Below are 54316 nucleotides of genomic sequence, written 5' to 3'. Positions count from 1 at the left end.
ACGAGTACGACCACGACACGGCGGAGGGCTTCTCCGGCCAGAATTACTTCCCCGAGGGCATGGCGCGCCGCGCGTTCTACCAGCCGGTGGAGCGTGGCTTCGAGCGCGACCTGCGCAAGCGGCTGGACTATTGGGCCAAGCTGCGGGAGCGGCGGGGGGAGGAGTAGGGGCTCGGCGTTAGCCCCCTCCCTCCCACGCTTTGCGGGAGCGGGGAGAGTTTCCATATCAGGCGCAGTTCCCTCTCCCACCAAAGGTGGGGGAGGGTTAGGGAGGGGGTCGGGTGCTCCCGTAAAACAGCGATTTCCGGCGAAAAGATTACGCCGCCATCCCGCCCTGCGGTGCCGATGCGATCAGGCGGTAGTGGCTGGTGTCGGCCAGGACCGAGCAGCTCAGGGTCTTCGACACGCCGTCGTCTTCGGTGCTGACGACGCGGGCGTGGGGAATGCCCAGCAGGTTGACCGTCGCCGTCACCCGCCAGCCGCGGCCGCCGGCCGTGCCGACCGCTTGGAAAACCTGCCCGATCTGGACATGCTTCTTGCTCATGACGGATAAACCCTTGGACGGCGGCCCGTCCCCCGGAATGGGGGCGGATCGGCCTGTTGCGCAAAATCCAACGGACAGTTAAGCGCAGCAACGAGTCGCGATCAACAGGGAAACCATCGGTCTTCCGCCTGATGCGATGATACGCGCGCGAATGTCACGGACCGGCGCCCGTTCAGCAGCCCGACTTTGGCAGCGCCTCGATCTTCTCCAGCACGGCGTTGACGGTGAAATCGCCATAGTCGATCTGCATGGACTCGGCGATGCCGTTCTCCAGCAGGCGCAGGCTCATCTCATACTCCGGCTGCGCCGAATCGCTCTGAAGGGGGAAGAAGGCCATGCGGATCGGCCAGGACTTGCCCACCTTCAGCAGCGGATCCTTGCCGGATTCCTTCGGCGCGCCCGGCTTGCCGGCGACGGTCGACACCTCGGTCGGCCCCTCGGCGTCCGATCCGTCGAAGATGGTCCGGGTGAAGAAGGGCTCGTTCCGTTCGGCATGGTCGAGGATCGCCAGCGTGTGGGCGGTGGGGAACATGGTGCCGGCCGGCAGCTCCATCTCCTGCGGTTCCGGCTTGGTGAACTGGGCGGTGCCGGCGCCGTCGGCCTGCAGGTTGGCCTCGCCGCGCACCTCCTCGTCCAACTCGCCATTCACCAGCTTGCGGACGTTGAAGCGGTAGCGCAGGCCGTTCTTGGCCTCCCACGTCGTGTAGTTGGTGTTCATCGCCATGTCGTCGCCTTCGCTGTAGACGAAGCGCAGCTGGAAGCGCTGCTCCGTCGTCCAGCCGTCGCAGGCGTCGGCCCATTCGAACATCATGCGGCCGCGGACGTCGCTGACCTTCGCCCCGTTGCGCGCCGATCCCAGCGACATGGCGTAGATCGCCCGGTGCGGCTGGATCTTGGCCGCGACCGCCGCCATCGAGGTGGCGGCCGGCTGTGCCAGGACGGGAGTGGCCGCGAGGAGGGCACCGGCGGTGACGGCGGTGGCGAGGACCGTGCCGACGGTCGCCGGCAGGGCAGAGAGACGGTCGAGCAAGACGGGATCCACAGGTGATTGACGGCTCTGGGTGAAGTATGGGTGTTTTTGCTGCGGTCCGAAAGAGCCGCCACCCTTGATTCCTAATCAATGGAAGGGAACAGCCGGAATGACAAGCCCTGCCGAGACCCCGCCGCCCGCCGCCGCCCGTCCGGTGCTGCTGCTGACCCGCCGCCTTCCCGACGCGGTGGAGGCGCGGGCGTCGCGCGATTACCGTGCGCTCCTCAACCCGGAGGATCGGGCGTTCAGCGGGGCGGAGATTGCCGCCCGTGCCGCGGAGGCGGGGGCCGACGCGGTTCTGTGCTGTGCCGGCGACCGGCTCGACGCCGCGGCCATCGCCGCCCTGCCGGAACGGGTGCGGGTGCTGGCGACCTTCTCGGTCGGCACCGACCACATCGACCTGGAGGCGGCGCGGGACCGCGGCCTGACCGTGACAAACACGCCCGACGTGCTGACCGACGCCACCGCCGACATCGCGCTGCTCCTGCTGCTGGGTGCGGCGCGCCGCGCGTCGGAGGGGGAGCGGATGATCCGGGCGAATGCCTGGACCGGTTGGACCCCGACCCAGTTGATGGGAACCCATGTCGGCGGCAAGCGGCTCGGCATCGTCGGCATGGGCCGCATCGGACAGGCGGTGGCGGCCCGCGCCCGCGCCTTCGGCATGGCGATCCACTACAGCAACCGCCGCCGCCTGCCGCCGGAGCTGGAACTGGGCGCCATCTACCATGCCGACCCGGAAGAGATGCTGTCGGTCTGCGATGTGCTGTCGCTCCACTTCCCCGCAACGGCGGAGACCCGGCACTGGCTGAACGCCGAGCGGATCGGGCGGCTGCCGCCGGGCGCGATCCTGGTCAACACCGCCCGCGGCAGCGTGGTGGATGACGGGGCCGTGATCGCCGCGCTGAAGCGGGGACGGTTGGCGGCGGCCGGGCTCGACGTGTTCGAGAACGAGCCGAACCTGCATCCCGGCTATCGCGATCTGCCCAATGCCTTCCTGCTGCCGCATCTGGGCAGCGCCACGGTGGAGACGCGCAATGCCATGGGCTTCAAGGCCCTGGACAACATCGACGCGGTGATGGCCGGCCGCCCGGCGCCCGACCGGGTGGTATGAGCCGCCCCATGACAAGCGCCGTCGGTCGTTGCCCGGCAGGGATTTCCTGCCTCGAATGGGCGGCGGTGGGCAGAAGATGCCGGCCGGGTGGGAAAGACTCTCCATGTCCGGCCGGTGATCGGCAGGCACAATTCTCCGCCGATCGATAAAATGCTTGGTATCTGCGGGTGTGTCGGATTGGCACGGGGGTTGCTTGAGTGAGGTTGAAGTGTTCCGACCTTCATCAGAGGAGCCGACCCCATGAACGCCATCGTCGCCGCCCTGGACCTGAAGCATCACGCCTCCGACCGTTTCGACGTGCCGGCAGGGTGGTCCCCGGTCGCGCTGGCTTCGCGCGTCGGGCTTCTGCGGGGGACCGAGCGCCAGACGCTGGACGAGACGATCGCGTTGCTCTCCGAGGCCAAGGAGACGATCGCCGAGTTGCAGGAGCGCATCGCCTACCTCGAAAGCCTGACGATGACGGACGAGCTGACCGGCCTGCTGAACCGGCGCGGCTTCTACAGCCACTTCCGCCGCGAACTGGCTTCGGCCCGCCGCACCGGGACCGCCGGCGGCCTGCTGGTCATGATCGACCTGGACGGGTTCAAGGCGATCAACGACACCCATGGCCATGTCGCCGGCGATGCCTATCTGCGGCAGATCGCACGGATGATCGTCGGCAATGTCCGCCAGGAGGATGTGGTCGCCCGGCTGGGCGGCGACGAGTTCGCCGTGCTGCTGACCAACACCGACACCGCCAGCGGCCTCGCCCGCGCCCGCCAGCTGGCAGCCATCGCCGACGCCAGCCATGTGGAGTGGGGCGGGCACAGCCTGCCGGTCCGCTTCTCCGTCGGCACCCAACCCTATGGTGCCGCGGACAGCGAGGACGAGGTGATGCGCCGCGCCGACGCCATGATGTACGGCGCCAAGGGCGCCCGCCGCCGCGACGCCAAGCGCAAGTCCAAGCGCGCCGCCTGAGACGCGGCGCCCACCCCGCGAATGCCGGCACGAAGCCGTCCGCGTCCGTCGCGGGCGGCTTTTTCCTATCCGGACAGGGCGATGGACAGCCTTAGGGGCGACGTCCATTGGCCGCGTAACGACTATTTAACCGTCGCGACCTATTCAGAAAGGGGGTATACCGGAGGGCGATGCCGCACGCCCGCCCGCCGTCCGATCTTGGAACGGCAGGCGCATCCGGGTATCGGACGGCGTGAGGGCAGGGGCCAGACCCAGGGGAGGATGCATGTCAGCGGAGCCGGGCGGTCCATCCTTGGCCGGTGCCAAGCCGACGAAGACCGTCCTCATCGTCGAGGACAACGAGCTGAACATGAAGCTCTTTCATGACCTGCTCGAAGCGCACGGCTACGACACGCTGCAGACCCGGGACGGCATGGATGCGATGCGGCTGGCCCGCCAGCATCATCCCGACCTGATCCTGATGGACATCCAGCTGCCCGAAGTGTCGGGGCTGGAGGTCACCCGCTGGATCAAGGACGATCCGGACCTGAAATCGATCCCCGTCGTCGCAGTCACCGCCTTCGCGATGAAGGGTGACGAGGAGAAGATCCGTCAGGGCGGATGCGAGGATTATGTGGCGAAGCCCATTTCAGTCGTGAAGTTTCTCGAGACCATCAAGAAGTTTCTTGGGTGAGTCGGTTTTCTCTGTAGCAATTCTGCAGGAATTTACCTTCCAATGTCCGCGCGTGTCCTTGTCGTCGATGACGTCCTGCCCAATGTGAAGCTGCTCGCGGCGAAACTGACGCGCGAGTACTTCAATGTGCTGACGGCGTACAACGGGCCGGACGCGCTGGAGATGGTGCGGCGGGAATCGCCGGACATCGTCCTGCTGGATGTGATGATGCCGGGCATGGACGGCTTCGAGGTTTGCGAGAAGATCCGCTCCGATCCCGCCACCATGCACATCCCTGTGGTGATGGTGACGGCGCTGTCCGACATCGCCGACCGCGTGCGCGGGCTGGAGGCCGGTGCCGACGACTTCCTGACCAAGCCGGTGAACGACATCGCTCTGTTCGCGCGCGTGCGCTCGCTGGTCCGCCTGAAGATGATGATGGACGAATGGCGCCTGCGCGAAAGCACGTCCGGCCAGTTCGGCGTCATCGAACGCAGCGGCACCATGCTGAGCGAATCCTTCGAGCACGCAACCGTGCTGGTGCTGGAGGATTCCATGCTCGACCTGGAGAAGGTGACGGAGACGCTGCGGCGCGACCACAACACGGTCATGTCGGCCGACACCTGCGCCAAGGCGCTGGAGCGCGCGCTGGGCAGCGAACTCGACCTCGTGGTCGTCAGCCTGACCTTGCTGAACGAGGACGGGCTGCGGCTCTGTTCGCAGCTGCGCTCACACGAGCGGACGCGGCAGGTCCCCATCCTGCTGATGGTGGACGAGGGCGATCTGGCGCAGGTGGCCAAGGGGCTGGAGCTTGGCGCCAACGACTATGTCGTCAAGCCGGTCGACCGGAACGAGCTGCTGGCCCGCGCCCGCACCCAGATCCGGCGCAAGCGCTACCAGGAACGGCTGCGCTCCAATTACGAGCAGAGCCTGTCGATGGCGCTGACCGACAGCCTGACCGGCGTCTTCAACCGCCGCTACGTCAATGCCCATCTGCCGCGGCTGCTGGAGCGCGCCATCGACAGCCACAAGCCGGTGTCGGTGCTGATGTTCGATATCGACCATTTCAAGGTCGTCAACGACACCTACGGCCATGCCAGCGGCGACGAGGTGCTGCGCGAGGTGTCGGCGCGCGCCAGCCGCAACCTGCGCACCTTCGATCTCGTCGCCCGGCTGGGCGGCGAGGAGTTCATTGTCATCCTGCCGGATACCGACGGCGAGGCCGCGCTGATCGTCGCGGAGCGCCTGCGGTCGCGCATCGCCGACACCCCCTTTGCCGTATCGAACGACCGCGGCGACATCAATGTGACCGTCTCCATCGGCATCTCCATCGGCGGCCGGCTGGGCGACACGGCGGAGGGACTGATCCGCCGCGCCGACGAGGCGCTCTACGAGGCGAAGCGGTCGGGCCGCAACTGCGTCATCGGCGACGCGCGCGCCGATCAGGTGGAGGGGTAGGGGCAGGCTCTTCCGCTCCCGTCTCCGCCCGTCCGGTCGGAGAAAAAGGGGTGGTGAATGATCCTTCCAGGTGATCTTGCTGCCCGTGCTGCGTCGCACCATCTGGCAAAGCCGTTCGTTCCATCGCCATCCATGGGGGCCCGATGTTCGCCACCGCCAGCGGCGCCATCACCCATCTGGGCAGCAGCAGCCTTCTCGTTCCGCTTTCCGCCCTCTATGCGACAGCCCTCTGGCGTCGCCATTCGGCGCCGCTCGCGCTGCGCTGGCTGCTGGCGTTGTCGCTCTGCCTCGGCACCATGGTGGTGCTCAAGCTGGTGGGGCATGGCTGCGGCCTGCCGGACTTTCCGCTGTTTCCCTCGCTGTTCGCCGGCGACCGCTTCGTCAGCCCCAGCGGTCATGCCGCCTTCGCCGCCGTCTTCTACGGCTCGGTGGCGGCGCTGGCGGCGCGCAACGCCGGCTCCGTCTGGCTCAGGGTGGGGCTGCCGCTGGCGTCGGTCGCACTGGTGCTGGCCATCGGCGCGTCCCGTGTCGCGGTGTCGGCCCATTCGGGGGCGGAGGTGGTGGCCGGTCTGCTGATCGGCGGCCTGTCGGTCCTGCTGTTCCTGTGGACCAGCCGAAAGGACGGCGCGCCGCACCTGCGTGTGTCGCCCTGGCTGGTCGGAGCGTTGGCGCTCGGCCTCGCGCTGCTGGTCCATGCCGGCGACCCGTCCTTCGTCGAGGGGACCATCCGCCGCGTCGCCCATCATTTCGGCAGCGGCGCCGGGCTGTGCGAACTGGCCGGCCGGGTCTTCCCAGGCGCCCGAGGATAAGCCACCAATCGGGATGAAGCCGGCGGCGTCCTGTGGTATGACGGGCGGTCGCGCGTGATCCGGAGGCTCGAGCCCCCGGAAGCCCGGCACCCCCGCAAGCGTGAGCCAGGGGCTTGCGTCGCGCGGCGCAAGGTCCTATACCGACGCCCCGTTTCCGTTCCGTTCCGGCCAGGTCACTTCCGCACCGCATGTCGCTATTCGATGCCCTGCCGCGTGGCCCTTCGGGTGGCGCCGCCGTCCCCTTCGCCCAGGAGGACCTGACGCGCGTCTTCGATGCCAAGACGCTGCAACGCGGCCGCACGCTGATGATGACCGGCGCGGTGACGCTGGGGCCCCCCGGCGGCGACCGGATCAAGGCGGAGGTCAGCGATCTCGGCCGCCGGCTGGGGGTGACGGTGTATCCGGTGCAGGGCAAGCGCGGCATCGTGCTCGACCGCAGCTGCACCTGCGGCCGCAACGCCTGCGCCCACATGGCTGCGGCGGCGATGCTGGCGCTGGAAAGCCGCCCGGAATGGCGCCGCGCCTCACTGTTCGACGTCGCCGACGTCAAGGCGCCGATCGCGCCACCCCCGCCTCCTCCTCCAGTTCCTGCTGTCGCACCCCCGCCTCCTCCCGCACCCAAACCGCCGCTGTCGCTGGTCCGCGCGCCGGTCCCGCCGCCGATCCGCAGCGTGGCGCCGCCTCCGCCCGCGCCGCCCGCGCCGAAGCCGGAGCCGGTGCGCAGCCTGCGCTGGACGCTTGAGCCGGGGCAGGGCGATGTCGCCTGCTACATCCTGGCGGAGTTCGTGGCGGAGGGATCGGCCGACAGCAGCCCCGCCACGCCGCGCGATGTGCTGGCGAAGGCGCCACGTTCGCTCGACGGCGACGCCGACCGTGCCATCGCCCGCCTGCTCGGCGGCGGCGGGACCGAGCGCACGCCCGTCGCCAAGAGCCGGGGGGAGGCGGTGGACCGCCTGCTGCGCCGCCTGCTCTCCACCGGGCGGCTGCGCTGGCGCGACGGCACCCCGCTGGCCGAGGCGCCGGGCCGCACCGTCCGCACCTTCCGCGATCCCGCGACCCGCAAGCTGCGCCCGACCGGCCTGCCCGAACGCAGCGTGCTGGTGAAGGGCCAATCCTACTGGTGCGTCGACAGCGCCACCGGAACCGTCTTCCCGGTCGATCTCCAGGTGGTGGAGGTGCCGAAGGCCAAGCCGGTGCCGCCCGCGCCGGTGCCGCCGCCGGTTCCATCCAAGGCGACGCCGTCCCGTCTGTTCGGCCCGTCGCGCGGCGGGGTCGCGTCGATGCCGCGCATCACCGCACCGCCGCCGATGCCGGCGGCCAGCTTCCGCGACACCGGCATTCCCGGCGTGCGCAGCGGCGCCGACGCCGCCGCGGCCATCGTCGAGAGGTCGCCGCGCATCGTCGCCCGGCTGGGTCGCGTGGTGACGCCGGCCGACGGGCTGGTCGATGTGCTGCGCCTGTCCTTCGACTATGGCGAGCCCGGCCGCCCGGTGGAGATCGAACCCGACGATCAGCGCCAGTTCGCCCGCTACGAGGACGAGTTCGGCGACGTCACCTTCGTCCGCCGCGACAAGGCCGACGAGCAGGCGGCGCTGGACCGGCTGTCCGGCCTCGGCTTCGCCCAGGCGCGGATCGAGCCGCCCAAGGGTGCCCTGAACGCCCGCGGTGCGCGGGTCCACTGGCTGACCGGCCGCGACGTGGAGGAGCGCTGGCAGCATTTCCTCACGACGGAGGTTCCGGCCCTGACCAAGGCCGGCTGGGTCATGGAGGTCGGCGCCGATTTCGGCACCAAGGTGATCGAGCCGGGGGCCGAGGTCGAGGTCGCGGTGCGGGATGCCGGCGACGGCTGGTTCGACCTGGATGTCGGCGTCGAGATCGACGGCGAGCGTCAGCCTCTGCTGCCGATCCTCGCCCGGCTGGTGGAGAAGGGCGGCCTGTCGACCACCCGCATCATCGACGGGCGCGCCCACATCGTTCTCGACGACGGCAACGTCCTGGCCCTGCCGGCCGAGCGCATCGAGCGGCTGCTCAGCGTTCTGGAGGCGATGCTCGACAGCGGGCGCAGCAGCGGCGATCGGCTGAAGGTGCCGCTGGCCGAGGCCGATTCCCTGCTGGACATCGACGACCTGATCGCCCGGCGCGGCGACGAGACGGCGCAGATCGACGGCTATCTCCAGCGCCTGCGCGCCGACGAGATGCCCGGCGACATGACCCCGCCGCCGGGCTTCCGGGGCGAGTTGCGCGACTATCAGCGCTCCGGGCTGGCCTGGATGCAGAGCCTGCGCGCCAACAACGTCGCCGGCATCCTGGCCGACGACATGGGGCTGGGCAAGACCGCCCAGACGCTGGCCCACATCGCCATGGAGGAGCATGAGGGCCGGCTGACCGAGCCTTGCATGGTTGTGGTGCCGACCAGCCTCGTGCCCAACTGGGTGGCGGAATCGGAACGCTTCACCCCGCATCTGCGCGTCGTGGTGCTGCATGGCATCGACCGCCATGGCAAGCTGTCCGAGCTCGACCGCGCCCACATCGTCGTCACCACCTATGGCGTGGTGGCGCGCGACATCGACCTGCTGAAGCGGCTGACCTGGCACATGATCGTCCTGGACGAGGCGCAGGCGATCAAGAACCCCGACGGCAAGGCGACCCGCGCGGTGGCGGCGCTGCCCGCAAGGCACCGGCTCTGCCTGTCGGGCACTCCGGTGGAGAACAATCTGGGCGAGCTGTGGAGCCAGTTCGCCTTCCTGATGCCGGGCCTGCTGGGCGACCGCAAGGATTTCGGCAAGCGTTACCGCGTGCCCATCGAGAAGCGCGGCGACAACACCCGCGCCAACCTGCTGATGCGCCGCATCCGCCCCTTCCTGCTCCGCCGCACCAAGGAGGCGGTGGCGAAGGAGCTGCCGCCGAAGACCGAGGTGGTGGTGCGCATCGACCTCGACCGCGACCAGCGCGACCTGTACGAGACCATCCGCCTGTCGGTGAACGAGACGGTGCGCGCGGCGCTGGCCGCCAGCGGCAAGGGTTTGGGCCAGAACGCCATCGCGGTGATCGACGCGCTGTTGAAGCTGCGTCAGGTCTGCTGCGACCCGCGCCTGCTGAAATCGCTGGGCGGCGCAGGTGGCGGCAAGGGGCGCCACAGCGCCAAGCTGGCCGCCCTGACCGAGATGGTGAAGGAGATGGTGCCGGAAGGCCGCCGCATCCTGATCTTCTCGCAGTTCACCACCATGCTCGACCTGATCAAGCTGGAGCTGGAGAAGGCTGCGGTTCCCTATGTCGAGCTGACCGGCCGCACGCTGGACCGCGCCCTGCCGGTGAACCGCTTCCAGAACCGCGAGGTCCCGGTCTTCCTGATCAGCCTGAAGGCGGGCGGCCGCGGCCTGAACCTGACCGCCGCCGACACGGTGATCCATTACGATCCCTGGTGGAACCCCGCCGCCGAGGATCAGGCGACCGACCGCGCCTATCGCATCGGCCAGGACAAGCCGGTCTTCGTCTACAAGCTGATCGCCGCCAACACGGTGGAGGAGCGCATCCTCGACCTGCAGCGCCGCAAGGGCAGCCTGTCCGCCGCCACCATCGAGGGCAAGGGGCTGGTCAGCGCTCTCGACGGCGGCGACATCGACTATCTGCTGGGCGACGGCGAGGAGGAGTAGGCGTCAGAGCGGCCGTTTGGCGGCCAGCATGCTGGCGACCGCCGCCCCGGTCCTGCCGGCGCGCTCACCGATGACGGTCAGCGTCTCGCCCGGTGCGGCCTGGATGTTCGCGGCCTTCAGCACCTCCACCGCCTTGTCGGCGGGCAGCCCCAGCGCCGGCGCCGCCGCTTCGAGCGTGGCGCCCGACAGCGCGCCGAACACCGCCCCCGGATTGACGCCGCCGCCGCCGGTGGTGCCGGTCATGCCGGTGAACACCACCGACACGACGATGCTGGCAATGAAGGCGGCTTGGGCGGCGTGCCGCTTCAGATAGCCGGCGAAGGCGCGCCAGTTCTTCACCAGATGCCAGAGCGCGATGGCGGAGAACAGCACGCTCAACCATTCGTGGGAGAAGCGCACCAGCCCGGTGTTCCAGTGCAGCAGCAGCATGATGCCGGTCACGGTGGACACGACGAAGGTGACGATGGTGACGGGGGTAACCACGTCGCGGGTCATGGTCTTTGAGAATGAGACCCGGCTCTTTCCGGCGGTCCGGTTCGGGGTGTCGATGGTGGTCATGGCGGTCGTCTTTCCGGTTGATGTCTCGATTTTCCGGAAGGATCGCGCCCGACTGTAACTGCTTGATAACCTGCAAGCGTGTTCTTTGTATCCGTTTGTAACCGTAGGTGGACGAAAGGAATGTTCAGGGGCTCCGCCGAGACCCCGCTTTCGCAATCCTGTCCAAGACGAGCGCCGTTCCCGCCTGTTAGACTGCGGCATGGACCAGCAATCCGCACTGTTGGAGACTCCGGCGGTCCGCGGCGACTTCGCCCGGCTGTGGCGGGAAGCGCGCTTTGACGGCATGGAATGCCTGAACGCCCGCTTCCAGCGCCACAGCTACGCGCCGCACACGCATGAGACCTATGTGGTCGGCGTCATCACCGCCGGGACCGAGCTGTACCGCTGCCGCGGTGCCGAGCGGGCGGCGCGGGCCGGGCAGGTCGTGGTTCTGGACCCGGAGATTCTGCACGACGGCCGCCCGGCCGAGGACGGCTATGCCTACCGCATGTTCTATCCATCGGTGGCCCTGTTCGGGCAAGCGATGGCCGACGCGCTCGGCCGGTCGGTCACGCCGCATTTCGCCGCGACCGAACTCGACGACCCCGAGCTGTTCCAGCTGTTGCGCGGCCTGCACCATGGGCTGGAGGGGCCGCATCGCGAACCCTTGCGCACCGACACCGATGCTCTGCGCGCCTTCACCGCGCTGGCCCTGCGCCACGGCGACCTGACCGCCCGCCCGCGCGAGGCGGGGCGGGAACCGGCCGCCGTTCGCCGCGCGCGGGAGTATCTGGACGCCCATCTCGACAGCCCGGTTGAACTGGCCGATCTGGCGGCGGCGGCGGGGCTCAGCCGCTTCCATCTGCTGCGCGTCTTCCGCGCGGCGGTGGGAACGACCCCGCACGGCTATCTGACCGACCGCCGGGTCGCGCAAGCCAAGCGGATGCTGATCGGGCCTCTGGCGCTGGCCGATGTGGCGCTGGCCTGCGGCTTCTGCGATCAGGCGCATTTCAACCGCGTGTTCAAGGGCCGTGTCGGCGTCTCGCCCGGCCAATACCGGCGCGGCAGCAATCCCATCCAAGACGGCGCCGCCGCGGCCGCCTAGCGTGCCGCCCATGAGCAAGCATACGAGCATGGACAGCATCGCCATACCGGCATCCCCGCGGCAGGAGTTCGCGGCAGGTGTCGTCCATTGCCTGCCCATCGTGGCGGGTGCGGTTCCTTTCGGCTTCCTGCTGGGCAGCCTCGCCGCCAAGGCCGGGCTGTCGGCGCTGGACATGGGGCTGATGAGCGCACTGGTCTTCGCCGGCAGTTCCCAGTTCGTCGCCGTCGAACTGCTGACCAAGACTGGCAGCGGGGGCAGCGCCGGCTTGGCAGTGGTCGGTGCCATCCTGCTGGTCAACCTGCGCCACCTGCTGATGGGGGCGACGCTGGAGCCGCGCTTCCGCGGCATCCCGCACGCGCGGGCCGGTCTGGCGCTGTTCTTCATGACCGACGAGCAATGGGCGCTGGCGCTGCGCCGCGGGCCGGAGCTGACGCTGGCCTACTGGTACGGGGTGGCGGCGACGCTCTATCTGGCATGGCTGGCCAGCACGGTGGCCGGCACGCTGGCCGGCGCCCTGATCGCCGATCCCACCGCCTGGGGACTGGATTTCACCTTCATCGCCGTCTTCCTCTGCCTGCTTGCCGGATTCTGGCGCGGCGTGGGTTCGCTGCCGCCCTGGCTGGCGAGTGCCGCCGCCGCGCTGGCCGTCCATGCGCTGTCGCCCGGCGGGACCTGGCACATCATCGCCGGTGCGCTGGCGGGCGGCGCCGTTGCCGCCGCTCAAGCCAGGTGGCCGGGGAGGGCGCCCGATGCTTGAGTCGTTGCAACTGGATTGGAACGTCTTCGCCATCGTGCTGGGCGGGGCGCTCCTCACCTGGATGACCCGGATCGGCGGGCCGTGGCTGGTGGCGCGGGTACGTCTCGGCCCGGCGGCCAATGCGGCGCTGGAGGCCACGCCGGGCGCGGTGCTGGTGGCGCTGGTGACGCCCGCCGCCCTCTCGCGCCCGTCCGACGCCCTGGCCGCCGCCTGCGTCTGCCTGATCGCCCGGCGGGTGCCGATGGTGGTCGCGGTGGCGGGCGGCGTGGCCACCGTCGTGCTGCTGCGCCGCCTGCTGTAACCACTGCTGCAAACTGCCGTCTGGTGAAGCGCGCGGGGGATGCCTATAAGTCGGGAATGACCGACCCGATCTCCGCCCCCGCCGCTCCCGCCGCCGCCGCTTTCGACCCGCACGCCCTGCCGCCGCTGCGCGACGTGATCGCGCGCTTCGGGCTGGAGGCTCGCAAGTCGCTGGGGCAGAATTTCCTGCTCGACCTGAACCTGACGGGACGGATCGCGCGCTCGGCCAATCTGCCGGCCGGCACCACCGCCATCGAGGTCGGACCCGGTCCCGGCGGACTGACCCGCGCGCTTCTGGCGACCGACGCGGTGAAGGTGATCGCCATCGAACGCGACCGCCGCTTCATCGAGGCGCTGCAGGACGTGATCGAGGCGTCCCAGGGCCGCCTGTCGATCGTCGAGGCCGACGCCCTGACGGTGGATCCGGAGGACCTCGCTCCCGCCCCGCGCGCCATCGTCGCCAATCTTCCCTACAACGTCGCGACGCCGCTTCTGCTCGGCTGGCTGGCGCGCATCGAGGCCTATGTCAGCCTGACGCTGATGTTCCAGAAGGAGGTCGCCGACCGGCTGGTGGCGAAGCCGGGCAGCAAGGCCTATGGCCGGCTGTCGGTCATCACCCAATGGCGCTCCGACGCCCGCGTGCTGTTCAACCTGCCGCCGCGCGCCTTCACCCCGCCGCCGAAGGTCGAATCGACGGTCGTCCATCTGACCCCGCGGGCCAACCCGGAGCCGGCCGACTGGCGCGCGCTGGAGCAGGTCACCGCCGCCGCCTTCGGCCAGCGCCGCAAGATGCTGCGTCAGAGCCTGAAGTCGCTGGGCCACGCCGAAGCCCTGCTGGAGGAGACCGGCCTCGCCCCGACCGCGCGGGCCGAGGAGATCGACGTCGCCGGCTTCGCCGCGCTCGCCCGTGCCTTCCGCGCCCGTCATCCTCTGGAGCCTCCGTCGGAGAGGGCTGAATGATCCGGGTCACCCCCCGCATCAGCCTGGACGAAAGCGAGTTGCAGGAGGAGTTCGTCCGCGCTTCCGGCCCCGGCGGACAACATGTCAACAAGACGGAGTCGGCGGTCCAACTGCGCTTCGACGTGCGCCGCTCGCCCAACCTGCCCGATCCGGTGCGCTACCGGCTGGAGCGGTTGGCCGGGTCGCGCCTGACCCAGGACGGCGTGCTGATCCTGGTCGCCGACCGCCACCGCTCGCAAATCCGCAACCGGGAGGACGCCCGCGAGCGCCTGATCGACCTGATCCGCGACGCCGCCGCCCCGCCGCCGCCGCCCCGCCGTCCGACCAAACCGACCAAGGGCTCCAAGGAGCGGCGGCTGGAAGGGAAGGCCAAGCGGTCGGAGGTGAAGAAGATGCGCGGGAACGTTAACGACTGACCGGTTGCCGACTGCGCCGGAGCTTTCCGGGCATGCCCGCCATGAGACAGGTGCATTGGACGGTTCAACCATCCCGTGCCAGCCTTTCCCATCGCTTGCCCGTGAAACATTCCCCCGCGACGACAAATCCGGGGCCGGAGACGTTCGATGAGTCATCCATCCGCCAGCGCCGCCTTGCCGTCGCCGACCTCGGCCCGTCTGTCGGTCGGTTTCGCCTGGGTCGGGCACACGCTGATGCACATCGTATCTGCGCTGTTCCTCACCATCGTGCTGGCGCTGGAGACCGAGTGGAAGCTCTCCTATGACGAGCTGATCCGGCTGTGGACGCTGGGCGCCTTCATGATCGGGCTGGGGGCGCCGCTGGCCGGCTGGCTGGGCGACCGCTGGAGTTCGGCTGGCATGATGGCGGTCTTCTACCTGATGACCGGCGGCGGGGCGGTGCTGGCCGGGCTGTCGAACGGGCCGGAGATGCTGATGTGGTCGCTGGCCCTGCTCGGGCTGGGGGCATCGATCTACCACCCCGTCGGCATGGCCTGGATGATGGCGAATGCGGAGAATCGCGGCAAGGCGATGGGCTGGCTCGGCCTGTTCGGCACCTTCGGCGTTGCCACCGCCGCGGTGGTCGCCGGCAGCCTGACGGACTGGCTGAACTGGCGCATGGCCTTCATCATCCCCGGCGTCCTCTGCATCGCGATGGGTGCCGTTCTGGCCCTGCTGCTGATGACCGGCATCGTCCAGGACCGCCATGCCGACCTGAAGCCGCAGCCCAAGCCGTCGCGCGGCGATGTGGTGCGCGCCTTCTTCGTGCTGTCGCTGACCATGGTCTGCGCCGGACTGATCTTCAACGCCATGCAGGTGGTGCTGCCCAAGCTGTTCGAGGCGCGGCTGGGCGGCTGGCTCGGCAGCGGCACGCTGGGGGTCGGCGGGCTGGTGACGGCGGTCTACCTGATCTCGGCCCTGCCGCAGATGATCGGCGGCGTGCTGGCCGACCGCCATTCGCTCAAAAGGGTCTACACGCTCTGTCTGCTGGCTCAGATTCCGCTGATGGCCGCGGTCGCGGTGCTGGCCGACCTGCCGCTGGTGGCGGCGGCGGCGCTGGTCGTCATCGCCTCGCAGACGCAGATCCCGGCGGAGAACATGCTGCTGGCCCGCTACACCCCGGACAAGCATCGCGGGCTGGCCTTCGGCGCCAAATACATCCTGTCCTTCGGCGCGGGCCCGCTGGCGGTGCAACTGGTCGCCTGGGTCTATGAGCGCACCAGCGAATTCACCATGCTCTACCTGACGCTGTCGGCGCTGGCCGCCCTGGCCTTCGCCGCCGCCCTGCTGCTGCCCGACGACCGCCGCAAGGCCGAACCCGTCGCGGCGCCGCTGCCGGCGGCGGAGTGACCCGCCGCCGGTTCGGATAACTTACCCCAGCGTCTTGTTCAGCGCCTGATCCAGGTCGGCGATGATGTCCTCCGGCGTCTCCAGCCCGATGGACAGGCGGATCACCTCGGGGCCGGCGCCGGCCGAGGCCTGGGCCTCCGCCGACAGCTGGCGGTGGGTGGTCGAGGACGGGTGGATGATCAGCGAGCGGGCGTCGCCGATGTTGGCGAGGTGGCTGAACAGCTCCACGCTCTCCACCACCTTCACGCCGGCTTCGAAGCCGCCCTTGACGCCGAAGGTCAGCACCGCACCGGCACCGCGCGGCAGGTACTTCTTCGCCAGCGCGTTGTACTTCGACGATTCAAGCCCGGCATAGCTGACCCAGCTGACCGCCGGATGGCTTTCCAGGAACCGCGCCACCGTCAGCGCGCTGTCGGCGTGGCGCTGCATGCGCAGCGGCAGCGTCTCGATGCCGTTCAGCGTCAGGAAGGCGTTCATCGGCGCCTGGCTCGGCCCCAGGTCGCGCAGGCCCACGGCATGGCCGTGGATGGTGAAGGCGAGATGGCCGAAGGTCTCGTGGAAGCGCAGGCCGTGATAGCCGGGATCGGGCTCGCTCAGCGCCGGGAACTTGCCGGACTTGCTCCAGTCGAACTTGCCGCTGTCCACCACCACGCCGCCGACCGAGGTGCCGTTGCCGGACAGGAACTTGGTGGTCGAATGCACCACCAGCGTGGCGCCCCACTGGATCGGGTTGATCAGGTAGGGGGTGGCCAGCGTGTTGTCGACGATCAGCGGGATGCCGGCGTCGTCGGCAATCCGGGCGATGGCCTCGATGTCCGTCACCACGCCGCCGGGGTTGGCGAGGCTCTCGACGAAGATCGCCTTGGTCTTCTCGGTCAGCGCCGCCTTGACGTTGTCGACCGTATCGGTGTCGACGAAGCTCGGCTGCCAGCCGAAGGCGCGCGGGAAGCTGATGCCGAGCTGGTTCAGCGAGCCGCCATAGAGCTTCTTCGAGGCGACGATGTGGTCGCCCGGCGCCATCAACGGGAACAGGGCGAGCAGCTGGGCGGCATGGCCCGACGAGGTGGCGGTGGCGCCGGCGCCGCCCTCCAGGTTCGCCAGCCGCTCCTCCAGCACCGCCACCGTCGGGTTGGTCAGGCGGGAATAGATGAAGCCGACCTTCTGCAGGTTGAACAGCGAGGCGGCGTCGTCGACGTCTTCGAAGACGAAGCTGGTGGTCTGGTAGATCGGCGTCTGCCGCGCGCCGGTCGCCGGATCGGGAGCGGCGCCGGCATGGATGGCGCGGGTTTCGAAGCCAAAGCTCTTCTGTTCAGTCATCTGTGTGATTCCCCCAATTTATCAGATCAGTTTTTTGAACGATTTCGTCGGCGCCAAGCGGCGCGTCACCAGCAGGTTGGAATTGACGCCGATCCGGCCGATCTCGCCATAGAGGCGCTGGATTTCCATCTTCGGACAGCGGTCCATCACAACGGTCAGACCAGCGGACTGCGCCCGCGCCGCCGCCTCGTCGTTGCGGACGCCCAGCTGCATCCACACCACCTTGGCCCCGGCGGCGATGGCCTCGTCCGTCACCCCGCCGGCGGCGGCGGAGTTGCGGAAGACGTCGACCATGTCCGGCGGCTCCGGCAGATCCTTGAGGCTGGCATAGACCGGCAGGCCAAGGATGGTCTGGCCCGCCATCTTCGGGTTGACCGGGATGACCGTATAGCCCTTGTCGCGCAGATACTTCATCACGAAGAAGCTGGCCTTCACCGGGTCGGCGCTGGCCCCCACCACGGCGATGCTCTTCGTGCCGTCCAGCACGCCGCGCAGGAAGGCATCGGTATAGTCGGCCGGCTCCGTGATCCCTTGCGCGCTCATCGGCCGCACCAGACCGGGGTGCGCTTGCCCAGGAAGGCGTCGATGCCCTCGGCGGCATCCTCGGCCATCATGTTCTCGGTCATCACCTTGGCCGCATAGGCATAGGCGCCCTCGGCATCCAGCTCGATCTGGCGGTAGAAGGCCTCCTTGCCGGTGGCGAGCGTCAGCGGCGACTTCGACGCGATCTTGGCGGCGACGCCCTCCACCACCTCGTCGAGCTGCTCGGCCGGCACCGCGCGGTTGACGAGGCCGATGCGCTCCGCCTCCTCCGCGTCGATCAGGTCGCCCAGCAGCAGCATCTCCATCGCCGCCTTGCGCCCGACCGCGCGGGTCAGCGCCACCATCGGCGTCGAGCAGAACAGCCCGATATTCACCCCCGGCGTGGCAAAGCGCGCATCCTCCTCGCAATAGGCGAGATCGCAGGTCGCCACCAGCTGGCAACCGGCGGCGGTCGCCACCCCGCGCACCTTGGCGATCACCGGCTGGCGGACGCGGTTGATCGTCAGCATCAGGCGCGAGCACTGGGTGAACAGCGCCTCGTACAGCTCGCGCGACGGGGCGGCGCGCATCTCCTTCAGGTCATGGCCGGCGCAGAAGGCGCCGCCGGCCCCGGCCAGCACCACGGCGCGGACGCTGCTGTCCTCGTGGATCGCATCCAGCGCGTCCTGCAACGCGGCCATCAGCCCCATCGACAGGGCATTGCGCGCCTTCGGCCGGTTCAGCGTCAGCGTGGCGACCCCATCGCGATCCTCGCGCAGGACCAGCGCTTTATCCTGCGGGGGGTGGGGCTCTTGTGTCGAAACCGCGGCGCTCATGGTCGTTGTCCTCCCGTATTCCTTTGGTTGCGCACCGCCGGCAGCTTAACGCGCCGGGAAAGCGGGTGACACGGGGAACCTGCAGGGCAGGGACAATGAGACGACAGGGCGACGGGAATTTCAACAGAGAATTTTGTCTGAAGCGATTATATCCCTTTTATTTCAGTAGGAAATTCGCCCCGAAAAATCCCCCTCCCATGGCGGGAGAGGGCTTTTCGGTTACGATGCCTTGGCGGTCTTCTTCTTCGGCGCGGCGGCTTCCGCCGGAGCGTCCTTGGCCGCCTTGGCCTTGGTCGCCTTCTTGGCGGCCGGCTTCTTGGCCGCAGCCTTGGCCTTGGCGGGCTTCTCCGCCTCCGCGCCCTCGGCCTTGGCCGGCTCGGCGTCCTTCGGGGCCTTGCCCTTCTTGGCGGCGTCCTTGGCGACCTTGGCGTCGATCAGCTCCAGCGCCTGTTCCAGCGTGACGCTGTCCGGCTCGGTTCCCTTCGGGATCGAGGCATAGACGCTGGCGTGCTTCACATAGGGACCGAAGCGGCCCGAACCCATGGTGATCGGCTTGCCGGTCTTGGGGTGGTCGCCCAGAGTCTTGGCCGGGGCCGAGGCCTTCTTGGCCGCACCGGCCAGCAGGTCGACGGCGCGGTTGATGCCGATGGTCAGCACGTCGTCATCGGGCGTCAGCGACTTGTAGACGCTGCCATGCTTCAGGTAGGGACCGAAGCGGCCGATGCCGGCGCTGATCTCCTCACCCGTTTCCGGATGGTTGCCGATGGCGCGCGGCAGGGCCAGCAACCGCAGCGCGGTGTCGAGATCGACGTCGGCAGCGGCCATGCCCTTGGGCAGCGACACCCGCTTGGGCTTCGGCGCCTCGTCCTTCTTCTTTTTCTTTGCCTTCGGTTTCTTGCCGTCCGCGGGCTGCTCCTCTGCCGCCGGTTCCTCCGGCGGCGCGGCAGCGGCAGGCGCCGGGCCGAGCTGGATGTAGGCGCCGAACGGGCCGCGGCGCACCGTCACCGGCAGGCCGGTTTCCGGATCGTTGCCCAGCTCGCGCGGGCCTTCCTGCGCCTCGCCATTCTCATCGTTGGCGACGGCCAGCGGCCGGGTGTAACGGCATTCCGGATAGCGCGAGCAGCCGATGAAGGCGCCCATCTTGCCCAGTTTCAGCCCCAGCCGGCCCTCGCGGCAGACCGGGCAGACGCGCGGGTCGTGGCCATCTTCGGTGGCGGCGGGGAAGAAATGGGCGCCGAGTTCGTTGTCGAGCGTGGTCAGCACCTGGGTGATCGTCAGATCCTTGGTGCCGTTCACCGCCACGTCGAAGGCGGTCCAGAAGTCGCGCAGGACGGTCTTCCAGTCGATCTTGCCGTCGGAGATCTCGTCCAGCTGGTTCTCCAGCTCCGCCGTGAAGTTGTACTCCACATAACGGTGGAAGAAATTCTCCAGGAAGGCCGTCACCAGCCGGCCGCGGTCTTCCGGGATGAAACGCCGCTTGTCCAACCGCACATAGTTGCGGTCCTGCAGCACCTGGAGGATCGAGGCATAGGTGGACGGGCGGCCGATCCCCAGCTCCTCCAGCTTCTTGACGAGGCTGGCTTCGGAATAGCGCGGCGGCGGCTGCGTGAAATGCTGCTCCGGAGCGATGTCGCCGCGGGCCAGAGCATCGCCCTGGTCCATGGCCGGCAGGCGGCGTTCCTGCTGGTCGTCCTCGGCCGCGTCGTCGCGGTCCTCCTGATAGACCTTCAGGAAGCCGTCGAACACCACGATGGAACCGGTGGCGCGCAGGACCACATCCTTCGACGGGCTGGCGATGTCCACCGCCACCTGATCCAGCACGGCGCTTTCCATCTGGCTCGCCAGCGTCCGCTTCCAGATCAGCTCGTAAAGCCGCAGTTCGTCCCCTTCCAGATAGGCGGAGACCGTGTCCGGGCGGCGCTGCAGGTCGGTCGGCCGGATGGCCTCGTGCGCCTCCTGGGCGTTCTTGGCGGCGGTCTTGTAGACGCGCGGCTGGGCCGGGACATAGCGCTCGCCATACTGCGAGCCGATCAGGCTGCGGGCGCCGTCGATGGCCTCCTGCGACAGGCTGACGCCGTCGGTTCGCATATAGGTGATGAGGCCGACCGTCTCGCCGCCGATATCGACGCCCTCATACAGCCGCTGCGCCGTGCGCATGGTGCGGGTGGCGCCGAAGCCCAGCTTGCGCGAGGCCTCCTGCTGCAGGGTGGAGGTGGTGAAGGGCGGCGACGGGTTCCGGCGGCTCTGCCTGCGCTCCACCGACGACACGGCGAAGGCCTGCGGGCGGATCTTCGCCACCGCGGCCTCGGCGGCCTCGCGGTTGGGCAGGCCGAACTTGTCGAGCTTCCTGCCGTCCAGCTGGGTCAGCGACGCGGTGAAGGCGGCGCCGGCGGGCGTGGTGAAGCCCACGGCGATGGACCAGTATTCCTGCGGCTTGAAGACCTCGATCTCCGACTCGCGCTCGCAGATCAGGCGCAGCGCCACCGACTGCACGCGGCCGGCCGACTTGGAGCCCGGCAGCTTGCGCCACAGCACCGGCGACAGGGTGAATCCCACCAGATAGTCCAGCGCCCGGCGCGCCAGATAGGCGTCGACCAGTTCGCGCGACACGTCGCGCGGGTTGGCGATGGCGGCCTGCACCGCGCTCTTGGTGATCTCGTTGAAGGTGATGCGCTGGACGTCGCGGTTGTCGGTCAGATTCTTTTCGCGCAGCAGCTCCGACAGGTGCCAGGCAATGGCCTCTCCCTCGCGATCCGGGTCGGTTGCGAGATAGACGCGGTCGGCCGACTTCACCGCCTTGGCGATCTCGTCGATGTGGCGCTTGGAGCGGTCGCCCAGCTCCCATTCCATCGCGAAGTCTTCATCCGGGCGCACCGACCCGTCGCGCGCCGGAAGGTCGCGGACATGGCCGAAGCTGGCGATGACGGTGTAGTCGTCGCCCAGATACTTGTTGATGGTCTTCGCCTTGGCCGGCGATTCGACGATGACGACGTTGCTGCCCGGCAAGAAACCAGCCCTTCGCGTATGCCCACTCAAACCACGGCGGCGCCGATCAGGCGAGAGAGACCTGATGACCGGGAAGACGCTGGACTCGGCCGGCAAGCTCAAGTTCCAGAACCACGGTCAGCACCACCGGAGCGGACAATTGGCACCCGCGGACGAGTTCGTCAATGGTGACGGGGGAGGGGCCCAGGTTTTCCAGCACCAGGGCACGGGCCTTTGCAAGGTCGGATTCGTCTGCTTGCGCGGCCGGGCCGGGGACCAGCCCGGCGGCGCTGAACAGGTCGCGCGGCCGTTCCGCCAGTGTCGGCGGACGCAGGTTTTCGATGGCGCGCAGGACGTCGTCGGCCCGCTCCACCAGCGCCGCCCCCTGGCGCAGCAGGTTGTTGGTGCCGTGGCAGCGCGGATCGAGCGGAGATCCCGGAACCGCCATCACCTCCCGCCCCTGTTCCAGCGCCATCCGCGCGGTGATGAGCGATCCGGAGCGCAGCGCCGCCTCCACCACCAGAACGCCCAGCGACAGGCCGGAGATCAGGCGGTTGCGGCGGGGGAAATGGCGGGCCTGCGGCTGGGTGCCGATGGCGCTTTCCGCCACCACCACGCCCTGCGCCACGATGTCGCGGTAGAGTCCCTCATTCTCCGGCGGATAGACGACGTCGACGCCGCCCGCCAGCACGGCGGCGGTGCCGCCGGCGAGTGAACCGGCATGGGCGGCGGTGTCGATGCCGCGGGCCAGGCCGGAAACGACCAGCAGTCCGGCCGTGCCCAGCTCCCGCGCCAGCGACTCGGCGAACTTCTTGGCGTTCAGCGAGGCGTTGCGCGCCCCGACGATGGCGACCGCGCGCCGTTTCAGCAGATGGGCGTGTCCCGCCACCGAGATCACCGGCGGCGCATCGTCGACCGCGGCCAGCGGTTCCGGGTAGTCGGGCTCGCAGGCGCAGATCAGGCGGGCGCCGAAGCGGCGGTTCGCCTGCATCTCCCGCTCCGCCTCGGCCTTGGGGGCGACGCGCAGCGGTTTGGTCCGCCCGCCGCGCCGCGCCAGGTCCGGCAGGGCGTCCAGCGCCGCACGGGCGCTGCCAAACTGCTCCAGCAGGCGGTGGAAGGTGATCGGCCCCACATTCTCGGTGCGAATGAGGCGGATCCAGTCGAGCCGTTCGGCATCGGACAAGGGGCGGCGCGGTTGTGTCATGTCCGAGAGTCATACAACCGAATGACGTTCGGCATCAACATTCAAACGTATGAGGGTATTGCTGCCGGCGGTCCATGCCCATGGATGGTGGGTGGCGATGCTTGTGCAATCCCATGGCGGCGCCGGGCACCGCATGGCCGCCTTGCCGACGGCGTGGGGCGTGCGCCATCGCACCCGAGGACTCGCGGAGGCGGCATGCCTCGACTTTTTGAGGATATCCCGGCAGACAATCTATGTTGCTTCCGCCCGGATCATAATCTTCATGCGGCGGGAGATGAACGATCCACCATCGATCGCACTTCCTTATGGCGCGCTTCAATCTTGGCGTGCCCGGAACGCTGGAGCCGCACATTGAATACCATCAGGCGTCAGTGAATCGGCAGCGTGAAGACTTTGGCACTCAGGACCGAAGGTCGGATTTCCCCCAATGGAATCGGTCGCATGCTTATGTATCATCGGCCGCGGAACTGTGGACAAGGGGCGGGGCAGGCAATGTTCGGACGGGGAAAAATCAAACAGGCGCTGATGCGGAAGATGTCGGCGCTGGATGCCCTGCGGGCGAAGGTGATGGTGGCCGACGAGAATCTGACGATCGTTCACGTCAATCCCGCCGTGGTGTCCTTGCTGCGCGAGGTTGAGGGAGACCTGCGCAAGGAACTGCCCCGGCTGGATGTCAGCCGGTTGGTCGGCAGCAACATCGACGTGTTCCACAAGAATCCCGATCACCAGCGCCGCATGCTGGCGGCGCTGACCAAGCCCTACGGCGCCACCATCAAGGTCGGCGGCCACCAGTTCGACCTGCTGGTCACGCCGCTGACCGACAATGGGCAGCGGATCGGCTTCGTCGTCGAATGGGCCGATGCCAAGGAGCGGCTGGAGAATCTCGACTATGCGGCGCAGATGGTTGCCATCAGCCGCTCGCAGGCGGTGATCGAATTCACCACGGACGGCATCGTCACCAAGGCGAACGACAATTTCCTCAAGGTGATGGGCTATCGGCGGGACGAGGTGATCGGCAAGCACCACAGCATGTTCGTCGAGCCGGCGCTGCGCGACAGTGCCGATTACGCCCGGTTCTGGGAGACGCTGCGCCGCGGCGAGTTCCAGGCCGCGCAGTACAAGCGCATCGGCAAGTCCGGCAACGCCGTCTGGATCGAAGGCGCCTACAACCCGATCTTCGACGAGAAGGGGCAGGTGACGAAGGTCGTGAAGTTCGCGGTGGACATCACCGCCCAGATCGTCCTCCTGAACAATCTGAAGGTGATGATCGACACGAATTTCGGCGAGGTCGATCAGGCGCTTCATTTGTCGCTGGGCGAGGCCGGCTCCGCCAACGCCGCCGCCGGTTCGACGTCCGCCAGCGTCCAGTCGGTCGCGTCCAGTGCGGAGGAGCTCGTCTCGTCCATCGGCGAGATTTCGCAGAGCATGACCCGCGCCCGCTCGGCGACCGACAGCGCCTTCGACCGTACCGTGTCGGTGGCGGAAAGCACCGACCGTTTGGCCGCCGCCGCCCAGGCGATGAACGGAATCGTCGGCCTGATCAATTCCATCGCCGGGCAGATCAACCTGCTGGCGCTGAACGCCACCATCGAAGCGGCCCGCGCCGGAGAGGCCGGCAAGGGCTTCGCCGTCGTGGCGTCGGAGGTGAAGAACCTCGCCAATCAGGCCGGCAAGGCGACCGAGCAGATCTCGGCGGAGATCGAGGGCATCCAGTCGACTTCGACCGAAGTCGCCAATGCCCTGAACGCCATCCGCGAGGCGGTCGCCGCCGTGCGGGAACATGTGACCGGCACCGCCTCGGCGGTCGAGGAACAGAGCGCCGTCACACAGACCATGTCGGCCGAAATGCAGGCGGCGTCAGCCGCCGTGGCGACGGTGACGTCCAACATCACGGCGATCTCCACGGCGGTCAATCAGGTGGCCGGGGCGGTCGAACGGACCAAGGAGGCGGCGCACGTCCTGGTCCGCTGACCGCACCGGTGGGCGGCCTCGGCCCGATCAGCGCTTGTGGAACGCCGGCGGGCGCTTTTCGAAGAAGGCGGTGATGCCCTCCTTCGCTTCGCCGTGATGCAGGGCTTCGACGAACAGGTCGCTTTCACGGGCGAGTTGGGTGGCGAAGCTGCCATAGGCAAGCTCCATCAGCTTCTTGGCCCGGCCCATGGCGCCGCTCGGCCCCTCCGCGATGGTTTGCGCCCAGGCAACCGCCTCCGCCAGCGCCCGTCCCGGTGTCGCGATGCGGTTGACCACGCCGGCCGCATGCAGGCGGGCGGCATCGACCGGGCCGCCGGTCAGCATCAGTTCCGCATAGAGCTGCGGCGGCAGCGCGCGGGCCAGCGAGGCGGAGGCGCCGCCGTCCGCCGTCAGCCCGACCTTGACATAGGCGGTCAGGAACTGCGCATCCTCCGCCGCGACGATCAGGTCGCAGGCCAGCGCCAGCGAGAATCCGGCGCCGGCCGCCGGCCCTTCCACCGCGGCGAGGATTGGCTTCGGGCATTCGCGCATCGCGCGGACCCAGCCATGGAAGCGCTCGATCCCATCCCGGTTCTCCGACCGCGAGCGGCTGCCGTGGTGATAGAGATTGGTCAGATGCCCGCCCGAACTGAAGGCGCCACCGGCCCCCGTCAGCACGATGGCGCCGATGCCGGGATCATGCGTCGCCTCGTCGAGCGCATCGCGGCCGGCGGCCATCATCCGCAGGCCGAGCGCGTTGCGGGTGCCGGCGTCGCTCATGGTCAGCACCATGACGCGGCCCTGGCGGTCAACCGTCATGCTGCCGGTATCCTGACGTTCGTTCATGGTCGTTTCTTCCCCGGTTGTCATTGTCCGGCGGAACGGTCTTCGCCGGATGGTGGACGTACTGTGACAGCCGTCGGGCCCCTGTCCAATCCGTCCGACCGGTATAGGAAGGCGCCGGGCGCCGCGGGAAACGCTTGTTCTTCCACAATACCCCTTCCTACATTGGGGTGAGACCGATCGCCGCGGCGACGCTGGGCGGAGCGGCGTGGCGCGACCGAAGGGCGGAGGCGGGGGGATGGCGCTGGCTCTGGACCGGCATGGGGACCGGCATGGTGATCGGCGGGGGCGGGGCAGGGATGGCGGGAAAAGGCCGGACATCGCCGCACCCGTTCCGCCCTATGCCAACCGCAGCATCATCCTGCTGTGCGTTCTCGCCTTCGTGCTGCGGCTTCCGCCGGAGTCCTTCGCCTTCGTTCCGGCCTATTTCTTCGGCACGGTCGAGCTGGCCGGGCCTCTGCCCACTGCCGCCCTGTGGCGCGGGCTGTTCGGGCATGTGCTGATCCATGCTGACCTGACGCATCTGACCTCCAACATGGTCGTGCTCCTGCTGCTGGGCGATGTGGTGGAGCGCGAGGCCGGGCATCTGCGCTATCTGGCGCTGTTCGTCGCCGGCACCGTGGCGGCGGCCTTGTCCGAGGGGGTGCTGGCGGCCGACCGGATGGCGCCGTTGATCGGAGCGAGCGGAGCGATCTGTGCGCTGATGGGCGGATTCCTGTGGATGCGCCCGCGCTTCGGGCTGCTGTCGCGGCGCCTTCCCCGGCGGCTGGTGCAGGGGGCGATCGTCGTTTTCGCGCTGCTCAACGCGGCGATGACGCTGATGCCGCTGCCCGCCGATTCTGCGCTGGCCGAGGTCGGCTGGGGCGCCCATGCCGGCGGGCTGGCTGCCGGGTTCCTGTTGGGGGCGCTGCTGCTGTGGCTGGCCGCACCCCGGCGGGCGGGTCGCGGCGGCGGTTGACGGCGCCTCGGCGGTTGCATTCCGTTTCCATGCCCGAAATACTCGCGCCATCGTCAGCGGGAGAGAGCGGACCATGGGGAACGACGCGGTTCTGGGCGTGATCGGTGGCAGCGGCCTTTACGACATCGACGGCCTGGAGAACACCCGCTGGGTTACGGTGACGACGCCCTTCGGCGACCCCTCCGACCAGCTGCTGACCGGCGAGTTCGCGGGCCGCAAGCTGGTCTTCCTGCCGCGTCACGGCCGCGGCCACCGGATTCCCCCGTCGGAGCTGAATTTCCGCGCCAACATCCACGCGCTGAAGCAGCTGGGCGTGACCGACATCCTGTCGGTGTCCGCCGTCGGTTCGCTGAGGGAGACTCTGCCGCCCGGCACCTTCGTGGTCATCGACCAGTTCATCGACCGGACCTTCGCCCGCGACAAGACCTTCTTCGGCAGCGGGCTGGTCGCCCATGTGGCGCTGGGCCATCCCGTCTGCGGCCGGCTGGGCGACCTGATCGAGCAGGCGCTGGCCGAGCTGGACATCCCGCACCAGCGGCGCGGCACCTACATGGTGATGGAAGGGCCGCAATTCTCCACCGTCGCCGAATCGAAGCTCTACCGCAGCTGGGGCTGCGATGTGATCGGCATGACCAACATGCCGGAGGCCAAGCTCGCCCGCGAGGCGGAGATGTGCTACGCGACCGTCGCCATGGTCACCGATTACGATTGCTGGCACGAGGGGCACGACCATGTCTCGGTCGATGCGGTGATCAAGGTTGTGGTCGCCAATGCCGGCAAGGCGCGCTCGCTGGTGTCGGCGCTGGCGCCCAAGGTGGCGCACCGCGACGGCCCTTGCGTCCAGGGCTGCCACACCGCGCTCGACAACGCGATCATGACTGCTCCGTCCCACCGCGACCCGGCGATGCTGGACAAGCTGTCGCTGATCGTGAAGCGCGCGCTGGGGTGAATGGTGGCTTGCGTGGTCGCTTTCATCCGTGCGCAAAGCGCTTGCGCACGGCATGGGAAAGCCACTGCCACTGCCACTGCCGCTGCCTGATCGGCCCATGAACGAAAGTAGGGGTGTGTGCCTCTCCGGACGTCGAATATATCATCGGTGCACGTAACCATTCGGGTGACGGCAAGACGGTTCCGCGGTTGATCGATGCGGCTGATGGCTGCTCTCGGGAGCAGACGCCGGTCTTCGCATGGTCCTGTGATGCAGTGCTTTAAGAATTCCGGGGGACGGCGACGAACTGTCGGTGCCGGTGCAGTCGCGCATGCGCACTGTATTTCCACGCGATGGAATAAATCCGGAATGGAAGCCATGCATTTTGACGATTTGCCGGAAAGCCTCTGCGATTTCTAGGATTGTTCAGGCACCATAGTGTCTTCTGTTCGGCAAAAGACGCCTTCACGCAATGGGCGTCATGGCCATAACGATGAGGAAACGTTCATGAAGCGCCGTTCCTTCCTGACCTCGGCTGGCGTCGGCGTCGCCGCCAGCACGCTGGCGGCTCCCGCCATCGCGCAGTCCCAGCCGGAAATCCATTGGCGTCTGGCGTCCAGCTTTCCCAAGAGCCTGAACACCATCTATGGCGGCGCCGACACCATCGCGGCACGCGTCGCCGCGGCGACCGACGGCAAGTTCACCATCCGCGCCTTCCCTGCCGGTGAACTCGTCCCCGGCCTCCAGGTGCTGGATGCCGTGCAGAACGGCACGGTCGAATGCGGCCACACCGCCAGCTACTATTATGTCGGCAAGGATCCGACCTTCACCTTCGACGCGACGGTGCCGTTCGGCCTGAACGCCCGCCAGCAGAACGCCTGGATCTACAGCGGCGGCGGCATGCCGCTGCTGCGCGAGTTCTTCGACGGCTACGGCGTCGTGAATTTCCCGGCCGGCAACACCGGTGTGCAGATGGGCGGCTGGTTCCGCAAGGAGATCAAGACCGTCGAGGACCTGAAGGGGCTGAAGTTCCGCATCGGCGGTTTCGCCGGCCAGGTTCTGTCCAAGCTGGGCGTCGTGCCGCAGCAGATCGCCGGCGGCGACATCTATCCGTCGCTGGAAAAGGGCACCATCGACGCCGCCGAGTGGATCGGCCCCTATGACGACGAGAAGCTCGGCTTCAACAAGGTCGCCAAATATTATTACTATCCGGGCTGGTGGGAAGGCGGGCTGAACGTCTCGCTGCTGGTCAACAAGCAGCAGTGGGAACAGCTGCCCAAGCAGTACCAGGCCGTCCTGGAGGCCGCCTGCTTCGAAGCCAATTTGACCATGGCCGCCAAGTACGACGCCGAGAATCCGGCGGCGCTGAAGCGTCTGGTCGGTGGCGGCGCCCAGCTGCGTCCCTTCCCGCGCGACGTGATGGAGGCCTGCTACAAGGCCGCCACCGAGCTGTACGAGGAAACGGCGAAGACCAACCCGAAATTCGCCAAGATCTACGAACCGTGGAAGAAGTTCCGCGACGACGAGTATCTGTGGTTCCGGGTGGCCGAGAACTCCTTCGACAACTTCGCCTTCACCGCCGGCCTGAAGCGCTGACGGCACCATGAAGAACAAGGCCCCCGCGACCCGACCGGTCGCGGGGGCTTTTTCCTGGTCAGGCGTTTTCTTGTTCAGGTTGGGCGGCCGGGCGCCAGCAGGTTGGCGATCATGGTCTGCACCACCTCGTCGTTCTGGTTGAAGGTGGTGGTCTTCACCCGAAGAACGCCCTGGTCTGGCCGCTTGGCCGAGCGCCGGGCCTCCAGCACCTCCATCTCGATGCGCAGCACGTCGCCGGGACGGGTCGGGCGCGGCCAGCCGATCTGATCGACACCCATGCCGATGTAACCGCCGGCCAATTCGGCGTTGCTGCCGACGATCATGCGCATCGTCATCCCCGCGGTGTGCCAGCCGCTGGCCGCCAGCCCGCGGAACAGCGTGTCCTTCGCCGCATCCGGATCCAGGTGGAAGGGCTGGGGGTCGAACTTCTCGGCATAGGCGACGATCTCCACCGTCTCGACCGTCAGCGGCCCGCCGGTGAAGCGGTCGCCCACCGTGATGTCCTCGAAATAGCGCATCCCTCGGAACTCCGTTCGTCGTGGTGGTCAGGGCCGGTTCGGCCGGTTATGATACAGACCTGTCTCTTCCGTCCGATGGTAGAGACAGGTCTGTATCATTGTCAACGGCCATGCTTGCGGCGGGGCCGTCCTGAACGGGTGGGGGCGGATGGCAGAGACGGCAGGGGTCAGGAAGCCGGCGCGGGAGCGGATTCTCGATACGGCGGCGGAGCTGTTCTACAGCGAGGGCATCCGCGCCGTCGGCATCGACACGATCATCGCCAAGTCCGGCGTCGCGAAGATGAGCCTTTACCGCAACTTCACGTCCAAGGACGATCTGGTCTGCGCCTATCTGGAGCGCAACACCGCCCAGCATGCCGCATGGTGGGACCGGGTGACCGCCCGCCATCCCGGCGACCCGCGGGCGCAGATGAAGGCGCTGTTCGTGGCGCTCGGCCACTGGATCGACCACCCGAAATTCCAGGGCTGTCCCTTCACCACGGCCGCCGCCGAATTGCGCGATCCGGCCAACCCCGCCCATGTGCTGGCGCTGGCGCACAAGCGCATGGTCCGCGACCGCCTGCGCGCACTGGCTGCCGCGGCCGGCGCGGACGATCCGGACCGGTTGACCGGGCAACTGCAATTGTTGATGGAAGGCGCCTACGCCGCCGGCCGTGCGCTGGATCTGGGGGTGGGCAACGCGGCGGTGGCGAGTGCGGCGGCGACGCTGATCGATGCGGCCTGCGGGGCAGCCTGTGGGGCGAAGGCCATCGGCTGACATCCCGCGACCACCACGACCCCGAACGCAAAAAGCGCCGCAGGCCAGACCTGCGGCGCTTCTTCAATTCCGCCTGATGCGTCAGTCCGCGCCGATGCGGTCGCGGACCGGTTGGCCGGGACGGTAGTCCTGCAGGCGGGTGGCGCGCAGGCCCCGCATGCCGTGGCTGTCGATCAGCCGCTGCCAGGACAAGAATTCCTCCACCGACAGGGTATAGCGGCGGCAGGCCTCCTCCAGGCTGATCAGGCCGGATCGGACGCCGGCGACCACTTCCGCCTTGCGGCGCATCACCCAACGCTTGGTGTCGGGCGGGGGAAGATCGCTTTCGGTCATGGGACGCCCCTCAGGACCAATGACCGATGCACCGGCCGCAGAGTCGTCACCGGTGTCGAGTTCTATGAGTGCCATGCGCGGACGCTCCAACCCAAACTGTGGATTCCACGATTTCGGGGTACTTTAGGCGCCGGCACTTAACAAATGCCTAAACGATAGAGTTAACATTTTATCTCGGGGTAACCCTTACCCCGAACGGACAGCAGGGTTTCCGCCGTTGTCCGGCGGCCGGAGATCGCCGGCCGCGCCACCGGGGAATGTCCGCCGGCAATCGCCCTCAGTAGACCGTCGTCAGCTTGGACAGCGGGACTTCGCTGGCGCCGATGTTCAGCACGGTCTCGCCTTCCTTGTTGTTGCCGATGCCGGCCACGGTGCCGAAGGTGTAGGTGGTCGTCTTGATGGTGTCGTCCTTGACCTCCGACACCGGGGCGATGTTCATCCGGTAGGTGCCCGGCTGCACGGCGCGGCCGTTGTTGTCCTTGAAGTCCCAATTGACCGCATGCTTGGTCCCGGCGGTGGTTTCGCCCTTCATGGAGCGGACGATGTTGCCCTTGGCGTCCAGGATGTCGACGCGCACCGACTTGGCGGAGGTCGCCAGCTCGTAGCCCAGCGGAGCCTGGGTCATGCCCTGGGTGTACTGGAAGCTGTCGCCTTCGAAGGTGACCATGCGGCCGAGATAGGCCAGGTTGGTGGAGGCGGTTCCGGCGGACTGCAGCTGCACCAGCTTGTCCAGGCGGCTGTTGGTGCCGATGTTCTGCTCGACATTGGCGAAATCGACCAGCTGCTTGGTCATGTCGTTGGTATCCAGCGGCTTCAGCGGGTCCTGGTTCTTCATCTGCGTGGTCAGCATGGTGAGGAACGTCTGGAAATTGTCGCCCAGGCCCTTGGTCGCCGACGCGGTCTTCTCGGCGTCGGTCTGCGGGGTCTTGGAGGTCTCGGCCGCCGTCTTCGACCCGGTGGACTTGCCGCCCGAATAGGTGCCGTACTGGTTGACGGGCTGGCCGAAGCTGTTGGTGGTCGTGGTCATGGCGGTCGTCCTTCGTGGCTCTTGCGGCCGGTGTCTTGAAAGCGGCGGTCAGGCGGCGGGCGTGCTGCCCGGCTCAGGCGCGGATGTCGAGACGTCCGTTGCCGAGCGTCGCGGTGTAGACGGCCGTGTCGGAGGCGTCCTGGTCGGCGCCCCCGTCGAGGCCGCGCCGCCCCCCTCCGTTCCCCTTGCCGTTGCCCCGCCCGTCATTGCCGAAGGGGTTGCCTTCGCCGCGCAGGCTGAAGTTCAGGCTGTTGGAGTCCGTCTGCAGCCCAGCCTCTTGCAAGGCGCGTTCCAGACCACGGCTGTCGCGTTGCAGAAGTTCGAGGGTCTGGGCTCTTTCCACCGCGACCATCGCGCTGACCCGGCCGTCGGCGCCGATGTCCAGCTTGATGTCGATCCGCCCCAGCTCGGCCGGGTGCAGGTTGATGGTGAACTGGTCGACCTCGTCGCCGACCTGCTTCTTGATATGGACGGCGATCTGGTCATGGACGCCCATCGGCATGCCGGCGCTGCCGCGCGACGGGCGCAGCGTCGCGGCCGCCTGCGGCTGGTCGATGCCGGGAATGCTCCCGGAAATTCCGCCATGCATCCCCTCCATGGCGGCGAGCGCCGGATGGGTGTGGACACCGGCGGCGCCATGGCCGTGGCCTGCGGCGGCGCTTGCGCCTTCGAGTCCCTCCAGCGCTCCGGTCGCCCTGGCGGTGGCCGACGTGGCAACCGTTTCCGCGACGGGCGGAACCGCGGGAGCGGCAGTGGCGGCCTGCGGCATGGCCTGGGGCTGGGCATCGTTCCGGCTGCCGCCATCGGCACCGGCCTGCTTGCCACCCTGTTTCGCCTCGCCGGACTTTGCCTTGGCGGCGGCGAGCAGATCGGCGAAGCGGTCGGGCAGGGCGGCATCATCGTCCGGCAGCGCCTCCGCAGCTTCGTCGCCGCTTTGCGCACCGCCATCCACCCCGGTCACGGCGGCGGCCTGTGCCTGCCGGGCGCCGTCTCCGTTCACGGGTGTTGCATCGGTGGCGTTCTTTGCCGCGGCGTCTGCGCCGGTCTGCGCCGCATTCGGCGTTCCGGCCGCGGCCTGCGCCTGGGCAAGGCGGGCGGTGGCATCGGCGGCCCCGGCCGCCGCCGCATCGCCGCCACCCTGGCCGTCATCGCCGGCCGCGCCGGTGGCGGACTGGCCGGGCGCCGTCAATCCGGCGAGGATCAGGTCGCTGGGCTGCCGGACCGGCTGCTGCTGCGCCGGCTCCATGGCGGCGGACAGGGGCTGGTCGGCGGTCTGCTCTCCCGTCCCGGCATCCTCGGCGGACGCGTCACCGGACCCGCCCCCCTCGGCCATTGCCGCATCGCTGTCGGTCTCTGCCGCTGCTGCGTCCGCAACTGCCGTCTCCGTTCCCTCGCCTGCCTCCGCCTGATCGGCGCCGGCGGCTTCCGTGCCGGCTTTCGCCGCGTCGGACTTGCAGATGTTGGCCTTGGCGCCATCGGTTTTGGCGCCGTCGGTCTTGGCACTGTCCTTCGGCTTGTCGCCCTTGACCGGATTGCGGTCGTTCCGACCGGCCTGGACCTCGCGGTCGCCGTCCGTCCCGGCGGCTTTCGGGTCCTGCGTCCGGGCCGGCTCGGCGTCCGCATCGCTCCGGCGGGCGGTCTGGGCACGGGTGTCGCGGTTCGGATCGGGCTTCGGCTCCGCCCGGACGGGAGCATTGCGCTGCGCGTCGGCCGCGCGGGCGTCCTTCGCCTGGTTGGCGGAGTCACGGGCGGCATCGGCGGCCTGCTCGCGCTTGCGCGCGGCGGCATCGGCCAGCATGCGGTCCATCATCTTGGAAAACAGGTCGTTCTTCGCCGCCGCTCCCTGGGTCTGCTGGGATTGTGCGAGACCGTCGAACAAGGATGCGGCGATGTTGTTCGATTGGATATCCATGGAACGGCCTCTCTCGGGACGGCGGAACGCACCGACGGCGATGCGGCAGGATCAATGCAACGGGCGGGCCAGTTGCCGGACTGGCGTCGCGGAGCCGCCGGCGGGGAGTGGGGCGGCAGTTCCGGCCCCATGCCGGGACCGGGACCGGCAAAAAAATCCACCCGCAGGGTCTTTCTTGCCGTGGTGGCGAACCATCGCCGTCTTGCCGGCCGCCGCAAAGAGAAAGGCCGCCCTCCAGATCGGGAGAGCGGCCGTCCGAAAATCGGCAGTCACGGATGACGCTTGCCGGCGAGCGTCTGCTCAAAGCCGGGTGTTGAGCGCCGCCGAGGTGCGCGGTCCGCTGGGCGGCGGGGAATAGCCGCGGCCGCCGCCCATGTGCGCGGCATAGGCGGTCGCGGGCGCCTTCTGCTGGCGGGTGATCACGGTGACGACGGTATCGACCATCACCTTCTGGGCCTCGCCGCCGATCCGCAGGGCTTCGGCATTGTCGGCGGTGGCCGCATAGAGTTTGTTGGTCGCCTCCTTCAGCGCCGTCTTCAGCTCCGCCGGCAGCGCCATCAGCCCCTCGCGGTCGACGCGCAGCATGCGGCTGATCTCCTCATAGACCAGCGTCATCGGCTGCTTGTCCTTGACGATCTGGGCCAGCTCCTTCGCCGGACGGCGGGCGCGGACGGCGGTGGCCTCGCGCTCCAGCAGGGCGCTCAGGCGGCCCATCAGCTCGACAAGGGCCACAGCGCGCTCCTGCGCGTTCTTCGGCAGGTTGGCGGCCGGCTTGGGCTGCTGGGGAAAACGAACGTCGACCTTATCCATGGCTGGCCTCCTGGGCGCGAAGAAGCTCTCCGTAAACCTGATTGGCGATGCCGAAGCCGCCGCGCTGGGTGATCTGCTTGCCGAACTGCTCGATCAGCATCGGCCGGAACATCTCCTCGCCGCGCCCGCCGCCGAAGGTCTCGTCGGTGCCGATCCCCTCGAACATCGGGCCCAGCATCTGCGAGATGAACTGGCTTTCGAACTCGTTGGCCGACTTGCGCAGCTGGGCAAGCTTTGCCGGGTCCGTCTTTGCCTCCAGATCGGAAATCCGTGCCTGGGTGCGCACGCCGAAACCGGCGGAAAGGGCGGGGCTCATGGACATCAGATCACCTCGATCTCGGCTTGCAGGGCTCCGGCGGCCTTGATCGACTGGAGAATGGCGATCATGTCCCGCGGTCCCACCCCCAGCGCATTCAAGGACTGTACCAACTCCTGCAGGGTCACACCGGCATTCATCACCGCCAGGCGGTTGTTGGACTGTTCGTCGACCTGGATGTCGGTGCGCGGCACCACGGCGGTCTGGCCCTGGCTGAAGGGGCCCGGCTGGCTGACCTGCGGGGTTTCGGTGATGCGGATGGTCAGGTTGCCCTGGGCGATTGCGACGGTGGAGATGCGGACATTCTCGCCCATCACGATGACGCCGGATTTCTCGTCCACCACCACGCGGGCGACCTGGTCGGGGGTGATGCGCAGCTGTTCGATCTCCGTCACCAGCCCGACCACATCGCCGCGCCGCGTTTCCGGCACGTTGATGAGGACGGAGGACGGGTCGGTCGCCTGGGCGCGGTTGCCGCGCAGCTGGATGTTGATGGCGGTCGCCACCCGCTGGGCGGTGGTGAAGTCGGGGTTGCGCAAGGACAGGCGCAGCACCGGCAGTTCGGCCAGCGAGAACTGGATTTCCCGCTCCACGATGGCGCCGGAGGAGATGCGGCCGGAGGTCGGCACGCCGCGCGTCACGCTGGCGCCCTGGCCCTGGGCGGTGAAGCCCGACACAGCGATCGGCCCCTGCGCCACGGCATAGACCTCGCCGTCGGCGCCCATCATCGGGGTGACCAGCAGGGTGCCGCCCAGCAGGCTCTTGGCGTCGCCCATCGCCGACACGGTGACGTCGATGCGCGTGCCCTGTGCCGCATAGGCGCCCAGCGTCGCCGTCACCATCACCGCCGCCACATTCTTGGTGCGCAGGTTGGTGCCGCGGGTGTTGACGCCCATCCGCTCCAGCATGCCGGTCAGGCTCTGTTCGGTGAAGGGAGAGTTGTTCAGGCTGTCGCCGCTGCCATTCAGGCCGACCACCAGCCCATAGCCGATCAGCATGTTGTCGCGCACGCCCTCCACATCGACGATGTCCTTGATACGGGCGGAGGCGGCAAAGGCCTGTTCCGCCTGGACACCGATCGCCAGCAGGGCGGTCAGCACGACCAGGACGGCTCGGCGGCGCAGAAGGCGAAGGGCGGTGCGGATCATGACGCGGACACTCCTGAACTCGTGCCGGTTCCTATACAAATGCCGTGCCAGCGGCAGCCGGCGGCCGATTCCGGTCGTTGCCCTGAAAAACGCCCGCAAGATGACGCGTTTCGGTCACAGCCGCCCGGCAATTTTTGCCCGATTGCGGCAAGCCTTGACCGGATGTTAAGGTTGATCCATCTACAGTGCGCGCGTTTACGCATCCTTTACTGCAAACGGTTGCACGGATCATGAAAGTCGAAGGCACCGGAAACATACGCGGCAGCGGTTCGGTCCGCCGCACCGGCAAGGCCGAAGGCTCGTCCGGCGCCGCGTTCTCCAAGCAGCTGGTGGGAGAGACCGGCTCCGCCCACGGGGTCAGCGGCACTGCCGCGACTGCCGGGGTCGCGGGCGTGCTCGCCATCCAGGAGGTCGACGTCACCGACGACGCCACCGCGCGCGCGTCGCGCGGCAAGATGCGGGCGGAAGAGATGCTGGACCGGCTGGAGGAAATCCAGCACGGCCTGCTGTCCGGCACGCTGTCGGTCCAGAAGCTGGTGGATCTCGCCAAGGTGGTCCAGTCCCGCCGCGCCCAGGTCGACGACCCCGGACTGGCCGAAATTCTCGATGAAATCGATCTGCGCGCGCAGGTGGAATTGGCGAAGCTCACCTCCTGACGGAGTGGCGGCGCTCCGGCCGTCCTGCGCGCATGGGTTGGGGCGGCGGAATCGCCACGGTCACAAATCTTTTTTATTCCAAGGGCTTGTTTGGTCGTTGCAGGGGCGAACCATAGGGTTGCGGTCCTGACGTGGCGTGCCTATACTCCGCGCCGCCCGGATCACCCCTTTTTCGCTGGATGCTTTCGGATGACGTCGCCGCTTCTGCCCCAGAACTATTCCCCGTCGGAAGACGAGGAGTTCATGAACCCGATCATGCGGGAGTATTTCCGCCAGAAGCTGCTGCGCTGGCGCGCGGAACTGCTGGCGGAATCCACCGGCACGCTGAACAGCCTCCAGGAAGGCGGTATCCAGGAACCGGATATCGCCGACCGCGCCTCGGCGGAGACCGACCGCGCGCTGGAGCTGCGTACGCGTGACCGCGAACGCAAGCTGATCTCCAAGATCGACGCTGCACTGGAACGTCTCGTCGACGGCAGTTACGGCTATTGCGAGGAGACGGGCGACCCCATCTCCGTCCGCCGGCTTGATGCCCGCCCGATCGCGACGCTGAGCCTGGAAGCCCAGGAGCGGCACGAGCGGATGGAACGGACCCAGCGCGACGACTGACGTCGCGCGGACGCAAGGAACAACCGCCGGTCCCGGTCGCCGGCGGCGAAGCCCTGCATCATCGCCGCTGTCGTCACGCTGTTCTGGAAAGGCATCGGCTCTCCCGGCCGGTGCCTTTGTCATGTGTGCGGCGCCGGGCGGAACCAAAGCCGGCTTTCCAGGGTTCGGAACGGCACTGCGTGCAGCGGTTCCGACTGAAAGGCGGGCGATCCATGGACAACGAGACCTTCAATCCCGTTCTGCGCAAATTCCTGAAGCAGGTCGGCGTGACCTCCCAACGGGACATCGAGCTGGCTGTCGGGCGCGCCCTGGCGGACGGCCGGCTGGACGGGGTGACGTCGCTGCCCGTCCGCGTGGTCCTGACCGTCGACGGCATCGACCTGACGCACGAGGTCGCCGGAGATCTGTCGCTGGAACAATCGCCGCGGTAAGGGTCAGGCGGGGTGGAGTTGCGGGGTGATGCTGAGGATCGCCGCGATCATCCGGCGTTCGCTCCACGGCACGTCATGATGGGCCGTCATGAGGTGGCGGCTGTGGGGATCGCGGACCCATTCCGCCGGGAACAGGGCGATCGGCATGGCGGCACTCCGGCCGCCGCCGCCGTCATAGGGGCGGTCTTCCAGCGCGCAGGCCATTGCTCGGCACAGGTCGGCACCCACCAGGCCGCCGAGATGGCCGGTCTGGGTCGGACGGGCATTGAACTCCAGGAAGACCGGCGGGCTGCCATCCTCCGGCAGGATCGCGTCGATGCCGCCGAATCCGGAATATCCGGTCAGTTCCACCATGTATCGGGCCATGTCCATCAGCGCGGGATGGTCTCCCACCTCGATCACGGAGGCCGGACCGAAGGGCTCCGGCTGGTGATGAAGTGTGGTGAAGGCGAATCCCTCCAGCATCCGGCCCCGCAGCGCACTGAACGATACCGACGCCGCAACTCCCCGGATGAAGTCCTGCGCGACGATTCGTCCGTCGGCGGGCATCTCGACGTCGGTCTCCTGTCTGCCGGCCGTGCCCTGCGCCGCAAGCTCCAGCGCCTCCCGAGGGCAGCGGGCCAGCAGAACCCCGCGGCCGGCCGAGCTGTAGTCGCACTTCAGCAGCAGCGGCGTGCCGAGTTCGGCCAGATCGGCGATGCCGGTCCGACCCGGATCGACGACGATCTGCCGTGGCGTGCGGATGCCGGCGGCTGCTGCCTGCTCCACGCACTGCGATCGCAACGCCTCCCAGCATCGGCCGCCGTACCATGCCCCGACCATGCGGAGGCATCGCGCATCGGCGCTGTCCGCCGGCACCTTCTCCATCAAACGGTCGGCGGAGTTCAGCACTCGGACGGCGGTTTCCTCGCAGGCGATCACGATGTCGGCCCGAACCTGTGCCGCGGCCCTTGCGGCGATCACGGTCAGGTCGTCGGGACTGATGCCGGCGGGAAAGCTGTGTCTGCCATCGATGTTGTCGCTGAACTCCAGCAGCGAATTTTGCGGGCAGACCGCAAAGACGCGAAAACCCGCAGCCTTCAGGGCCGCCGGCAGCCTTGCGGTTCCGTAACGGTAGATCGCGCATGACACCAGCAGCGCCGTCGGCATGAAGACCTTCGCAATCAATAGGGGGTTCGCAATATTGTAACGCAACCGCGATGGCGCCGCAATCCGGGCACGCCCTCGAAAGGCAATCAGGCAAAGCGGGGCTGGCCATCCCATGAGGGTCGATCTCGGCGCGCATCTTGAGGAGCGGGAGGCTTTCGGCTAGGGATGTGACAGCTCCACCACCAGCCGAAAGGCCCGACCGCATGAGCGACGATCCTGATTGCCTGGGCATGTGCGCCATCGACGGCGACATCTGCACCGGTTGCGGCCGCACGCTGGACCAGATCAACGCAGCCCGTGACGATTCCGATGCGGAGGCCGAGCGGCCCGCCGGCTGACCGGCCGGGAGGATTCCCGGTTCCGGCTGTTTTCTCCTCGTCATACGACCTGCGACCGAGGAGCACCCCGATGACGGACCAGCCCACCCGGCAGCAGCCCACCCGGCAGCCTGGCGATGCCAAGCCCGACGACCGGTCCGGCAAGCCTGCCGGCGATACCGGCGAGCCTGACAGCCGCACCGAAAAAGCCCAGGAGGAAGCGGCAAAGGACCGCGCCCGCGAAGGCGGCTACCAGTAACGGACGCCGAGCCCTCAAGCCCGGCCGACCTCTTGTCGGTGCCCGCCTCCGGCGGTGGGGTCGGGCCTGGCGGAGGCGCGATGCCGTCGCGGCGCATATCGAGCTGGGGCCGGTCCACGGCAACATCGCCCCGGCACAACCCGCCGGGCGGCAACATTTTCCCGAGTGAACGTCCAGTCCAACGGACAGCAGGCGGAGGGGCCATCCCGCGTGGGAGGCGCCCTCCGCCTGCTGCCCGGTCCGGCGAGGAGCCCGGAATTCTCCTCAGAACGGCATGATGATGTCGTACAGCTGCTGGCCATAGCGCGGCTGCTGGACGTCGGTGATCTGGCCGCGGCCGCCGTAGGAGATGCGGGCCTCGGCGATCTTCTCGTAGCTGATGGTGTTCTGGGCGGTGATGTCCTCGGGACGGATCACGCCGTGGATCTGCAGGTCGCGCAGCTCGTAATTCACCCGGACCTCCTGGCGGCCCTGGATGACCAGATTGCCGTTGGGCAGAGTCTGGGTGATGAGGGCCGCCACCTTCAGCTCGATCTTCTCGTTGCGGTCGACCGACCCCTTGCCGTCATTGTTGGTGGAACTGTTCAGGTTGACGAGGTTCGATGCCGAGGCGCCCGACGGCAGCACGCGGCTCAGCGTGTCACCCTCCAGGCCGAACAGGTTCGGCATTCCGGCCGCCTCGGTGTTGGCGCGCGACCGCTTGCTCTCGTTCGACAGCTTCGCCTGGTCGGAGATGGAGATGTTGATGGTCAGGATGTCGCCGACCTTGGCGGCGCGCTGGTCCTTGAAGAAGGCCTTCGAGCCGTTCCGCCACAGCGAGTTCGGGTTGCGCTCCGTCGGCAGCGGGGTCGGCATCGGCAGGCTGATCGGCTGATAGCCGGCCTTGGCCTGCGGGTCCTGGATGCTCGACAGTTCCGGCGCCTTGCCGATGTCGGCGATGCGCGAGGCGGCGCCGCAGGCGGTCAGCGAGGTGGCGGCGGCGGCGATCATCGCGAAGCGGATCAGACGGGCGGTCTTGGTGATGGACATTGGAGCTTTCTCCTCACTGCGCGATGGTGCCGGGCTTTGCCACGGCGACGACGTTGGGGCCTGCGACCGTCGCTTCGACGATGCGGTTGGATTGGGTGTTCACGACGCGGATGACCTCGCCCTTGCCGCCGTCCTGCAGGGCCTTGCCCTGGGTGGTCAGCGTCATGGACGGCGTCGACAGGGTGATGGTGACGAGGGAACCCTTGTCGACCATGCGCGGCGATTGCAGGTCGCGCAGGCGGACGGGCTGGTTGGGGGACACGCCGCGCCGTGGCGTCATGCCGATCAGCTGGGCGTCGGTGGCGGCGGTGTCGCTGGTGGTCTGCTCGGCCCGCACGTCCAGCCAGTCGATGTCGCCCGGCCCGATGACGTCGCCGGGGATGATGCGGCGCGACAGCACCGGGATCTGCACCACGCCGAAGGCGCGGCCCGACACCGGCAGGCGGACCTGGCTGCCCGTCACCACGATCTCCGCGGCGAAGCGGCCCTGGACCGGGCTGTAATAGAGATTCTCCACCGCCAGACCGCCGGCGCCCTGGGGCGCCCGCAGCTCGACCGCGCGGCTGTCCAGCTCCATCTGGAGCCGGCCGACGGTGACGATCCGCGACAGCGCGTCCGACAGCACCGCTTCCACATGCGGCATGCCGTAGACGACATCCGGAACCGGCGCCGTCACACCCGCGCCCGGAGCCGTGGCGGCCGGCGCGGCGACCGGGGCGGTCAGCAGGGCGGCGCCGAGGATCAGGACGGGCAGGCGGCGGGTGGCGAGGTGGCGGATCATGGCGGTGGTTCCCGAATTCAAGACTGAAGCGAGGCGCCGGCAGTGCCGGCGTTACTTCATCTGGCTGGCCTGCTGCATCATCTCGTCGGTGGTCTTGATGACCTTGGAGTTCATCTCGTACGCGCGCTGGGCGGTGATCAGGGTGGTGATCTCCTGCACGACGTTGACGTTCGAGGTCTCGAGCGCGCCCTGGGTGACGCGGCCGAAGCCGGGGGCGCCGGGGTTGCCGGTCACCGCCTGGCCGGAGGCGCCGGATTCCATGAACAGGTTGTCGCCGGTGGCTTCCAGGCCGGCGGCGTTGGCGAAGGTGGCGAGCTGGAGCTGGCCGACATTCTGGGTGGCGGTCTGGCCGTCCAGCTTGATCAGCACCTCGCCCGACGAGTTGATGGAGATGTCCACCGCGTTGTTCGGGATGGTGATGTTCGGCTGGACCGGATAGCCGTCGGCGGTGACGATCATGCCTTCCGGCGACAGCTTGAAGTTGCCGGCGCGGGTGTAGGCGGTGTCGCCGCTGGGCAGCGTCACCTGGAAATAGCCCGATCCGTTGATCGCCACGTCCAGCTTGTTGTCGGTGATGTTCAGGTTGCCCTGTTCCAGAACGCGGGCCACCGCGGCGACGCGCACGCCGGCACCCACCTGCACGCCGGTCGGCACCACGGTGCCGGCATCCGACGAGGTCGAGCCGATGCGGCGGAAATTCTGGTACAGCAGGTCCTGGAATTCCGCCCGCTGCTTCTTGTAGCCGGTGGTGGTCGAGTTGGCGATGTTGTTGGAGATCGTCTCGACGTTGAGCTGCTGGGCGATCATGCCGGTGGCGCCGATGGCGAGGCTGCGCATGGTGGTCTTCTCCTCTCGTCGTCGGTCTGGTTCAGACGCTGCGGCCCAGCCGCTGAAGCATCGTGCGGATGCGCTCGTGTTCGTTGTCCATCATCCGCTGCGCGGACATGTACTGGCGCTGGAGTTCGATCATCTGCGTCATCTCGACCACTGGCTTCACGTTCGAACCCTCAAGCAATCCCTGTGCCACTTTCGTCTCGGCCGGGGCGGGCTCCGGCTGCTCGTCGGTGACGTACAGACCGTTGCCGACCTCGGTCATCAGCTGCTCGTTCTTGAAGGTGACGATGTTCAGCTTGCCGACCGGGCCCAGCTCGGTGGCGACGGTGCCGTCGCCGCTGACCTTGACGTCGCTGGTGCCGGCCGGGATGGTGATCGGCTGGCCGTTGTTGGCCAGGACCGGCAGGCCGCCGGCATCCACCAGCTGGCGCTGGTCGTTCAGGTGGAAGTTGCCGGCGCGCGTGTAGCGGGGGCCGCTGGCGGTATCGACGGTGAAGTACCCCTGGCCGGTCAGCGCCAGATCCAGCGGATTGCCGGTCTGGGTCATGGCGCCGTTGGACAGGTCGCGCACCACCGCGCGGTCCTGGACGAAGCTGACCTTCTCGTGCAGGCCCGGCTTTTCCAGGAATTCGGTGAACAGCATCCGCTGGTTCTTGTAGCCGGTCGTGTTGACGTTCGCGATGTTGTTCGAGGTCACATCCAACTGGCGCCGCAGGGCCATCTGGTGCGACAGGGCGACGTAGATCGAGTTTTCCATCTTGCGGCCTCTTCACCTTGCGAACGGATCGGGCGACAGCGTCCGACCGGCGAAAGAGGTAATGCAGGCAGCGTGCCAACTCCGCCGACCTCTTGAATTCCCGTGAGTCCGGGCAAGCAGGGGGCGATCCCGCCGGATGGGGCAGGGGATGCCGGGCAGAATCTGCCGGGATGCGGGCGTTCCTTGCCGGGTGCCGCCGGGCAAGACTCTCCCGTTCCCGCCGCAGGGGTGATGCGGCGGGGCGATGAACGGCAGCCCCGCGGCCCCGAGGGGGACGGCGGGCGGCCGGAGGCGGAGTCCGGGCGCGGTTCGGCCTTGCGCGGCCGGGCGGTGGCGGACTGCCGGGCAGCCCCAATCAAGAACCGTGCCGAAACGGCCACAACGGGGCGAAACCTGCCCGTCCGGAGTGTCCCATCAGCCACTCGAAAGGAGTTATTAACTATCCCAAAAGTAGCTTTGGCATGGACAGACGGTGGGGCGGGCGGCGGATGCCTGCACCTGTTGCGCACCTCGAACGAACCAGGATGTCATGGCTGCCGAAACCGACGCCGGGGAACTTTCGACCGACGGCCTGCCGCGGAAGAAATTCAGCGGCAAGAAGCTGGTCCTGTTCGTCGTCCTTCCCCTGGTGCTGCTGATCGGCGCCGGTGCCGGCGTTTATTTCTCCGGTTTGCTCGACAGCCTGCTGGGCAAGGAGGAACAGGCTGCCGAGGGCGAACAAGCCGCGGCCGAGGGCGATCACAAGGCGGAACCGGGCAAGCCCGATCCGCATGCGGCCCCGGTCTTCTACGACCTGCCGGACATGCTGGTGAACCTGAACACCGGCAACAAGCGCCCGGCCTTCCTGAAGATCAAGATCTCCATCCAGCTGTCGAAGCCGGAGGATGTCGGAGCGGTGGAGCATGTGCTGCCGCGCATCATCGACAACTTCCAGGTCTATCTGCGCGAGCTGCGGCTGGAGGATTTGCGCGGGTCGGCCGGCATGTACCGGTTGCGTCAGGAACTGCTGCTGCGCATCACCGCAGCCGCCTATCCGGTGAAGGTGAAGGACGTGCTGTTCAAGGAAATGCTGGTCCAGTGAGGGCCCGGTCAGGTGGGGATGGCGGCCGATGAGCGACACCGGTGAACTGAGCGAAGAGGAACGGCTTGCCGCGGAATGGGCGGCGTTGGCCGAGGACAGCGGCGATGTCGGCGATGTGGGCGGCGGCGGGTCGACCCGCGTCCTGAACCAGGACGAGATCGACAGCCTGTTGGGCTTCGACCAGGGCGGCGCCGGCGACGGCGACAACTCCGGCATCATGGCGCTGGTCAACTCGGCGCTGGTCAACTACGAACGCCTGCCGATGCTGGAGGTGGTCTTCGACCGCCTCGTCCGCATGATGTCCACCAGCTTGCGCAACTTCACCTCCGACAACGTCGAGGTCAGCCTCGACCAGATTTCCTCGGTGCGTTTCGGCGATTACCTGAACTCCATCCCGCTGCCGGCCATGCTGTCGGTCTTCAAGGCGGAGGAGTGGGACAATTACGGCCTGATGGTCGTCGATTCCGCGCTGATCTATTCCATCGTCGACGTGCTGCTGGGCGGCCGGCGCGGCACGGCGGCGATGCGCATCGAAGGCCGTCCCTACACCACCATCGAACGCAACCTCGTGGAACGCATGGTCCATGTGGTGCTGTCCGACCTGTCCGCCGCCTTCGATCCGCTGTCGCCCGTCACCTTCCGTTTCGACCGGCTGGAGACCAACCCGCGCTTTGCCACCATCGCGCGTCCCGCGAATGCGGCGGTTCTGGTCAAGCTGCGCATCGACATGGAGGATCGCGGCGGCCGGCTGGAGCTGATGATCCCCTACGCGACGCTGGAGCCGGTGCGTGAGTTGCTGCTCCAGATGTTCATGGGCGAGAAGTTCGGCCGTGACTCGATCTGGGAAACCCACCTGGCCTCCGAACTGATGGTGACGGACGTCGACCTCTCCGCCGTGCTGGACGAGGTGACGATGACCCTGCACGACGTGCTGAACTGGCGCGTCGGCACCCGCATCCTGCTGAACGCCACCCCCGACGGCGCCATCGAGCTGCGCTGCGGCGACGTGTCGATGTTCCAGGGGCGGATGGGGCGCAAGGGCGGGCACATCGCGGTCCGCCTGGAAAAGGAACTGCCCAAGCAGGAGGTCATGAGGCTATGAGTCCGCTGGTCTCCATCATCATCGATGTCGTGATGGTCGGCCTGCTGGCCGCGACCATCGCCTATGCGATCATCCTGAACCGGCAGATCATCGCCCTGCGCGAGAGCCGCGGCGAGATGGCCGAACTGATCCAGGGCCTGAACGACGCGATGGCGCGGGCGGAGACCGGCGTGCGCACGCTGAAGAAGGCGGCCAGCGACACCGGCGAGGATCTTCAGCGCACGGTGAACAAGGCGCAGACCCTGCGCGACGAGCTGGAATTCATGATCGAGGCGGCCGACGCGCTGGCCAACCGCCTGGGCGGCGTCGGCGAGCGTGACGGCGGCAGCCGGCGCGATGGCGGGCGCTCCAATGCCGTGGCCCCTGCGCTGGCCTCGCGCATCCCTGCCAAGGCGCCGCTGGTTGCCCCGCGCCCGGCCCTGCGCAGCCTGCCGGTCGAGGACGACCACGACCATGACGGCCATGCCCCGCCGCCGGCCCGGCTGGACGCGCCGCCGCGCCGCGCCGCCGCGCGCGCCGAACCCGAACCGCGCGATCCCAGCGTCCGGGACCCAATCACCAGGGACGGCGAGAGCCTGTCCAGGGCCGAACGCGAACTTCTGCAGGCGATCGAGAATGCCGGTAAGGGGCTTGGATGACCATGCGCACCAGTGACGGCAAGCCCGCCGCGGCGGGTGGCGAACCCAAGGTCGTGATCCGCCCGGCCGGTTCCGCGCCGACCGGCGTCCGCACCTCCGCCACCCTGGCGGCTCAGCAGACCCAACAGACCCAGCAGGCGCAATTGCCGGCCGTGCGTCCCGCCGCGGGCAAGGGGCCGGCGAAGAAGGGCAATGCCAAGGGCAAGGCGCGCAAGCCGGCGACGCCGCGCGTGCCGCTGACCGAGCGGCTTCGGGCGCGATTGCGCGGCTTCCGGTTCCGCCTGCTGCCGCTGACCATCTTCGTCGCGGTGATGATGCTGGGGGTCCGGGTCGGCGACCTGTGGCGCCTCGCCACCCATGACGCCCGTCTGCCGGACTTCCCGGTCAGCCTCGCCCAGGGGCCGCAAAGCTCCACTCCGGCGACGCCGCCCGCCCAGCTGCCGCCGGGCCAGCCTCCGGCCGCCACCACCAAGCCGACCGCCGGCCAGCCCGGCAAGGAGGCTCCTCCGGCTCCGGGCGGGTCGAGCGGCACGGCGAATGCGCCGGCGGCCAATGCGCCGCCGGCTCCGCTCGGCCCGATCAACAACCAGGAACTGCTTCAGCATTTCGCCGACCGCCGCGCCGAGATCGAGCGCCGCACCAAGGAGATGGAACAGCGCGAGGCCCTGCTGGCCGCCGCCGAGAAGCGGATCGACCAGAAGGTCGCGGAGATGGAGAAGACCAAGGCCGACATCCAGAAGCTGATGTCCCAGGGCGACGAGAAGCAGTCGGCCCAGCTGGAAAGCCTGGTGAAGATCTACGAGACGATGAAGCCGAAGGAAGCGGCCCGCATCTTCGAGGAGCTCGACATGCCAGTTCTGCTGGGCGTCATCCAGAAGATGAAGGAACAGAAGACCGCGCCGATCCTGGCCGCGATGGACCCGGTGAAGGCCAAGGAGGTCACCTCGGCCCTGGTCGAACGCCGCGTGCCGCTGTCGGCGACGATCACGGCGCCGAAGTAGGGACGATTTTACTTGGTGGGGCACCCGTGAGCACCCCACCTCACCTCACAGGAACCGGTTGTTCTTCGGGAAGCCGTTCGGCGGCATCTTGCCCTGGCCGGCGCGGTCGCCCATCCAGCCGGTCAGGTCGGTGACGGTGAAGTTCCGCTCGCCGTTCCTCCAGCTCAGCCCTTCGGCCAGCGTGAAGGTCTTCACGTCGGCGACGCTGGCGTCCTTGTATTTCTGAAGCTGGACGCCCTTGCCGCGGGTCATCACCGGCACCTGCTCCAACGGGAAGACCAGCATCTTGCGGTTGTTGCCGATGATGGCGAGGGTGTCGCCGCTCACCGGATGGCAGATGCGGGCCGACTTGCCGTCCTCCAGGTTCAGCACTTGGCGGCCGGCGCGGGTCTGGGCCAGCACCTCCGCCTCCTCGACACGGAAGCCGCGGCCGTCCTCCGACACCACCAGCAGAGTGCGGCCCGCTTGGTGGCGGAACAGGTCGACGATGTCGACATCGTTGCCGAGGTCGATCATCAGCCGCACCGGCTCGCCGAAGCCGCGGCCGCGTGGCAGCTTGTCGACGCCGATGGTGAAGAACTTGCCGTTGCTGGCGAAGACCAGCAGCTTGTCGGTCGTCTCGCAGCGCTCGACGAAGCCGCGGGCGTCGCCGTCCTTGTACTTCACATCCTCCGCTTCCGCGTCGGTCAGATGGCCGCGCACCGTGCGGATCCAGCCCTTGGCGGAGCAGATGACGGTCACCGGCTCGCGTTCCACCAGCGCGTCCAGCGGCACCTCGATCACCGCCGGTGCATCGGCCACGTCGGTCCGCCGCTTGCCGAGCGCGCCGCCGCCGAACTTCTTCTTGATCTCGGCGACGCCTTCGGCGATCCGCTTCCAGCGCAGGGTCTCGTCGCCCAGCAGCTCCAGCAGGCCGTTCTTCTCGGTGGTCAGCGTGTCGTGCTCGCGCCGGATCTCCATCTCCTCCAGCTTGCGCAAATTGCGCAGCCGCATGTTGAGGATGGCGTCGGCCTGCACGTCGGTCAGGGTGAAGGCGCGGATCAGTTCCTGCTTCGGCTCGTCCTCCTCGCGGATGATGCGGATGACCTCGTCCAGGTTCAGGTAGGCGGCGAGATAGCCGCCGAGAACCTCCAGCCGGTGGTCGATCTGCTTCAGCCGGTGATTGGACCGGCGGACCAGCACCTCGTGCCGGTGGTCGAGGAAGGCCTGCAGAACCTCGCGCAGGTTCATCACCCGCGGCACATGGTCGGCGCCCAGCACGTTCATGTTCAGCGAGAAGCGGATCTCCAGGTCGGTGGCCTGGAACAGCGAGGCCATCAGCACCTCGGGATCCACGTTCCGGCTCTTGGGCACCAGGACGAGGCGGACGTCCTCCGCCGATTCGTCGCGGACATCGTCCAGCAGGATCAGCTTCTTGGCCAGCAGCAGCTCGGCGATCTTCTCGACCAGCCGGGCCTTCTGCACCTGATAGGGGACCTCGGTGACGACGATCTGCCAGGTGCCCTGGGCGAGCTTCTCCACCTCCCAGCGGGCGCGCAGGCGGAAGGCGCCGCGGCCGGTGCGGTAGGCCTCGATCACATTCTCCCGCGACTCGACCAGCACACCGCCGGTGGGGAAATCGGGGCCGGGCATGAAGCCGACCAGCGTCTCGATCGGGGCGTCGCGGTGCTTGATCAGGTGGCGCAGCGCGTCGCAGATCTCGCCGACATTGTGCGGCGGGATGTTGGTCGCCATGCCCACCGCGATGCCGCTCGACCCGTTGGCCAGCAGGTTCGGGAAGTTGGAGGGCAGGACAGCCGGCTCGTCGCCGTCGCCGTCATAGGTCGGGCGGAAATCGACGGCGTCCTCGTCGATGCCTTCCAGCAGGGCCTTGGCGACCTCGGTCAGGCGGGCTTCGGTGTAGCGCATCGCCGCGGCGTTATCGCCGTCGATGTTGCCGAAATTGCCCTGGCCGTCGACCAGCGGATAGCGGACGGAGAAATCCTGCGCCAGCCGCACCAGCGCGTCATAGACCGAGCTGTCGCCGTGCGGGTGGAATTTGCCGATCACGTCGCCGACGACGCGCGCCGACTTCTTGGGCGGCGTCGTCGGTTCCAGCCGGAGCTGGCTCATGGCGAACAGCAGGCGTCGGTGCACCGGCTTCAGCCCGTCTCGCACGTCGGGCAGCGAGCGGGACATGATGGTGGACAGCGCATAGCTGAGATACCGCTCGCCGAGCGCGTCGGCCAGCGGCTTCTCCAGAATTTCTGAGGCGGGGTTTTGCGGCTTCATGATGATGCGGTCTAGCAGTTTCAGGCGGAGCGCGCTACCGCGTTCGCGTAACGTTCTCTCAGCCGTTCGCGCGCGGGCGGCAGCGGCCCGTTCAACACATGGCGTTCCAGGAAATGCGCGGTCAGCCTGAGCCCATCGGACACGGCGGCATGCCCGCCGCCGCCGCGTCCGGCCAGGAAATCGGGCAGGGGAAGCAACCGGTCGCGATAGGGCTCTCCCACCGACGCGGTCACCGCGCGGCCGGTGCGCGGGCTGACATAGGCGAGATAGTCGTTGGCCCCCGACACCGCGCAGCGGTCGAGGTCGAGGCCGAATCCAAGCTCGGCCAGCAGCCCGACCTCCCACCGCACATAGCTTTCCGCCCAGGCCGGGCTGTCCAGCAGGTCGAACAGGGCGAGAAGCCCGTCGAACAGGGCAGGGTGGGTCTCCCGTTCCGGCAGGGCGGCCTCCACCAGCGCGCAGGCGCTGATCAGGGCGGCCAGCGCATGGGCGTCGTCGAAGAAATTGGCGGCATAGCCCTTCACCGGCTCCAGCGTGAAATGGCCGAGATGCTCCGGCAGCCGGCCGCGCCACCGGGCGTGGACCAGCGTCCCCGGTTCCAGCGTGCCGCGCTGCCGCGCCGACCGGCCGCCCATCACCATCCCGGCATGGCGGCCATGGTCGCGCGTCAGCAGGGTCGCGACGGCGGACCCTTCACCCTGCGGGCGGGTGGACAGAACGATTCCCTGGTCGGACCAATCCATCGGTGCCGGTCTCGGATGAGGTGGCGGGCTATCCTAATATAGGAAAAAATCTCCCCAAGGGAACCGTTCACGACGGACGGGCCCGCCCGTATTGAGTGCATTCACAAATTCTTCACCAGACCCCCCCTACAATCTGGCACTCAACGGTGGGGGGCCCCACCAATCGCTGGCCGCCAAGGGGTCCGACGAGGGGTCTTGAACACCAACATCGACCGATATCTGCTGGCTGAAAAGGCCGGCTCCGAAGGCGTCTGGGACTGGGACCTGCGCAGCGACACGCTGTACCTTTCCCCCCGCTTCAAGGATTTTCTCGGTCTGCCCCTGGGTGATCCCGGCCGCGAGACCAACCGGCCAGCCGACTGGCTGTCGCTGGTCCATCCCGAAGACGTCGATTGGCTGCACGCCTCGTTCGAAGCGCAGATGGTCGGGCTGTCCGTCCCCTTCCAGATCGAGCACCGCGTCCGCCGTGCCGATCCAGCCGTCGATTCGACCGACAAACCGCACTGGCGCTGGCTGGTCTGCCGCGGCATGGCGGTGATGGACGAAATGGGGTTTCCGATCCGGCTGGTCGGCTCCGTCGCCGACATCACCGACCGCAAGCTCGCCGAGCAGCGCCTGCGCCAGAGCGAGGAGCGCTATGCGCTTGCCGCCGCCGGGGCGGCGGACGGGCTGTGGGACTGGCACATCGACAGCGGCGAGATCTATTACTCGCCGCGCTGGAAGGCGATGCTCGGCTATGAGGATGCCGAGATCGGCGGAACCCTCGACGAGTGGTTCCGGCATGTCCTGCCCGGCGATCTGGACGGGCTGCGCACCGCCATCAACCTGCACCTGACCGGCGAGCGCCCGCACCTCCAGCACGAGTTCCGCATCTGCGACAGGGCGGGTGGGCAGTTGTGGATGCTGGTGCGCGGGCTGGCGGTGCGGAACGAGAAGGGCTATGCCGTCCGCATGGCCGGCTCGATGACCGACATCACCGCGCGCAAGAAGGCCGAGCAGCAGATCCTGTTCGACGCCGTCCACGACGCCATGACCGGGCTGCCCAACCGCACCCTTCTGCTCGACCGCATCGGGCAGGCGCTGGACCGCAACCGCCGGGCCGGCGCCCGGCCCTTCGCCGCGATCATCATCGACCTGGACCGCTTCAAGGCGATCAACGACGCGCTGGGCACCAGCGCCGGCGACCGCGTGCTGCGCATCGTCGCCACGCGCCTCGACGCCAGCCGCCGCGTCGGCGACACGCTGGCCCGCCTGTCCGCCGACGAGTTCGCCGTGCTGGTGGACGAGCTGGACGACGCCGGCGCCGCGCTGGAGGCGGCGGAGCGGATGGCCCGCGCCATCTCCCGCCCGATCACGTTGGAGGAGGGCCGCGATCTCGTGCTGACTGCCTCCATCGGCGTGGCGCTGAGCCAGACCGGCTACGACCGGGCGGAGGACATGCTGCGCGACGCCAGCCTGTCCATGTACCGCGCCAAGAGCGGCGGTCGGGCGCGCATCGACGTGTTCGACGCCAATCTCCGCCGGCAGGCGATGGCCGCCATGCGGATGGAGGCCGACCTCCGCGCCGCGCTGGAAGAGGGCCAGCTCTGCCTGCACTACCAGCCCATCGTCCTGCTGGAGACCGGGGCCATCGCCGGCTTCGAGGCGTTGATGCGCTGGAACCACCCCGACCGCGGCCTGGTTCCCCCGGCGGAGTTCATCCCGCTGGCCGAGGAGACCGGCCTGATCGCGCCGATGGGCCGCTGGGCCTTGGACGAGGCGGTGCGGCAACTGGCGCTCTGGCAGGCGCGTTTCCCGCGGCCGGTGCCGCTGTTCATGAGCGTCAACGTCTCCACCCGCCAGTTCCGCGACGACGATCTTGTCGGGGCGGTGCGCGACCTGCTGGACGCCGTGCCGATTCCGCCGTCGAGCCTGAAGCTGGAGCTGACCGAAAGCCTGCTGATGCAGGATCCGGACGAATGCCGGATGCTGATGCAGAGCATCCGCGACATGGATGTGCGGCTGTCCATCGACGATTTCGGCACCGGCTATTCCTCGCTGGCCTATCTGCACAAGCTGCCGGTGGATGTGCTGAAGATCGACCGCAGCTTCGTCCGCGCGGTCTCGACGGGGGAGGGCAACGCCGCCATCGTCCAGGTCATCGCCGGCCTTGCCACCATTTTGCGGCTCGACGCCGTGGCGGAAGGGGTGGAAACGTCGGACGAAGCGGTGTATCTGCGCGGTCTGTGCAAGTACGCCCAAGGCTATCACTTCGCCCGCCCGGCCCCGCCGGATGCGGTGGAGCGGCTGCTGGCCGCCGAAGACGAGCACATCGCCCTGCCAGCATCGGCTTGACGCCGCTGCGAGCCGCTGATTTGGAGTTTGCGTGATGTCGGACCGCAATTGCGGTGAATGCACCCTCTGCTGCAAGCTGATGGGGGTGCCGGAATTGAAGAAGCCGTCGGCCAAATGGTGCGCGTCCTGCGACCAGGGCAAGGGCTGCTCGATCTACGAGGAGCGGCCGCAATCCTGCCGGAACTTCCAGTGCTTCTGGCTGATGGACGAGAATTTCCCCGACGAATTCCGCCCCGACCGCATCCACGCGCTGGCCGCCTTCAACGACGTGAAGGACAGCTGCGTTCTGCATGTCGACCCGGCCAAGCCGCGCGCGATGGGCAGCCCCGAGGTCCAGGCGCTGACCGACGCGCTGCTGAAGGTCTATTCGAAGGTGTTCTTCCTGTGCGGCAAGGAAAGCGCGATGATGCAGCGGTGAGGGGGCTCCTTCCGAGGCGCCCCTACCGCTTCACCCCGCTCTCATGGACGCGCACCGCGTCCTCGATCCCCATCGCCAGCATCCGCGCGACGCAATCATAACCGCCGTCGTTCTGGTGGATGCCGTCCGGGCCGATCAGGTCGGTGACGGCCATTCCGCGCTTTTCCACCAGCGACCGCATCACCTCGAAGCGGTGGAACAGGCCGACGCGCTGGTCGGCGGCGATCCCGGCGATGCGGGCCAGCATCGGGGCGACCCCGCTCTTGTCCAGCATCTTCGGCGCATATTGCAGGTCCATTAGCACCACGTCCACCCCGGCGGCGCGCAGCCGTTCCACCCCCCGGCGCACGGACCGCTCGCTCAGGCGCTGGTCGCCGTCGCGCAGCACCGTGTTGGCGCCGACCTGCCAGATCACCAGATCGGGCTCGGCGCCCAGGGCGTCGGCGTCGATCCGCTTTTCGGTCTGGTCGTCGGTCTCGCCATTGATGCCGCGGTTCAGCACGGCGATGTCCGCATTGCGGAACCGCTCGGCCAGATAATGCGACAGGCGTGCCGGATAGGTTTTGTCGGGGGCGCTCGCCCCCGCCCCGGCGGTGGAGGAGGAGCCGATGGCGACGATGCGGATCGGGGCCCCGGTGGCGATGCGCTGCGACAGATGGGGCAGGGGCGCCGAAAGCGCCGCCTCGCCGCGCGGCAATTGGCACTGCGCCGGGCTTGCCGGATCGGCGGCCGATGCCGGAAGGGAAAGGGTCAGGGTGGCGATCAGTGTCAGGGCGCGGACGGCGTGACGCAGGATGCTGCTCAAGGACTCGTTCCGTTGCTTCGGGCGACCGCCGACGGGGCGATCATCGTGGCGATGCTTTCCGCCAGCAATTGTCCGATGCATTGGTGAACGAAATCGTAAGAACGCCGCTTCGCCTCGTCCCGCTCGTCGGCGAAATCGACCCGTTCCTCCTCCACCCAGTGCCGCATGATGTCGTAGCGCGGGAAATGGAAGACGTCGGAGCCCTGGGCCAGCCACGCGATGTACGACAGGTAGGGGGCGAAGTCGATCAGCTGCGCCGTGTGCATGCTGTACTGCATGTCCATGATGACGATGTCGGCGCCGCGGCTCTGAACCTCGGCGATGCCGGCCTGAAGCGCCGTGCCGAAACTTTCGGGATCGAGGTTGCGCATGGCGTCGACGGTGCCGGTCTGCCAGACCACCAGCGCCGGACGCTGGTTCTCGACCGCCTGGGCCAGCGGCGCCACCATGGCGGGGGCGGCCTCGCCGGGCAGGCTCAGCACGGCGGTCCGCACGGTGCGGCCGGGCAGGCGGCGCTTGAGCTCCTGCTCCAGACGGGCGGGATAGCCGACGACGCCGAGCTTGGACGCCTGCTTGCCGGAATGCACGATCAGGACCGACAGCGCACGGCCGGCGGCGAGCGTCGCTGCGGCCCGCGGCAGCGGCTCGGCGGATGCGAGCAGCGAGTCCGGAACGGCGCAGGCCGGGTCCACCGCCACCGAAGAGGCGCGGCCCGGACCCGAGAGGGTGGATGCCGCCAGCACGATGGCGGCGGCTGCCAGCAACCGTTTGACCCCCGGTCCCTTCATGCACCCACATTCCTGCTGGCCGCGATCCTGCCGTGGCGGCGCGCCCGTTCTGCCGACTGATACCATATCCGGAAGCGGGCCAGCAGCACCATCGTGGCGATGCCGAGCACGGTGACGAGGAACTGTGCGGAAAGCGAGCCGCTGACATGGACCAGCACGGTCTGTCCGGCGAAGGACAGCAGCACCCCCAGGCAGAACACCTGCAGCGACTGCCGTCCGCAGTCGAGCACCGGGGCGGCCAGCGGTCCGCGCAGCCAGGATGCGCCGGGCGGAACCAGCCACAGGACCAGATAGGTCAGCGCGAAGAAATGCAGCAGCCGCAGCGGATCGAGATCGGTCTTGCTGATCGGGTAGAGGATTTCCGCCACCCCTTCCGGGATTGCCGTGTGCAGCGGGGGGAATTTCCAGGACAGGGTCAGGAACAGGCTGGCCAGCAGGATGGCGACCGCAGCGGCCATCACCGGCAGGCGGAAACGGGTCAGGGACGCGCGCAGCTCCGGCCTGAACTGGAGCGACGCGCCGGCCACGAACAGGACCTGCCAGGTGAAGGGGTTGAAGTACCAGACGCCGCCGTCGGGATGGGTTGGCAGGTTCCAGCCCCAGTGGCGTGCCGCGAGATAGACCATGGCCGAACCGGCCAGGACCGCCAGGGGCCGGCGGCGCAGCACCGGCAGCA

Annotated in this window: 55 protein-coding genes (2 of these 55 cut by a window edge); 29 read left to right on the top strand and 26 right to left on the bottom strand. The window is 68.2% G+C overall.

Annotated features, from left to right (window positions below; translation table 11 throughout):
- Window positions 1–167 carry the final stretch of a replication-associated recombination protein A gene (locus tag A6A40_RS07600; RefSeq protein WP_063634872.1) on the top strand. Its footprint begins 1153 nt before the window's first position, so 167 of the gene's 1320 nt are visible here — the last part of the coding sequence; the start codon falls outside the window, past its left edge; it ends in the stop codon at window positions 165–167.
- 148 nt (window positions 168–315) lie between these two features.
- Here the strand turns inward: A6A40_RS07600 and A6A40_RS07595 are convergent, their stop codons facing one another.
- Entirely contained in the window at window positions 316–543 is a 228-nt protein-coding gene (locus A6A40_RS07595) for a hypothetical protein (RefSeq protein ID WP_063634871.1), read from the bottom strand.
- A 172-nt stretch (window positions 544–715) separates the two neighbouring features.
- Window positions 716–1573, bottom strand: coding sequence for a cell envelope integrity EipB family protein (locus A6A40_RS07590; protein WP_108546685.1), 858 nt, complete (start codon window positions 1571–1573; stop codon window positions 716–718).
- Window positions 1574–1682: 109 nt separating this feature from the next.
- On the opposite strand from A6A40_RS07590, the gene A6A40_RS07585 reads away from it, so the two are divergent.
- The 6 genes from A6A40_RS07585 (at window position 1683) to A6A40_RS07560 (ending at window position 10213) form a co-directional block, all read left to right on the top strand.
- Complete coding sequence (locus A6A40_RS07585; RefSeq protein ID WP_063634869.1) at window positions 1683–2684, top strand: 2-hydroxyacid dehydrogenase; 1002 nt, start codon at window positions 1683–1685, stop codon at window positions 2682–2684.
- A gap of 240 nt (window positions 2685–2924) precedes the next feature.
- Window positions 2925–3641, top strand: coding sequence for a GGDEF domain-containing protein (locus A6A40_RS07580; RefSeq protein ID WP_063634868.1), 717 nt, complete (start codon window positions 2925–2927; stop codon window positions 3639–3641).
- Between the two features lie 265 nt (window positions 3642–3906).
- Window positions 3907–4314, top strand: coding sequence for a response regulator (locus A6A40_RS07575; RefSeq protein ID WP_063634867.1), 408 nt, complete (start codon window positions 3907–3909; stop codon window positions 4312–4314).
- Between the two features lie 42 nt (window positions 4315–4356).
- Window positions 4357–5751, top strand: coding sequence for a PleD family two-component system response regulator (locus tag A6A40_RS07570; RefSeq protein ID WP_063634866.1), 1395 nt, complete (start codon window positions 4357–4359; stop codon window positions 5749–5751).
- 143 nt (window positions 5752–5894) lie between these two features.
- Entirely contained in the window at window positions 5895–6560 is a 666-nt protein-coding gene (locus A6A40_RS07565) for a phosphatase PAP2 family protein (RefSeq protein WP_063634865.1), read from the top strand.
- 188 nt (window positions 6561–6748) lie between these two features.
- On the top strand, window positions 6749–10213 hold the full coding sequence (locus A6A40_RS07560; RefSeq protein WP_063634864.1) for a DEAD/DEAH box helicase: 3465 nt from the start codon (window positions 6749–6751) through the stop codon (window positions 10211–10213).
- A 3-nt stretch (window positions 10214–10216) separates the two neighbouring features.
- Here A6A40_RS07560 and A6A40_RS07555 read toward each other — a convergent pair whose 3' ends face one another.
- Window positions 10217–10771, bottom strand: a complete 555-nt coding sequence (locus A6A40_RS07555; RefSeq protein WP_063634863.1) for a DUF4405 domain-containing protein — start codon at window positions 10769–10771, stop codon at window positions 10217–10219.
- A 199-nt stretch (window positions 10772–10970) separates the two neighbouring features.
- On the opposite strand from A6A40_RS07555, the gene A6A40_RS07550 reads away from it, so the two are divergent.
- From A6A40_RS07550 to A6A40_RS07525, 6 genes are all read left to right on the top strand, one after another.
- A complete protein-coding gene (locus tag A6A40_RS07550) occupies window positions 10971–11855 on the top strand; it encodes an AraC family transcriptional regulator (RefSeq protein ID WP_063634862.1) in 885 nt (294 codons plus the stop codon).
- A 10-nt stretch (window positions 11856–11865) separates the two neighbouring features.
- Window positions 11866–12612: an AzlC family ABC transporter permease gene (locus A6A40_RS07545; protein ID WP_236783603.1), complete on the top strand. Its 747-nt coding sequence runs from the start codon at window positions 11866–11868 to the stop codon at window positions 12610–12612.
- Window positions 12605–12913 (top strand): AzlD family protein, encoded by a 309-nt coding sequence (locus A6A40_RS07540; protein WP_063634860.1) that lies wholly within the window; start codon window positions 12605–12607, stop codon window positions 12911–12913. Before A6A40_RS07545 ends, A6A40_RS07540 begins: the two co-directional genes overlap by 8 nt.
- 56 nt (window positions 12914–12969) lie before the next feature.
- Entirely contained in the window at window positions 12970–13872 is a 903-nt protein-coding gene (gene rsmA / locus A6A40_RS07535) for a 16S rRNA (adenine(1518)-N(6)/adenine(1519)-N(6))-dimethyltransferase RsmA (RefSeq protein ID WP_063634859.1), read from the top strand.
- Window positions 13869–14288 carry an alternative ribosome rescue aminoacyl-tRNA hydrolase ArfB gene (gene arfB, locus A6A40_RS07530; RefSeq protein WP_014248092.1) on the top strand — a complete coding sequence of 140 codons (420 nt, stop codon included), beginning with the start codon at window positions 13869–13871 and terminating at the stop codon, window positions 14286–14288. The genes rsmA and arfB overlap by 4 nt, the downstream gene beginning before the upstream one ends.
- A 147-nt stretch (window positions 14289–14435) precedes the next feature.
- On the top strand, window positions 14436–15677 hold the full coding sequence (locus tag A6A40_RS07525; protein ID WP_063634858.1) for an MFS transporter: 1242 nt from the start codon (window positions 14436–14438) through the stop codon (window positions 15675–15677).
- Window positions 15678–15698: 21 nt separating this feature from the next.
- On the opposite strand, the gene A6A40_RS07520 is transcribed toward A6A40_RS07525, so the two are convergent.
- The 5 genes from A6A40_RS07520 to dprA all read right to left on the bottom strand — a co-directional run bounded on the left by A6A40_RS07520 (window position 15699) and on the right by dprA (window position 22541).
- Complete coding sequence (locus A6A40_RS07520) at window positions 15699–16994, bottom strand: O-acetylhomoserine aminocarboxypropyltransferase (RefSeq protein WP_063634857.1); 1296 nt, start codon at window positions 16992–16994, stop codon at window positions 15699–15701.
- A gap of 21 nt (window positions 16995–17015) precedes the next feature.
- Window positions 17016–17537 (bottom strand): CoA-binding protein, encoded by a 522-nt coding sequence (locus tag A6A40_RS07515; RefSeq protein WP_063634856.1) that lies wholly within the window; start codon window positions 17535–17537, stop codon window positions 17016–17018.
- Window positions 17534–18352 carry an enoyl-CoA hydratase gene (locus A6A40_RS07510; protein ID WP_063634855.1) on the bottom strand — a complete coding sequence of 273 codons (819 nt, stop codon included), beginning with the start codon at window positions 18350–18352 and terminating at the stop codon, window positions 17534–17536. Before A6A40_RS07510 ends, A6A40_RS07515 begins: the two co-directional genes overlap by 4 nt.
- Window positions 18353–18571: 219 nt before the next feature.
- Window positions 18572–21358 carry a type I DNA topoisomerase gene (gene topA, locus A6A40_RS07505; RefSeq protein WP_063634854.1) on the bottom strand — a complete coding sequence of 929 codons (2787 nt, stop codon included), beginning with the start codon at window positions 21356–21358 and terminating at the stop codon, window positions 18572–18574.
- Between the two features lie 46 nt (window positions 21359–21404).
- Window positions 21405–22541, bottom strand: coding sequence for a DNA-processing protein DprA (gene dprA / locus A6A40_RS07500; protein ID WP_063634853.1), 1137 nt, complete (start codon window positions 22539–22541; stop codon window positions 21405–21407).
- Window positions 22542–23066: 525 nt separating this feature from the next.
- On the opposite strand from dprA, the gene A6A40_RS07495 reads away from it, so the two are divergent.
- Window positions 23067–24512, top strand: coding sequence for a methyl-accepting chemotaxis protein (locus tag A6A40_RS07495; protein ID WP_236783602.1), 1446 nt, complete (start codon window positions 23067–23069; stop codon window positions 24510–24512).
- Window positions 24513–24539: 27 nt separating this feature from the next.
- On the opposite strand, the gene A6A40_RS07490 is transcribed toward A6A40_RS07495, so the two are convergent.
- A complete protein-coding gene (locus A6A40_RS07490; RefSeq protein WP_063634851.1) occupies window positions 24540–25337 on the bottom strand; it encodes an oxepin-CoA hydrolase, alternative type in 798 nt (265 codons plus the stop codon).
- 235 nt (window positions 25338–25572) lie between these two features.
- On the opposite strand from A6A40_RS07490, the gene A6A40_RS07485 reads away from it, so the two are divergent.
- The 3 genes from A6A40_RS07485 (at window position 25573) to A6A40_RS07475 (ending at window position 28816) form a co-directional block, all read left to right on the top strand.
- Window positions 25573–26292 (top strand): rhomboid family intramembrane serine protease, encoded by a 720-nt coding sequence (locus A6A40_RS07485; protein WP_063634850.1) that lies wholly within the window; start codon window positions 25573–25575, stop codon window positions 26290–26292.
- Between the two features lie 73 nt (window positions 26293–26365).
- A complete protein-coding gene (locus tag A6A40_RS07480; RefSeq protein WP_063634849.1) occupies window positions 26366–27241 on the top strand; it encodes an S-methyl-5'-thioadenosine phosphorylase in 876 nt (291 codons plus the stop codon).
- Between the two features lie 486 nt (window positions 27242–27727).
- Window positions 27728–28816: a TRAP transporter substrate-binding protein gene (locus A6A40_RS07475; protein ID WP_063634848.1), complete on the top strand. Its 1089-nt coding sequence runs from the start codon at window positions 27728–27730 to the stop codon at window positions 28814–28816.
- A 74-nt stretch (window positions 28817–28890) separates the two neighbouring features.
- On the opposite strand, the gene A6A40_RS07470 is transcribed toward A6A40_RS07475, so the two are convergent.
- Complete coding sequence (locus A6A40_RS07470) at window positions 28891–29334, bottom strand: MaoC family dehydratase (protein ID WP_063634847.1); 444 nt, start codon at window positions 29332–29334, stop codon at window positions 28891–28893.
- A 148-nt stretch (window positions 29335–29482) separates the two neighbouring features.
- On the opposite strand from A6A40_RS07470, the gene A6A40_RS07465 reads away from it, so the two are divergent.
- On the top strand, window positions 29483–30091 hold the full coding sequence (locus A6A40_RS07465; protein WP_063634846.1) for a TetR/AcrR family transcriptional regulator: 609 nt from the start codon (window positions 29483–29485) through the stop codon (window positions 30089–30091).
- 81 nt (window positions 30092–30172) lie between these two features.
- Here A6A40_RS07465 and sciP read toward each other — a convergent pair whose 3' ends face one another.
- The 6 genes from sciP to A6A40_RS07435 form a co-directional block, all read right to left on the bottom strand.
- Window positions 30173–30424: a CtrA inhibitor SciP gene (sciP, locus tag A6A40_RS07460; RefSeq protein ID WP_472240249.1), complete on the bottom strand. Its 252-nt coding sequence runs from the start codon at window positions 30422–30424 to the stop codon at window positions 30173–30175.
- Between the two features lie 277 nt (window positions 30425–30701).
- The gene (locus A6A40_RS07455; protein WP_063634844.1) at window positions 30702–31451 is read right to left on the bottom strand and encodes a flagellar hook assembly protein FlgD; all 750 of its coding nucleotides are present in this window, start codon (window positions 31449–31451) and stop codon (window positions 30702–30704) included.
- Between the two features lie 73 nt (window positions 31452–31524).
- Window positions 31525–33363 carry a flagellar hook-length control protein FliK gene (locus A6A40_RS07450; protein ID WP_063634843.1) on the bottom strand — a complete coding sequence of 613 codons (1839 nt, stop codon included), beginning with the start codon at window positions 33361–33363 and terminating at the stop codon, window positions 31525–31527.
- Between the two features lie 300 nt (window positions 33364–33663).
- Window positions 33664–34173 (bottom strand): hypothetical protein, encoded by a 510-nt coding sequence (locus A6A40_RS07445; RefSeq protein ID WP_063634842.1) that lies wholly within the window; start codon window positions 34171–34173, stop codon window positions 33664–33666.
- Window positions 34166–34489, bottom strand: a complete 324-nt coding sequence (locus A6A40_RS07440; protein ID WP_082860863.1) for a rod-binding protein — start codon at window positions 34487–34489, stop codon at window positions 34166–34168. Before A6A40_RS07440 ends, A6A40_RS07445 begins: the two co-directional genes overlap by 8 nt.
- Window positions 34490–34494: 5 nt before the next feature.
- On the bottom strand, window positions 34495–35637 hold the full coding sequence (locus A6A40_RS07435; protein WP_063634840.1) for a flagellar basal body P-ring protein FlgI: 1143 nt from the start codon (window positions 35635–35637) through the stop codon (window positions 34495–34497).
- Window positions 35638–35867: 230 nt separating this feature from the next.
- Between A6A40_RS07435 and A6A40_RS07430 the strand changes: the two genes are divergently transcribed.
- From A6A40_RS07430 to A6A40_RS07420, 3 genes are all read left to right on the top strand, one after another.
- Complete coding sequence (locus A6A40_RS07430; protein WP_063634839.1) at window positions 35868–36293, top strand: flagellar assembly protein FliX; 426 nt, start codon at window positions 35868–35870, stop codon at window positions 36291–36293.
- A 189-nt stretch (window positions 36294–36482) separates the two neighbouring features.
- A complete protein-coding gene (gene dksA / locus A6A40_RS07425; protein ID WP_012974451.1) occupies window positions 36483–36902 on the top strand; it encodes an RNA polymerase-binding protein DksA in 420 nt (139 codons plus the stop codon).
- A gap of 212 nt (window positions 36903–37114) precedes the next feature.
- Window positions 37115–37333 (top strand): DUF6494 family protein, encoded by a 219-nt coding sequence (locus A6A40_RS07420; RefSeq protein ID WP_063634838.1) that lies wholly within the window; start codon window positions 37115–37117, stop codon window positions 37331–37333.
- A gap of 3 nt (window positions 37334–37336) precedes the next feature.
- Here A6A40_RS07420 and A6A40_RS07415 read toward each other — a convergent pair whose 3' ends face one another.
- Window positions 37337–38482 (bottom strand): ATP-grasp domain-containing protein, encoded by a 1146-nt coding sequence (locus A6A40_RS07415; protein WP_146191548.1) that lies wholly within the window; start codon window positions 38480–38482, stop codon window positions 37337–37339.
- Between the two features lie 203 nt (window positions 38483–38685).
- Here A6A40_RS07415 and A6A40_RS07410 point away from each other — a divergent pair, with 203 nt between their 5' ends.
- Both A6A40_RS07410 and A6A40_RS30685 read left to right on the top strand, forming a co-directional pair.
- Window positions 38686–38820, top strand: a complete 135-nt coding sequence (locus A6A40_RS07410) for a DUF1289 domain-containing protein (protein WP_082860751.1) — start codon at window positions 38686–38688, stop codon at window positions 38818–38820.
- A gap of 70 nt (window positions 38821–38890) precedes the next feature.
- A complete protein-coding gene (locus A6A40_RS30685) occupies window positions 38891–39058 on the top strand; it encodes a hypothetical protein (protein WP_158279281.1) in 168 nt (55 codons plus the stop codon).
- A gap of 264 nt (window positions 39059–39322) precedes the next feature.
- Here A6A40_RS30685 and flgH read toward each other — a convergent pair whose 3' ends face one another.
- Genes flgH through flgF form a run of 4 tightly spaced genes read right to left on the bottom strand, consistent with a single transcriptional unit; the run spans window position 39323 to window position 42459 of the window.
- On the bottom strand, window positions 39323–40087 hold the full coding sequence (gene flgH, locus A6A40_RS07405) for a flagellar basal body L-ring protein FlgH (protein WP_174718512.1): 765 nt from the start codon (window positions 40085–40087) through the stop codon (window positions 39323–39325).
- A gap of 13 nt (window positions 40088–40100) precedes the next feature.
- The gene (gene flgA, locus A6A40_RS07400) at window positions 40101–40868 is read right to left on the bottom strand and encodes a flagellar basal body P-ring formation chaperone FlgA (RefSeq protein ID WP_063634836.1); all 768 of its coding nucleotides are present in this window, start codon (window positions 40866–40868) and stop codon (window positions 40101–40103) included.
- 51 nt (window positions 40869–40919) lie between these two features.
- A complete protein-coding gene (flgG, locus tag A6A40_RS07395) occupies window positions 40920–41705 on the bottom strand; it encodes a flagellar basal-body rod protein FlgG (RefSeq protein WP_063634835.1) in 786 nt (261 codons plus the stop codon).
- Window positions 41706–41736: 31 nt separating this feature from the next.
- On the bottom strand, window positions 41737–42459 hold the full coding sequence (flgF, locus tag A6A40_RS07390; RefSeq protein WP_063634834.1) for a flagellar basal-body rod protein FlgF: 723 nt from the start codon (window positions 42457–42459) through the stop codon (window positions 41737–41739).
- Between the two features lie 529 nt (window positions 42460–42988).
- Here flgF and A6A40_RS07385 point away from each other — a divergent pair.
- Genes A6A40_RS07385 through A6A40_RS07370 form a run of 4 tightly spaced genes read left to right on the top strand, consistent with a single transcriptional unit; the run spans window position 42989 to window position 46281 of the window.
- Window positions 42989–43540 carry a flagellar basal body-associated FliL family protein gene (locus tag A6A40_RS07385; protein WP_063634833.1) on the top strand — a complete coding sequence of 184 codons (552 nt, stop codon included), beginning with the start codon at window positions 42989–42991 and terminating at the stop codon, window positions 43538–43540.
- 28 nt (window positions 43541–43568) lie between these two features.
- The gene (gene fliM / locus A6A40_RS07380) at window positions 43569–44642 is read left to right on the top strand and encodes a flagellar motor switch protein FliM (protein WP_063634832.1); all 1074 of its coding nucleotides are present in this window, start codon (window positions 43569–43571) and stop codon (window positions 44640–44642) included.
- The gene (locus A6A40_RS07375) at window positions 44639–45280 is read left to right on the top strand and encodes a DUF6468 domain-containing protein (protein ID WP_063634831.1); all 642 of its coding nucleotides are present in this window, start codon (window positions 44639–44641) and stop codon (window positions 45278–45280) included. Before fliM ends, A6A40_RS07375 begins: the two co-directional genes overlap by 4 nt.
- Window positions 45277–46281: a MotE family protein gene (locus A6A40_RS07370; protein WP_082860750.1), complete on the top strand. Its 1005-nt coding sequence runs from the start codon at window positions 45277–45279 to the stop codon at window positions 46279–46281. The genes A6A40_RS07375 and A6A40_RS07370 overlap by 4 nt, the downstream gene beginning before the upstream one ends.
- Window positions 46282–46326: 45 nt before the next feature.
- Here A6A40_RS07370 and parC read toward each other — a convergent pair whose 3' ends face one another.
- Together parC and recO are read right to left on the bottom strand one after the other, a co-directional pair.
- A complete protein-coding gene (gene parC / locus A6A40_RS07365; RefSeq protein ID WP_063634830.1) occupies window positions 46327–48552 on the bottom strand; it encodes a DNA topoisomerase IV subunit A in 2226 nt (741 codons plus the stop codon).
- Window positions 48553–48572: 20 nt separating this feature from the next.
- Entirely contained in the window at window positions 48573–49295 is a 723-nt protein-coding gene (gene recO / locus A6A40_RS07360) for a DNA repair protein RecO (protein WP_063634829.1), read from the bottom strand.
- 195 nt (window positions 49296–49490) lie between these two features.
- Between recO and A6A40_RS07355 the strand changes: the two genes are divergently transcribed.
- Window positions 49491–51629, top strand: a complete 2139-nt coding sequence (locus A6A40_RS07355; RefSeq protein ID WP_063634828.1) for a sensor domain-containing protein — start codon at window positions 49491–49493, stop codon at window positions 51627–51629.
- 34 nt (window positions 51630–51663) lie between these two features.
- The gene (locus A6A40_RS07350) at window positions 51664–52047 is read left to right on the top strand and encodes a hypothetical protein (protein ID WP_014248010.1); all 384 of its coding nucleotides are present in this window, start codon (window positions 51664–51666) and stop codon (window positions 52045–52047) included.
- A 22-nt stretch (window positions 52048–52069) separates the two neighbouring features.
- On the opposite strand, the gene A6A40_RS07345 is transcribed toward A6A40_RS07350, so the two are convergent.
- The 3 genes in view from A6A40_RS07345 to A6A40_RS07335 are tightly spaced (each overlapping or abutting the next) and all read right to left on the bottom strand, a layout consistent with a single transcriptional unit that may run on beyond the window.
- Complete coding sequence (locus A6A40_RS07345) at window positions 52070–52852, bottom strand: SGNH/GDSL hydrolase family protein (protein ID WP_236783601.1); 783 nt, start codon at window positions 52850–52852, stop codon at window positions 52070–52072.
- Window positions 52849–53640 carry an SGNH/GDSL hydrolase family protein gene (locus tag A6A40_RS07340; protein ID WP_063634827.1) on the bottom strand — a complete coding sequence of 264 codons (792 nt, stop codon included), beginning with the start codon at window positions 53638–53640 and terminating at the stop codon, window positions 52849–52851. Before A6A40_RS07340 ends, A6A40_RS07345 begins: the two co-directional genes overlap by 4 nt.
- Window positions 53637–54316 carry the 3' portion of an OpgC family protein gene (locus tag A6A40_RS07335; RefSeq protein WP_063634826.1) on the bottom strand. 499 nt of this gene lie beyond the right edge of the window, so 680 of the gene's 1179 nt are visible here — the last part of the coding sequence; its start codon lies off the right edge, out of view; its stop codon occupies window positions 53637–53639. Before A6A40_RS07335 ends, A6A40_RS07340 begins: the two co-directional genes overlap by 4 nt.

Origin of the sequence: Azospirillum humicireducens, assembly GCF_001639105.2 — a bacterium.
GTDB lineage: Bacteria > Pseudomonadota > Alphaproteobacteria > Azospirillales > Azospirillaceae > Azospirillum > Azospirillum humicireducens.
This window is presented reverse-complemented; position numbering and strand designations above follow the sequence as displayed.

Excerpts from the sequence above, each read along its gene's own strand:
- A6A40_RS07415 (WP_146191548.1), bottom strand. The coding sequence starts at position 38,482 with ATGCCGACGGCGCTGCTGGTGTCATGCGCGATCTACCGTTACGGAACC.
- A6A40_RS07585 (WP_063634869.1), top strand. The coding sequence starts at position 1,683 with ATGACAAGCCCTGCCGAGACCCCGCCGCCCGCCGCCGCCCGTCCGGTG.
- A6A40_RS07515 (WP_063634856.1), bottom strand. The coding sequence starts at position 17,537 with ATGAGCGCGCAAGGGATCACGGAGCCGGCCGACTATACCGATGCCTTC.
- flgF (WP_063634834.1), bottom strand. The coding sequence starts at position 42,459 with ATGGAAAACTCGATCTACGTCGCCCTGTCGCACCAGATGGCCCTGCGG.
- A6A40_RS07575 (WP_063634867.1), top strand. The coding sequence starts at position 3,907 with ATGTCAGCGGAGCCGGGCGGTCCATCCTTGGCCGGTGCCAAGCCGACG.
- flgG (WP_063634835.1), bottom strand. The coding sequence starts at position 41,705 with ATGCGCAGCCTCGCCATCGGCGCCACCGGCATGATCGCCCAGCAGCTC.
- A6A40_RS07410 (WP_082860751.1), top strand. The coding sequence starts at position 38,686 with ATGAGCGACGATCCTGATTGCCTGGGCATGTGCGCCATCGACGGCGAC.
- A6A40_RS07485 (WP_063634850.1), top strand. The coding sequence starts at position 25,573 with ATGGCGCTGGCTCTGGACCGGCATGGGGACCGGCATGGTGATCGGCGG.
- dksA (WP_012974451.1), top strand. The coding sequence starts at position 36,483 with ATGACGTCGCCGCTTCTGCCCCAGAACTATTCCCCGTCGGAAGACGAG.
- A6A40_RS07445 (WP_063634842.1), bottom strand. The coding sequence starts at position 34,173 with ATGGATAAGGTCGACGTTCGTTTTCCCCAGCAGCCCAAGCCGGCCGCC.
- A6A40_RS07465 (WP_063634846.1), top strand. The coding sequence starts at position 29,483 with ATGGCAGAGACGGCAGGGGTCAGGAAGCCGGCGCGGGAGCGGATTCTC.
- A6A40_RS07490 (WP_063634851.1), bottom strand. The coding sequence starts at position 25,337 with ATGAACGAACGTCAGGATACCGGCAGCATGACGGTTGACCGCCAGGGC.
- A6A40_RS07370 (WP_082860750.1), top strand. The coding sequence starts at position 45,277 with ATGACCATGCGCACCAGTGACGGCAAGCCCGCCGCGGCGGGTGGCGAA.
- rsmA (WP_063634859.1), top strand. The coding sequence starts at position 12,970 with ATGACCGACCCGATCTCCGCCCCCGCCGCTCCCGCCGCCGCCGCTTTC.
- A6A40_RS07560 (WP_063634864.1), top strand. The coding sequence starts at position 6,749 with ATGTCGCTATTCGATGCCCTGCCGCGTGGCCCTTCGGGTGGCGCCGCC.
- A6A40_RS07435 (WP_063634840.1), bottom strand. The coding sequence starts at position 35,637 with ATGATCCGCACCGCCCTTCGCCTTCTGCGCCGCCGAGCCGTCCTGGTC.
- dprA (WP_063634853.1), bottom strand. The coding sequence starts at position 22,541 with ATGACACAACCGCGCCGCCCCTTGTCCGATGCCGAACGGCTCGACTGG.
- A6A40_RS07455 (WP_063634844.1), bottom strand. The coding sequence starts at position 31,451 with ATGACCACGACCACCAACAGCTTCGGCCAGCCCGTCAACCAGTACGGC.
- fliM (WP_063634832.1), top strand. The coding sequence starts at position 43,569 with ATGAGCGACACCGGTGAACTGAGCGAAGAGGAACGGCTTGCCGCGGAA.
- A6A40_RS07470 (WP_063634847.1), bottom strand. The coding sequence starts at position 29,334 with ATGCGCTATTTCGAGGACATCACGGTGGGCGACCGCTTCACCGGCGGG.
- A6A40_RS07555 (WP_063634863.1), bottom strand. The coding sequence starts at position 10,771 with ATGACCACCATCGACACCCCGAACCGGACCGCCGGAAAGAGCCGGGTC.
- flgA (WP_063634836.1), bottom strand. The coding sequence starts at position 40,868 with ATGATCCGCCACCTCGCCACCCGCCGCCTGCCCGTCCTGATCCTCGGC.
- A6A40_RS07550 (WP_063634862.1), top strand. The coding sequence starts at position 10,971 with ATGGACCAGCAATCCGCACTGTTGGAGACTCCGGCGGTCCGCGGCGAC.
- A6A40_RS07430 (WP_063634839.1), top strand. The coding sequence starts at position 35,868 with ATGAAAGTCGAAGGCACCGGAAACATACGCGGCAGCGGTTCGGTCCGC.
- A6A40_RS07510 (WP_063634855.1), bottom strand. The coding sequence starts at position 18,352 with ATGAGCGCCGCGGTTTCGACACAAGAGCCCCACCCCCCGCAGGATAAA.
- A6A40_RS07570 (WP_063634866.1), top strand. The coding sequence starts at position 4,357 with ATGTCCGCGCGTGTCCTTGTCGTCGATGACGTCCTGCCCAATGTGAAG.
- A6A40_RS07385 (WP_063634833.1), top strand. The coding sequence starts at position 42,989 with ATGGCTGCCGAAACCGACGCCGGGGAACTTTCGACCGACGGCCTGCCG.
- A6A40_RS07520 (WP_063634857.1), bottom strand. The coding sequence starts at position 16,994 with ATGACTGAACAGAAGAGCTTTGGCTTCGAAACCCGCGCCATCCATGCC.
- A6A40_RS07565 (WP_063634865.1), top strand. The coding sequence starts at position 5,895 with ATGTTCGCCACCGCCAGCGGCGCCATCACCCATCTGGGCAGCAGCAGC.
- A6A40_RS07480 (WP_063634849.1), top strand. The coding sequence starts at position 26,366 with ATGGGGAACGACGCGGTTCTGGGCGTGATCGGTGGCAGCGGCCTTTAC.
- A6A40_RS07450 (WP_063634843.1), bottom strand. The coding sequence starts at position 33,363 with ATGGATATCCAATCGAACAACATCGCCGCATCCTTGTTCGACGGTCTC.
- A6A40_RS07540 (WP_063634860.1), top strand. The coding sequence starts at position 12,605 with ATGCTTGAGTCGTTGCAACTGGATTGGAACGTCTTCGCCATCGTGCTG.
- A6A40_RS07420 (WP_063634838.1), top strand. The coding sequence starts at position 37,115 with ATGGACAACGAGACCTTCAATCCCGTTCTGCGCAAATTCCTGAAGCAG.
- A6A40_RS30685 (WP_158279281.1), top strand. The coding sequence starts at position 38,891 with ATGACGGACCAGCCCACCCGGCAGCAGCCCACCCGGCAGCCTGGCGAT.
- A6A40_RS07495 (WP_236783602.1), top strand. The coding sequence starts at position 23,067 with ATGCGGAAGATGTCGGCGCTGGATGCCCTGCGGGCGAAGGTGATGGTG.
- A6A40_RS07545 (WP_236783603.1), top strand. The coding sequence starts at position 11,866 with ATGAGCAAGCATACGAGCATGGACAGCATCGCCATACCGGCATCCCCG.
- A6A40_RS07340 (WP_063634827.1), bottom strand. The coding sequence starts at position 53,640 with ATGAAGGGACCGGGGGTCAAACGGTTGCTGGCAGCCGCCGCCATCGTG.
- arfB (WP_014248092.1), top strand. The coding sequence starts at position 13,869 with ATGATCCGGGTCACCCCCCGCATCAGCCTGGACGAAAGCGAGTTGCAG.
- A6A40_RS07580 (WP_063634868.1), top strand. The coding sequence starts at position 2,925 with ATGAACGCCATCGTCGCCGCCCTGGACCTGAAGCATCACGCCTCCGAC.
- flgH (WP_174718512.1), bottom strand. The coding sequence starts at position 40,087 with ATGTCCATCACCAAGACCGCCCGTCTGATCCGCTTCGCGATGATCGCC.
- A6A40_RS07525 (WP_063634858.1), top strand. The coding sequence starts at position 14,436 with ATGAGTCATCCATCCGCCAGCGCCGCCTTGCCGTCGCCGACCTCGGCC.
- A6A40_RS07475 (WP_063634848.1), top strand. The coding sequence starts at position 27,728 with ATGAAGCGCCGTTCCTTCCTGACCTCGGCTGGCGTCGGCGTCGCCGCC.
- A6A40_RS07375 (WP_063634831.1), top strand. The coding sequence starts at position 44,639 with ATGAGTCCGCTGGTCTCCATCATCATCGATGTCGTGATGGTCGGCCTG.
- A6A40_RS07440 (WP_082860863.1), bottom strand. The coding sequence starts at position 34,489 with ATGAGCCCCGCCCTTTCCGCCGGTTTCGGCGTGCGCACCCAGGCACGG.
- sciP (WP_472240249.1), bottom strand. The coding sequence starts at position 30,424 with ATGACCGAAAGCGATCTTCCCCCGCCCGACACCAAGCGTTGGGTGATG.
- A6A40_RS07350 (WP_014248010.1), top strand. The coding sequence starts at position 51,664 with ATGTCGGACCGCAATTGCGGTGAATGCACCCTCTGCTGCAAGCTGATG.
- recO (WP_063634829.1), bottom strand. The coding sequence starts at position 49,295 with ATGGATTGGTCCGACCAGGGAATCGTTCTGTCCACCCGCCCGCAGGGT.
- A6A40_RS07595 (WP_063634871.1), bottom strand. The coding sequence starts at position 543 with ATGAGCAAGAAGCATGTCCAGATCGGGCAGGTTTTCCAAGCGGTCGGC.
- parC (WP_063634830.1), bottom strand. The coding sequence starts at position 48,552 with ATGAAGCCGCAAAACCCCGCCTCAGAAATTCTGGAGAAGCCGCTGGCC.